The organism is Kitasatospora sp. NEAU-69, from assembly GCF_057158765.1.
In genome coordinates this window covers 1-57,671 of record NZ_JBWXUE010000038.1, presented here as the reverse complement: position 1 = coordinate 57,671, position 57,671 = coordinate 1, and the positions used below count along the sequence as shown (strand labels likewise).

The 57,671-nt window shown below is 72.8% G+C and carries 34 protein-coding genes and 1 tRNA gene (1 of these 35 running past the window's edge); 17 read left to right on the top strand and 18 right to left on the bottom strand.

Annotated elements, in window-relative coordinates; genetic code table 11:
* On the top strand, positions 1-379 hold the 3' end of the coding sequence (locus tag AC060L_RS31535; RefSeq protein ID WP_483802385.1) for an NADP-dependent oxidoreductase. The gene continues 518 nt to the left of window position 1, outside the view; only the last 379 of its 897 coding nucleotides appear in the window; its start codon lies off the left edge, out of view; it ends in the stop codon at positions 377-379.
* A gap of 148 nt (positions 380-527) precedes the next feature.
* The gene (locus tag AC060L_RS31530; RefSeq protein ID WP_483802384.1) at positions 528-836 is read left to right on the top strand and encodes a hypothetical protein; all 309 of its coding nucleotides are present in this window, start codon (positions 528-530) and stop codon (positions 834-836) included.
* A 54-nt stretch (positions 837-890) separates the two neighbouring features.
* On the opposite strand, the gene AC060L_RS31525 is transcribed toward AC060L_RS31530, so the two are convergent.
* The gene (locus AC060L_RS31525; protein WP_483802383.1) at positions 891-1,637 is read right to left on the bottom strand and encodes an ArsR/SmtB family transcription factor; all 747 of its coding nucleotides are present in this window, start codon (positions 1,635-1,637) and stop codon (positions 891-893) included.
* Positions 1,638-1,788: 151 nt separating this feature from the next.
* Between AC060L_RS31525 and AC060L_RS31520 the strand changes: the two genes are divergently transcribed.
* The 4 genes from AC060L_RS31520 (at position 1,789) to AC060L_RS31505 (ending at position 4,806) form a co-directional block, all read left to right on the top strand.
* Positions 1,789-2,250 carry a GNAT family N-acetyltransferase gene (locus AC060L_RS31520; RefSeq protein WP_483802382.1) on the top strand — a complete coding sequence of 154 codons (462 nt, stop codon included), beginning with the start codon at positions 1,789-1,791 and terminating at the stop codon, positions 2,248-2,250.
* 95 nt (positions 2,251-2,345) lie between these two features.
* Positions 2,346-3,263, top strand: a complete 918-nt coding sequence (locus AC060L_RS31515) for a GNAT family N-acetyltransferase (protein ID WP_483802381.1) — start codon at positions 2,346-2,348, stop codon at positions 3,261-3,263.
* Positions 3,264-3,346: 83 nt separating this feature from the next.
* Positions 3,347-3,940 carry a putative immunity protein gene (locus AC060L_RS31510; protein WP_483802380.1) on the top strand — a complete coding sequence of 198 codons (594 nt, stop codon included), beginning with the start codon at positions 3,347-3,349 and terminating at the stop codon, positions 3,938-3,940.
* Positions 3,937-4,806 carry an endonuclease/exonuclease/phosphatase family protein gene (locus tag AC060L_RS31505; protein WP_483802379.1) on the top strand — a complete coding sequence of 290 codons (870 nt, stop codon included), beginning with the start codon at positions 3,937-3,939 and terminating at the stop codon, positions 4,804-4,806. Before AC060L_RS31510 ends, AC060L_RS31505 begins: the two co-directional genes overlap by 4 nt.
* Before the next feature lie 37 nt (positions 4,807-4,843).
* On the opposite strand, the gene AC060L_RS31500 is transcribed toward AC060L_RS31505, so the two are convergent.
* The 9 genes from AC060L_RS31500 to AC060L_RS31460 form a co-directional block, all read right to left on the bottom strand.
* On the bottom strand, positions 4,844-5,257 hold the full coding sequence (locus AC060L_RS31500) for a VOC family protein (protein ID WP_483802378.1): 414 nt from the start codon (positions 5,255-5,257) through the stop codon (positions 4,844-4,846).
* Positions 5,258-5,338: 81 nt separating this feature from the next.
* Positions 5,339-6,928 carry a GMC family oxidoreductase gene (locus AC060L_RS31495; RefSeq protein ID WP_483802377.1) on the bottom strand — a complete coding sequence of 530 codons (1,590 nt, stop codon included), beginning with the start codon at positions 6,926-6,928 and terminating at the stop codon, positions 5,339-5,341.
* A 281-nt stretch (positions 6,929-7,209) separates the two neighbouring features.
* Positions 7,210-7,692 carry a nuclear transport factor 2 family protein gene (locus tag AC060L_RS31490; RefSeq protein WP_483802402.1) on the bottom strand — a complete coding sequence of 161 codons (483 nt, stop codon included), beginning with the start codon at positions 7,690-7,692 and terminating at the stop codon, positions 7,210-7,212.
* Positions 7,689-8,135: a Cif family virulence factor gene (locus AC060L_RS31485; protein ID WP_483802376.1), complete on the bottom strand. Its 447-nt coding sequence runs from the start codon at positions 8,133-8,135 to the stop codon at positions 7,689-7,691. Before AC060L_RS31485 ends, AC060L_RS31490 begins: the two co-directional genes overlap by 4 nt.
* A gap of 321 nt (positions 8,136-8,456) precedes the next feature.
* Entirely contained in the window at positions 8,457-8,792 is a 336-nt protein-coding gene (locus AC060L_RS31480) for a nuclear transport factor 2 family protein (RefSeq protein WP_483802375.1), read from the bottom strand.
* 587 nt (positions 8,793-9,379) lie between these two features.
* Complete coding sequence (locus AC060L_RS31475; protein WP_483802374.1) at positions 9,380-10,861, bottom strand: aldehyde dehydrogenase family protein; 1,482 nt, start codon at positions 10,859-10,861, stop codon at positions 9,380-9,382.
* Positions 10,862-11,226: 365 nt separating this feature from the next.
* Complete coding sequence (locus tag AC060L_RS31470; protein ID WP_483802373.1) at positions 11,227-12,222, bottom strand: serine protein kinase RIO; 996 nt, start codon at positions 12,220-12,222, stop codon at positions 11,227-11,229.
* 274 nt (positions 12,223-12,496) lie between these two features.
* On the bottom strand, positions 12,497-13,780 hold the full coding sequence (locus tag AC060L_RS31465; protein ID WP_483802372.1) for an acyl-CoA thioesterase/BAAT N-terminal domain-containing protein: 1,284 nt from the start codon (positions 13,778-13,780) through the stop codon (positions 12,497-12,499).
* A gap of 103 nt (positions 13,781-13,883) precedes the next feature.
* Positions 13,884-16,226, bottom strand: coding sequence for an alpha-N-acetylglucosaminidase (locus AC060L_RS31460; RefSeq protein ID WP_483802371.1), 2,343 nt, complete (start codon positions 16,224-16,226; stop codon positions 13,884-13,886).
* Between the two features lie 477 nt (positions 16,227-16,703).
* On the opposite strand from AC060L_RS31460, the gene AC060L_RS31455 reads away from it, so the two are divergent.
* Entirely contained in the window at positions 16,704-19,247 is a 2,544-nt protein-coding gene (locus AC060L_RS31455) for a SpoIIE family protein phosphatase (protein WP_483802370.1), read from the top strand.
* Positions 19,248-19,268: 21 nt separating this feature from the next.
* On the opposite strand, the gene AC060L_RS31450 is transcribed toward AC060L_RS31455, so the two are convergent.
* Complete coding sequence (locus AC060L_RS31450) at positions 19,269-19,502, bottom strand: hypothetical protein (protein WP_483802369.1); 234 nt, start codon at positions 19,500-19,502, stop codon at positions 19,269-19,271.
* Positions 19,503-19,597: 95 nt separating this feature from the next.
* Positions 19,598-21,130: a rifampin monooxygenase gene (gene rox / locus AC060L_RS31445; RefSeq protein WP_483802368.1), complete on the bottom strand. Its 1,533-nt coding sequence runs from the start codon at positions 21,128-21,130 to the stop codon at positions 19,598-19,600.
* Positions 21,131-21,576: 446 nt separating this feature from the next.
* Between rox and AC060L_RS31440 the strand changes: the two genes are divergently transcribed.
* A complete protein-coding gene (locus AC060L_RS31440; protein WP_483802367.1) occupies positions 21,577-22,503 on the top strand; it encodes a bestrophin family protein in 927 nt (308 codons plus the stop codon).
* 79 nt (positions 22,504-22,582) lie between these two features.
* Here AC060L_RS31440 and AC060L_RS31435 read toward each other — a convergent pair whose 3' ends face one another.
* The 3 genes from AC060L_RS31435 to AC060L_RS31425 form a co-directional block, all read right to left on the bottom strand.
* Positions 22,583-23,452, bottom strand: a complete 870-nt coding sequence (locus AC060L_RS31435; RefSeq protein WP_483802366.1) for a class II glutamine amidotransferase — start codon at positions 23,450-23,452, stop codon at positions 22,583-22,585.
* An 87-nt stretch (positions 23,453-23,539) separates the two neighbouring features.
* Positions 23,540-24,115 (bottom strand): aminoacyl-tRNA hydrolase, encoded by a 576-nt coding sequence (pth, locus tag AC060L_RS31430; RefSeq protein ID WP_483802365.1) that lies wholly within the window; start codon positions 24,113-24,115, stop codon positions 23,540-23,542.
* A 277-nt stretch (positions 24,116-24,392) separates the two neighbouring features.
* Positions 24,393-24,466: transfer RNA gene (locus AC060L_RS31425), tRNA-Met, on the bottom strand.
* A gap of 173 nt (positions 24,467-24,639) precedes the next feature.
* Between AC060L_RS31425 and AC060L_RS31420 the strand changes: the two genes are divergently transcribed.
* Complete coding sequence (locus AC060L_RS31420; RefSeq protein ID WP_483802364.1) at positions 24,640-26,454, top strand: MFS transporter; 1,815 nt, start codon at positions 24,640-24,642, stop codon at positions 26,452-26,454.
* Between the two features lie 2 nt (positions 26,455-26,456).
* Positions 26,457-26,912: a MarR family winged helix-turn-helix transcriptional regulator gene (locus AC060L_RS31415; protein WP_483802401.1), complete on the top strand. Its 456-nt coding sequence runs from the start codon at positions 26,457-26,459 to the stop codon at positions 26,910-26,912.
* A gap of 51 nt (positions 26,913-26,963) precedes the next feature.
* Here the strand turns inward: AC060L_RS31415 and AC060L_RS31410 are convergent, their stop codons facing one another.
* Together AC060L_RS31410 and AC060L_RS31405 are read right to left on the bottom strand one after the other, a co-directional pair.
* Positions 26,964-27,791, bottom strand: coding sequence for a hypothetical protein (locus tag AC060L_RS31410; protein ID WP_483802363.1), 828 nt, complete (start codon positions 27,789-27,791; stop codon positions 26,964-26,966).
* A 91-nt stretch (positions 27,792-27,882) separates the two neighbouring features.
* The gene (locus tag AC060L_RS31405) at positions 27,883-28,422 is read right to left on the bottom strand and encodes a GbsR/MarR family transcriptional regulator (RefSeq protein ID WP_483802362.1); all 540 of its coding nucleotides are present in this window, start codon (positions 28,420-28,422) and stop codon (positions 27,883-27,885) included.
* A 165-nt stretch (positions 28,423-28,587) separates the two neighbouring features.
* Here AC060L_RS31405 and AC060L_RS31400 point away from each other — a divergent pair, with 165 nt between their 5' ends.
* The 3 genes from AC060L_RS31400 (at position 28,588) to AC060L_RS31390 (ending at position 32,149) form a co-directional block, all read left to right on the top strand.
* Complete coding sequence (locus AC060L_RS31400) at positions 28,588-29,577, top strand: ABC transporter ATP-binding protein (RefSeq protein ID WP_483802361.1); 990 nt, start codon at positions 28,588-28,590, stop codon at positions 29,575-29,577.
* Entirely contained in the window at positions 29,574-31,172 is a 1,599-nt protein-coding gene (locus tag AC060L_RS31395) for an ABC transporter permease (protein ID WP_483802360.1), read from the top strand. The genes AC060L_RS31400 and AC060L_RS31395 overlap by 4 nt, the downstream gene beginning before the upstream one ends.
* Before the next feature lie 212 nt (positions 31,173-31,384).
* Positions 31,385-32,149, top strand: coding sequence for a thioesterase II family protein (locus tag AC060L_RS31390; protein WP_483802359.1), 765 nt, complete (start codon positions 31,385-31,387; stop codon positions 32,147-32,149).
* An 85-nt stretch (positions 32,150-32,234) separates the two neighbouring features.
* On the opposite strand, the gene AC060L_RS31385 is transcribed toward AC060L_RS31390, so the two are convergent.
* Positions 32,235-35,138 (bottom strand): helix-turn-helix transcriptional regulator, encoded by a 2,904-nt coding sequence (locus tag AC060L_RS31385; protein WP_483802358.1) that lies wholly within the window; start codon positions 35,136-35,138, stop codon positions 32,235-32,237.
* Positions 35,139-35,700: 562 nt separating this feature from the next.
* On the opposite strand from AC060L_RS31385, the gene AC060L_RS31380 reads away from it, so the two are divergent.
* The 4 genes from AC060L_RS31380 to AC060L_RS31365 all read left to right on the top strand — a co-directional run.
* Positions 35,701-36,090 carry a nuclear transport factor 2 family protein gene (locus tag AC060L_RS31380; protein WP_483802357.1) on the top strand — a complete coding sequence of 130 codons (390 nt, stop codon included), beginning with the start codon at positions 35,701-35,703 and terminating at the stop codon, positions 36,088-36,090.
* 54 nt (positions 36,091-36,144) lie between these two features.
* Positions 36,145-37,335, top strand: coding sequence for a cytochrome P450 (locus tag AC060L_RS31375; protein ID WP_483802356.1), 1,191 nt, complete (start codon positions 36,145-36,147; stop codon positions 37,333-37,335).
* Positions 37,336-37,347: 12 nt separating this feature from the next.
* Positions 37,348-37,545 (top strand): ferredoxin, encoded by a 198-nt coding sequence (locus AC060L_RS31370; RefSeq protein WP_483802355.1) that lies wholly within the window; start codon positions 37,348-37,350, stop codon positions 37,543-37,545.
* Positions 37,546-37,734: 189 nt separating this feature from the next.
* Positions 37,735-57,671 (top strand): SDR family NAD(P)-dependent oxidoreductase (locus AC060L_RS31365; protein ID WP_483802400.1); only part of this gene is annotated, 19,937 nt, incomplete at its 3' end.

Below are 57,671 nucleotides of genomic sequence, written 5' to 3'. Positions count from 1 at the left end.
CCACGACTACCTGCGCTCCCTCGGCGTGCTGCCGACCACCTACGGCCCCGGCCTGGCCGAGCGGGTGGCCGAGCTCGCACCGAACGGCGTCGACGCTGCCCTCGACACGCCGGGCAAGGGATCGCTGCCCGCCCTCGTCGCCATCACCGGCTCCCCCGACCGGGTCCTGACCATCGCCGACTTCAGCGCCGCCGAATACGGCGTCCGGGTCACCACCGAGGCCCAGGCGTTCGAGGCACTGCCCAAGGTCGCCCGCCTCGTCGCCGAGGGGAAGTACACCGTCCGTCTCGACTCCGTCTTCCCGCTCGCCGACGCGGCCAAGGCCCACGAACTGAGCGAGGGCGGGCATGCCAACGGCAAGATCATCCTGACCGTCTGACCCGTCCTGGCCGTTCGAACGGTCCGGACTGCCCTCTCCCTTGACCTTCCGGCCGGCGTGGCGCCCACCCCAGCGCGCCACGCCGGCCGGCCCGGAAACCCCGGGCGCAGCCCGTACCCGCAAGGCCACTGCGCCCGTTGGACAGGCAGTGATCCGACTCGACCCCGCTGCCCGGCCGCTCGACCCCCGCCACGCCTGGGCCATGCGCCCGCCCACACCCCCTCCCACCCCTGCCGCCACCTCCGCCGACGCAGTCACCTCCCCCGACAACGCGCTCGACACCCTGCACATCGACGCCAACGCCGCCTGCTGGGCCGAACTGGCGAGCGCCCTGGCCGACGCCGACGTACCCCTGGAAGTCGGCGACACCGCCTGCCTGCGCCAACTCGCCAAACTGGACCCCGCACTCGTGGCCACCATCGCCCGCTGGATCCGCACCGGCCACCCACGGACCTGACCGCGTGACCGCCTGACCGCATGACTGCCCTGATGACCAGTCAGTCCAGTGTCGCTAATCCTCCTCTTGGTCCCGAGGCGTCAGTTCGCTGGTTGCGGGCACAGGCAGTCCGAGGTGCTCGCGCAGTTCGTCTCTGCCCAGCTCCGTGAGGGCGAGGGCACGGGTCGTTCCGATCCGGGTCAGCCACCCAGCGGCCAGGGCGTGCCCGCAGATGGCGGCGCCGACGGCTCCGCCCAGGTGCGGGCGCCGTCCGGTCCAGTCCAGGCAGGCGCGTACCAGCGGTCTGCGGGAGGCGTCGGGCAGGGCGATGCCCAGGCCGACGAGCCAGGCCGCTCCCTTGTCGCTGAGCGACGGATCGGCTCCCCAGTCCAGCAGGCCGCGCTCCGCCATCGAGTCGGTGACAGCGAGGCCCAGCTCCCCGGCCAGGTGGTCGTAGCACAGGCGCGCGCGGGCCAGGGCCCGCTGTCGTCCTGAGCCCGACAGCGAACGCGGCCTGGGGGTGCGCTGCGGTGCGAGCGCGGCGAGGCTCTCGATCAGGGCAAGCACGCGCGGATCGACGATCCGCAGGTAACGGTGGCGTCCGTGCCGTTCCTCGACGAGGAGTCCGCCGCAGACGAGCATGTTCAGATGCTCCGTCGCGGACGAGGCTGCGACACCGGCATGGCGGGCCAGCTCCGTGGCCGTCCAGGCCCGGCCGTCCAGCAGGGCCAGGCAGAAGTCCGCCCTGGTGCCGTCGGCCAGCAGCCTGGCCACCACGGCCAGATCCACGCCGACGTCCCGGTCCTCGCGCTGATTGTCCATGCTTGCGATTGTCGTCGATCTCGATTCGGGCTTGGCCGAAGCGTCCGCGCCCTAACGTCCCGTACCAGCCGAGGCCACCGCGCCCGCTGACCTTCCGCTGACCTTTCCGCTGACCTTTCTCGCACCTTCCGCCAACCGCCCTGGGAACCTCATGCCTGCCACCGACAGCACGCCACCGAACCCCTGGACCGGCATCGGCCTCACGGTCACCGACGCCCCGGATCCCGCCGACGTATCGCTCGTCTCCGATGCCCTGGACCGGTTCAACACCGACACGACAGCCATCGACGACCGTCGCCCGCTGGCCGTCCTGGTGCGTGACGCCCCGACCCACCAGGTGATCGGTGGCCTGACCGGTCGCACCTCACTCGGGCTGTTCTTCCTCGATCTGTTCTTCCTGCCACGCGAGCTGCGCGGTGCAGGCCTGGGCAGCGAGATCCTGCGCCGGGCCGAGAACGAAGCCCGCGCCCGGGGCTGCCGCACGGCGGTGCTGTACACGATCAGCTTCCAGGCTCCCGGCTTCTACGCGAAGCACGGCTGGCGACGCCTGGGCGAAGTCCCGTGTGACCCACCGGGCACCAGCAGGGTCTTCATGACAAAGGACCTGCGGTGAACCCGTGGCTCGCAGCCGACCCGAAGCGGAAGTCGGCCTTCCAAGTGGGTAATCGGCTCGACAGGCCGAGTCCGGATGGCGCAGGGTGTCGACCTATGTCTGATCTTCCGCCGCCGCAGCTGCCGTCCGACTACAGCAGCAGGCCGGCAACCACCGCCGACGTCCGCGCCATCCACCAGCTGGTCGCAGCATGCGAGTCGGACCTCTACGGTCAGTCCGAGGTCGATCTCGACGGCATCGCCGCCGACCTCGCCCGCCCCGGCCTGGACCCGGCGGCGGACACGCTGCTCGTCCACGACCGGGCGGGGGCGCTGGTCGCCCGGGCGTGGGTGAACCGGCGGTCCGAGGTGGACGTCCACCCGGAGCACCGCGGTCGTGGCCTGGGCACCGCGCTGCTCGACTGGGTCGAGGCGCGGGCCCGCCAGGCCGGTGGCGACCGGCTCGTCCAGACGGTCGCCGACGGCGATCACGCGGCCGTCGCACTGGTCCGTTCCCGCGGCTACGAGACGCTCGCCACCGCCTGGCAGCTGGAGATCGCGCTGCCCACCGAGCCGGTGGTGCCCGAGCCGCCGGCGGGCATCACGGTGCGGCGCTTCCGGCCCGGCGACGAACTGGCGGCGTACCAGCTCACCGAGGACGCGTTCGACGAGTGGCAGTCGCGCCGCAGGCCGTACGAGGAGTGGGCCCGACTCACCGTCGAGCGCGCCACCTTCGCCCCGGCGTCGTCCCCGGTGGCGTTCGCCGGGGACCGGATGGTCGGGGCGGTGCTGTCGCTGGACACCCCGGAGGACGACGGATACGTCGAACGGGTCGCGGTCCGGCGCGATCACCGCAACCAGGGGATCGCCCGCGTGCTGCTCCGGCACGCGTTCCGCGACTTCTACCGACAGGGCCGCCCGGCCTGCACGCTCTGGACGCACTCGCAGACCGGCGCGCTCTCGCTGTACGAGCGGGTGGGCATGACGATCCGGCGCAGCTCGACGGTGTACTTCAAGGCGCTCGCTGCCGTCTGACGTCACCTCGCCCGGCCCGGACACGACACTCCGGACCGGACAACTGCCCACGCGCTCGGACGGCGACTGCCAGGATGTGTGGGATGACCAGTGTGACCATCAGCGAAGAAGACCGTCGGCTTCTCGGACTCTGGGCAGCCGCCTGTGCCGCGCGGGTGCTACCGCTCTTCGAGACGAAGGCTCCGTCGGACACTCGCCCTCGCGACGCAATCGAGGGTATCCACGCCTTCGCGCGCGACGGGAGGCGGACAGCGCGGCTGCGCTCCCTCGCCTTCGCCGCTCTCGCCGCCGCCCGCGACCTCGACGACCCGGCCGCCACAGCCGCCGCCCGCGCCGCCGGCTACGCGGCGGCGACCCCGTACATCCACCCCTTGGCCACTCCGCACCAGGCAAAACACGCCCTCGCACCCGCCATGTACGCGGCCCACGCCCGCGAGCTTGCGGCGACCGACGACTCCGGCGCCGTCACCGGCGTCGGCACCGGCGTCGGCGCCGGTGACGAGGAGATCCGATGGGCGATCGAGCACGCCCCGGCGGCAGTTCGCGGGATCCTGCGACAGATGCCGGTCTTCACCCCAGGCCGCAGCCGCCTGGACGCACTCCGCCACCAACTCGACGCTGCCCTTCGGGATGAGCCGGAGTCCACCCCACACACCAGCATCCGGACACTTCCATGAAGAGCACCGCCGCGCCGCACACCACGTCCCTGTCCGCCGGCCCGCAGGCGGACGACGCGAGTCCGTTGACGATCGCGACGCTCAACACGCGCGGGAACCCGTTGCTGGGCACCCACCGGGCCGAGCGGTCCGCGGCCATCGGCGCGGAGTTCGAACGCTCGCCCGTCGGGGTCGTCGGCTTCCAGGAGGTCCACACGTACTACCACCTGACGCAGCTAAGGACCCACCTGCCCACGTTCCCGCACGTGGCGTACGTCCGCACACCGGTCGGGCCTGCCGGCGGGCTGGTGACCTTCTCCCGCACCCCGTTCGCCGAGCTGCGCTTCGAACGCTTCGGTCGGTTCGGTCCGTTCGGTCGGGCACCTGGAACCTCCGGCCTGCGGTGGCGCACACGGGTCATCGCCGCCCTCAACGGGAGCCTGATCACGCGCGTCGCGGGCTGCGACCTCCACATCGTCAACACCCATCCAGTCGCCAACCACGATGGCGACTGGAGCGTGGCCAACCGCTTCCATGCGCTCCAGAGCCGCCAGTACGCGGCTCTCGCCCACCTGGTGCGCGGACTCTCCCCGCGGGTCGTGGTCATCGGCGACTTCAATGCGCCACGCGAGAGCGCCGTCCATGCCACGTTCATCGCTGAGACGGGCCTGCGCGACGTCTTCGACCACCAGTGCCCGCCCACGTTCCACGCCGAGTACCTCAGCCCTGGGCAGACGCCGCACTGCGTCGACTTCATCCTGGCCGCCGAGGACATCGTCGCGAAGCACGCGGAGCTGATCCTCGACCAGGAGGTCGCGATGCCGTCCGGCCGCGGATTCGTCTCCGATCACCTCGGCCTGCGCGCTGACCTGCTGCTCCGCGGCTAGCGGTGGGGCTTGGTGTTGGTGTGGGTTTTTTGGGGTTTTAGGTGGTGGGGTTTTCGTCGGTGTAGCCCTGGCTGATTTCGACGATGGTGCCGTCGGGGTCGCGGAGCCAGACGGTGCGCCAGCCGCAGATGAAGTCGTCGAAGTCGAGGGGGCCGAGGGTGATGTCGGCGTCGGGGCCGATGGTGGTGAGGAAGTCGTCGATGTTGTCGGTTTGGAAGGCGATGTGGCGGGTGTGGCCGGGGGTGGTGGGGCCGTCGTTGGTGTGGGTGGTGGTGGGGGGTTGGTCGGGGGTGGCGAAGAGTTCGAGGTAGGCGTTGCCTTTGCGGAGGAAGATGATTTCGGTGTCGCCTGTTTTGACGGTGCGGGCGCGGGTGAAGCCGAGGTAGCGGGTGTAGAAGTCTTCGGTTTTCTGTTGGTCGTGGCAGTTGAGGCCGACGTGGGACCACTGCATGGTGGCTGCTCCTTTGGTGGGGGCGCCGGTGGTGGTGTGTGCCGGCGCCCGTTTCCGTAACTGTCGTGTTGTTTGGGGGTGTTAGTTGGTGGTGCGGATGAGGTCGGCGGCGCGTTCGGCGATCATGGTGATGGCGGTGTGGCAGTTGCCGGAGGGGACGGCGGGCATGACGGAGGCGTCGATGATGCGTAGTCCGCGGGTGTGGTGGACGCGCAGTTGGGGGTCGGTGACGGCGAGGTCGTCGATGCCCATGCGGGCGGAGCCGGCTTGGTGGTGGTAGGACTCGGCGCGGTTGCGGGCGAGGGTGCGGAGTTGTTCGTGGGTGGTGTGGGTGTTGGTGGGGGGGAGTTCGGTTTTGTTGTAGGGGGTGAAGGCGTTGGTGTCGGCGATGTCGCGGGCGATGGTGATGCCTTGGACGAGGCGTTCGAGGTCCCAGGTGTCGGCGAGGTAGTTGGGGTTGATTTGGGGGTGGGTGAGGGGGTTGTTGTCGGTGAGGCGGATCCAGCCGCGGGAGACGGGGCGTACGACGCCGGGCAGGATGGAGACGGTGTTGGGGTGTTGTTGGCCGATGATGACGTCGAAGGGGACGTGGACGAAGGCGATTTGGAGGTCGGGGGCGGGCAGGCCGGGGGTGGAGGGCAGGAAGAGGGCGGATTCGGAGAGGTTCTGGTGGGGTGGGGGGAGTTCGGCGCTGGCTTCGAACATGAGGCCGGTGAGGACGTGGTTGTGGAAGTTCTCGCCGACGCCGGGCAGGGCTGCGACCAGGGGGATGTCGTGGGTGCGGAGTTGGTCGGGGTGGCCGATGCCGGACAGGAGGAGGAGTTTGGGGGTTTCGATGGCGCCGGCGGCCAGGATGACTTCGGCGCGGGCGTGGGCGGTGTGGGTGCCGGGGGTGGTGGTGGTGCCCAGGGTGCGTGCGGCGCCTTGGCCGGTGTGGGTGTCGGGTTGGGTTTGGAGGTATTCGACGCCGGTGCACTGGTCGCCGGCGAAGAGCAGGCGGGTGGTGTGGGCGCCGGTGCGCAGGGTGAGGTTGGGGCGCTTGAGGGCGGGCTCGAGGTAGGAGGCGAGTGCGCCTTGGCGGCGGCCGCCTGCGACGTCGATGTGGTGCCAGCCGGTGCCGAACATGGTGCCGTTGTTGAAGTCGGCGATCTCGTGGTGACCGAGTTCCTTGCAGGCGTCGATGAAGGCGCGTGAGGCGGGGTTGGGCTCGTGCTGGGAGGCGTTGGTGACGTGCTGGGGGCCGTGGGTGCCGGTGGTGGGGCCGGTGACGTCTTCCTGGGCTTCCAGGCGGGTGAAGTACGGGAGGCAGTCCTGGTAGGACCAGCCGGCCGCGCCCTGGTAGGCCCAGTTGTCGAAGTCGCTGGGGTGGCCGCGTACGTGCATCATGATGTAGAGGTTGCTGCTGCCACCGGGGGCCTTGCCGCGCGGCTCGAAGGTGCGGCGCCCGCCGAGCGCGTCCTGCGGGGTGCTCTGGTAGTTCCAGTCGATGCCACTGCCCAGGAGCTTGTACCAGGAGGAGGGGTCGTCCACCTCCGCCGGGATGCCACCGTGACCGGCTTCCAGCAGCAGCACGGTGGTGTGCCCGTCCTCGGTCAGACGGTTCGCCAGAACACTGCCGGCGGTGCCGGCACCGACAATGATGTAGTCGTACTCGTTACCGGGTCCTGCCATAACTACTGCTCCTCGTCGCGGGTGGGCGGATGGCGGGGTGGGGCGGGGCGGGGGCGGCGCCGCCCGATTGGCGGTGGTGACCCGGTGGCGGCCAGGCCCGATGAGGTGATGGGGGCGGCTCTGCCTGCTCGGGGCTTTCGGCCTCTGCGAGCTCCCGGGGCCTGGTTCCCTCGCCGCCCCTTTGTGAGTCCCCTGGTCGGCGCCGAACTTCCGGTCCTCTGTGCCCTGTTGCCCTGGTTTCCCTGTTCCCTGGCTGGGTCTGGGTGCCTTGGGGCTGGGGGTTAGTTGTTGAAGAGGGGTTGGAAGGGCTTGGTGTCGTGGAAGTTGGCCATGTAGGTGATGAGGCCGTTGGTGATGCGGAAGTAGTTCATGACGTCGGCTTCGATGGTGTCGCCGGCGGGGGTGGTGGCGGTGATGTGGGAGACGACGGCGCCTTGTTCCTGGTCGTTGTCGACGAGGAAGTGCAGGGGCTTGTTCTGGAAGGAGGTGTACATGGTGCCGAAGCCGGCCATCATGTCGCGCAGGGTTTGCTGGCCGGTGATGTGGCCGGCGAGTTGTTCGTCCATGATGGTGTCGGGGTGGAAGAGGTCGCACCAGCGGTCCCAGTCGCCGGCGTTGGCGAGGGTGTAGTACTGCTCGAGTACGTCGCGTGTGGTCATGCGGTCCTCCGCGGTGGTACGGGTGGTGGGTAAGAAGACAAGGCAAGGGGGGCCGGCCGGGCCGGGCGCCGTGGTGGCGCCCGGTGGCTGGTGGGGGTGGGTCAGAGGGCGGCGGAGCCGGGCATGGGGGCGAGGCCGTTGACGATGTAGGTCTTGATCTGGGGGCCGTTGGGGCCGGCGACGACCTCCCAGGTCTGGTCGGCGTCGAAGCCGAGCCAGGCGCTGACGGGGCCGGGGGCGTCCCAGATCTTGGCCTGCCAGTTGACGAGGACGGTGACGGTGGCGCTTTGGGCGTCGTCGTTGATGGTGGCTTCGACCTTGGTGACGGTGTGCTCTTCGTCGAAGAAGCGGTGGGTGACGGCTTCGTACCATTCGGTGAAGCCGGCGTGGCCGCGGGAGGTGCCTTCGGGGAAGCGCATCTCGAGGCCCTCGTCGATGAGGTAGGGCAGGACTGTCTCGAGTGCGTCGTGGCGGTCCAGGGCCCGGTACCACTCCTCGGCCACGGTCCGGATGGACTGTTCGGTCAGGGCGGGGTTGCTGGTGGGCATCGGGTGCTCCTTGCGCGGTGGATGGTCTGTGCCGGTGCTCGCGTGGCCGGGCGGTGCTGGTCGGGGCGGTGCTCGGGCGCGGGCGGGCGGTGGGATTGTCTTGCCCCGACTCTCCGGGGGTGCCGGGTGTGGCGTCAACGTGTGGGCTGACCAGGGGTTGTCTGTCCGGAATGCTGGGTGGCATTGCGTCAGATGCCCCTCCCGCACCGCCGGTTGATGTGTGGGTGGGGCTGGGTGTGGGTGTACCCGCCGCCCAGGGGGTGGGTGGCGGGTACACAGGGGGATGCCCGGGGGTGTGTCTGGGGGTGTGCCCAGGGGTGGTTAGGCGCCGAAGCCGGCGGTCTGGCGCCAGATCTTGCCGTCGCGCAGGACGAGGGTGCCGAAGGCGTGTTCGGGCTCGCCGCCGAGGTTCATGATGGCGCGGTAGGAGATGGTGTCCTCGGTGTGGACGTAGGCGGTGAGCTCGATCAGGGTGGGCTTGAGGGTGAGGTAGCCGGTGAGGATCTCACGGACGGCGTCGATGCCCTCGGAGGCGCCTTCGAAGCGCAGCAGGGCGGCTTCGGGGTGGTAGTTCTCCATCAGCTGGTCGATGTCACCGCTGGCGATGGCGTCCATCTGGCGGTTGAAGACGGGGTGGTGGGTGTCGGTCTGCGGCATGGGTGCTCCCTGCGTGGTGGTGGACGGTGGTGTGTGGGCGGTATCCGGTGGGTGCCGGATGCCGTGTGCTCCCTGGTGACCCCCGCCTGGTCGTGGCCGTCGGGTGCGGCCGGCCCGGCCGGGCGGGGGAGTTCATGAGCCCCAAGACGGGCGGGGCGAGAGGGAAGAACGGGACAGCCACACGGCAGGCCACAGCACGGGGACGGTCACCGGCCGGGTGACCCGGCCGGAATCCCAGCGCGCGGTGCGGCACGGCCGAGCGGACCGCAGGCCGGCGGGTGGTGACCCTTGCCGGGGCGGGGTGGCCAGCCGTCGGGCGTGGTGGGCCCGTTGAGGATCGCCGGACGTCCTGCGCCATCACGCCCGCCGACGGGTGCGGGCGCGCACGGGGGTGCGGGTGGGTGTGGTGCCGCGTCGTCGCCCGGGGGCGGGTGGTGGCGGGCTCCTGGTGCGGGGTGCGCACCAGGAGCCCGGTCACCGCGAGCCGCGAGCCGCGAGCCGGGTTGCCCGGCGCCCGTTCTACGGCGGGCGCCGGGCGGCGGATGTTGCGGGGTGTCGCGCTGGCTATTGGTGGTGCTGTGTGGGTGTCAGGAGAGGTCGATCCAGACGGACTTGAGCTGGGTGTAGCTCTCGAGTGCCTCGGGGCCGCTTTCGCGGCCGAAGCCGGAGGACTTGTAGCCGCCGTAGGGCATGACGGCGTCGAACTGGTTGTAGGTGTTGACCCACACGGTGCCGGCCTTGATGCCGGCGGCGAAGCGGTGGGCGCGCTTGAGGTCGCGGGTGTGGACGCCGGCGGCCAGGCCGAAGGAGGTGTCGTTGGCGATCTTCAGGGCCTCCTCCTCGGTGTCGAAGGGGATCACGCACAGGACGGGACCGAAGATCTCCTCCTGGGCGATACGCATCGAGTTGTCGACGTCGGCGAAGATCGTGGGCTGGAAGTACAGGCCGCCGTCCGCGGTGTCGGTGGGGTGGAACGCCCCGCCGCCGCAGACCAGCTTGGCGCCTTCCTGCTGGCCGATCGCCACGTAGGAGGAGACCTTGTCGAACTGGCCCTGGTGGGCCAGCGGGCCCAGGAACGTGGTGGGGTCCAGCGGGTTGCCGGGCTGGACCTGGGAGGCCCGCTCGACCAGGCGGCTGATGACCTCGTCGTAGACCTCGCGCTGGACCAGCAGCCGCGACCCGGCGGTGCAGATCTCACCCTTGTTGTAGAAGATCCCGAAGAACGCGAGCTGGACGGCGGAGTCCAGGTCGGCGTCGGCGAAGATCACGTTGGCGGACTTGCCGCCCAGCTCCATCGTGGTCTTCTTCAGCGTCGCGGCCGCGTTGCGGATGATCGACTGACCCACCGAGGTGGAACCGGTGAACGCGATCTTGTCGATCCCCGGGTGCTTGACGATCTGCTCACCCAGCTCCACACCCGGGCCGGTGATGACGTTGAAGACACCGGGCGGGAACCCGGCCTCGTCGAACAGCTCGGCCATCTTCAGCGCGGTCAGCGGTGTCTGCGGGGACGGCTTGTGGATCACCGTGTTCCCCGCCGCCAGTGCCGGCGCGATCTTCGTGAGCGCCAGCAGCAACGGGAAGTTGAACGGCGTCACCGCCGCCACCACACCCAGCGGCTCACGCAGCGTGTAGTTGAAGCTCTTCGTCGCGGTCTCGCGGGTCACCCCGTCCAGACGCGTGACCGCACCCGCGTAGTAGTACAGCAACTGGGCCGCGATCGGCACGTCCACCGTGGAGGAGAACGCGATCGGCTTGCCCATGTCCACGCTCTCCAGGTACGCCAGCTGATCGGCGTCCCGCTCCACCAGCTGACCCACCTTCGTCAGCAACGCCGACCGCTGGTGCACGGTCAGCTCCGGCCACGCCCCGCCCTCGAACGCCCGACGCGCCGCGGCCACCGCGAGGTCCACATCGGCCTCGTCCGCCTGCGCGATCTGGGTGATCTCCGAGCCGTCGGCCGGATTGAACGTGGGCTCGGTACGCCCGGACAGCGCATCCACCCACTTCCCGTCGATGTACAGCTTCCCCACCGGGATGGGCTGGCTCGACTGGGTGCTCTCGGTCATGAGGATGCCTTTCACATCGGTGACGAGTCCAGCACAGCCTGACACCCACACACACCGCCCGGCCACCGAAAACGGCCCGATCCACCGAGGTCAGCCTGACAACGTCAGCTCCCCAACCACCCCCACCCCCCACCCAGTTCACCCCCACCCCCACATCACCCACAGTGCCGGTGCGGCGCGGGTGCGGGGGTGTCGGTGGGCGCCGCTACGCTTCGCGCTCCGACACGCTCCGGAGCGGACCACCAGCACGGTCACCGGCATCGAGATGTTCCGCAAGAAGTAGTGATGCCGCCCCGGTCCGGCTCCGCGCTTGCTGGTGCGGGGCCGGACCGGGGTAGGGGTAGGGGCCGGGACCGGACCGGGGGTCAGTCCAGGCGGGCCTCGAAGGCGAGTTCGCGTGAGAGGTCCTCGACGGCGGACTGCGGCAGGCCGCGGGCGGTGAACCAGGCGCCGACGTTGCGCACGTCGCGCTCCAGGAAGGAACGGCCGCGCGGGTTGGCGACGATGTCGACGATCTGGGGGACGTCGATGATCACCAGCCGGCCCTGGTGGACCAGGATGTTGTAGGCGGACAGGTCGCCGTGGGCGTGGCCGCCGCGCGCCAGCAGGGCCAGGCTGCGGGCGAGTTGCTGCCACAGGTCGTCCAGATCGCCGTCCTCGGGGCGCAGTTGGGCCAGGCGTGGGGCCGCGGTGCCGTCGGGGTTGCCGACGAACTCCATCAGGATCTCGGTGCCCAGGATCTGCACGGGGTAGGGGACGGCGACGCCGGCCAGCCACAGCCGTGACAGCGCGGCGAACTCGGCGCCGGCCCACTGGCCGGCGATGGCCTGCTTGCCGAAGTCGGTGCGCTTGGCCATCGCGCGGCTGACCCGCGACTCCTTGTGCGCGCGGCCCTCCAGGTAGCCGGCGTCGCGGTGGAACAGGCGGTGGTGGCCGTCGCGGTAGCGCTTGGCGGCCAGCAGGGTCCGCCGGTCGGTGCCGGGCACGGCGCGTTCCAGCAGGAACACGTCGGCCTCCTTGCCGGTCTTGACGATGCCCAGTTCGGTGTCGACGGCGGCGAGTTCGGTGACCACCCAGCGCGGGTGCGGCTGCGGGCCCTTCTCGCTGGGCGTGGACTGGTCCCAGGTGGACCAGCGGTCACCGCTGGGCGGCCCGTCCACGGCGGCGGGGGAGAGGGCGGTACCGGGGTCGTGGTCGGGGGCGTGCTGCATGTGGGACTGAGGCTGGGGCTGGGGCTGGAAGCGGGCGAAGGCCGCGTCCAGGTCCAGGGCCTCCGAGGCGTCCTCGCCGCGGCCGCGGCGGCCGGCGCCCTTGGGGCGGATGCGGCTGAAGGACTCGTTGTCGGCGAAACGTTCGCGCACTGCGGTGATCTCCTGCGACAGGGTGGCCCGCCGCAGGGCGTACGGCCAAGGGGCCGGCGCAGTGTCAGGCGGCGAGCGGGAAACGAGAGGGGGCAGCGGAGGGCGCGCACGCAAGGGCGCGCCGCGTCAGGGCGGCGACCATCGAAACGCACCTCCTCGGAGCTCTCGTCGTCACGGCCGGGCAGCAAAGGGCCCGGCACAGCAGGAACACCACCGATGCTAGCGGGCCCCACCCACCGCGCAACCGAATTTCGGCGCCGCCGGTCGGGCGTCGTCAGCGGCTGGGGCCGGCGAGCAGGGCCAGGACCTTGGGCCAGCCGTCGGCCTTCGCGGCGGCGTTGCCCGCGCGGGTGCCGCCCTGCCGGATGAACCGCCCGGTGATCGGATGGGCGCCGCCGGTGCCGGCCGGCAGGTAGGGGACCATGCCCACGCCGTGCCCCGCGCCGGGGTAGACCAGCGCCTGGTGCGGGTGGGGGTCGTGGGTGGTGACGAGCTGCTGGTCGATCGCGTGGACGGCGGTCGGGGAGGGCCAGAGCTGGTCCTCGGCTCCCGCGATGGCCAGGACCGGTCCGTTGACGTCCGCCAGCGGGATCAGGCCCTGGGGGACGGGTCGGCCGCCATTGGTCCAGGCGGGCTCGGCACCGTCGGGGAAGCCGACGTTGACCTGGTCGGAGGGGGAGTAGGCGACGACGCCGTGGATCAGCTCCGGGTAGTCCTCGCCGAGCAGCAGCGCTGCCTCGGTGCCGCGCGAGTAGCCGACGGCCACCACCTGAGCCGGATCGCTCTGCGGCAGGGCCGCCAGCAGCCGCGCGGCGGTGGCGAAGTACTCCAGCGGGACGTCCTGCAGCGCGTCGGGCAGCCCGGGCGCGTGGAAGTAGCCGAGTGCGAGGGCCGGGTAGCCGCGGGAGGCCAGCAGCCCCGCCGCGATCTGCTGCTCGATGCCCACCCCGCCCTCCGACCCGCCGAACAGGAGCACGGCCGGGCGGCGGGCGCCTCCCGGCGCCGGAGTGAACAACTCGCCCGTGACGTGGTCCTCGGCGGAGGTCAGCGCCTTGGCGGTGACCTCGTCCGTCACCAGGCGGCGGGTCAGGGTGCGGGTGGCCAGGGAGCGGCCGTGCGCGCTGACGGCGATCCCCACCGCGTACGAGTGCTTCGCAGTCGGCAGCGGCGGGCTGAACCAGGACTCCTCCGGGTCACCGGAGTTCGGGACCATCGACCAGAACAGGCCCATCCCGTCGGCGACCTGGTAGGAGCCCGAGAGCGGGACGGCCGTGTCCAGGGCGACGGTTCCGCTGCTGTCGGCGCGGAAGAGGCCGTGCGCGCTCCAGGCCAGGCCCTGGTAGTCGGTCGCGGTGGAGGTGACGGTGACCTCGTCGCCGGGCGCGAGGTTGGTGACCCGCAGGTGTACCGGCTGGTCGAGCAGCGCGTCCGGAGCGTCGGCGTCGATCACCGCCCGGGTGCTGTGCCCGGGGCCCGATGAACAGCCGGCCACCGACCCCGCCGCCACCAGCACCACCGCCGCCGCGACAGCGCGCAGCCAGCTCTGTCCCCGTCCCATCGAACCCTCCCCCTTGCCCCGATGGTGCGGGCATCCACGGTGCCTGCCCGGCCACAGGCGGTCAACCCCTCCTGGCGTCCGTGCAGGGTCAGGTCGGGCAGGGTCAGGTCGGGCAGGGCGCGGGTGGCGGCAGGGTGTCGGCGACGGTACGGGCTAGCGCGTACGCGTCGCCGGTGGGCGCCTGCGGGTACCGGTCGGTGGTCAGGGTGCGGTGGGCCCAGGCGTCGTCGAGCGCGAACCAGTCGGGGACGGTCGGTGTGGTGCCGTGGGCGAGCGCGTCCTGCAGGGCGTTCAGGAAGGCGTCCCAGCGCGGCGCGTACACGTCCCGGACCAGGCCGTCCCACTCGCGGTTGGCGTAGTCGTGCAGCGGCCCGTCCTCGCTCGGGCCGCGCCCGCCCCAGGTGGTGAGCAGCGCCCGCTCGTCGTACTCCAGGGCGTCCCGCTCGGTGTCGTCGGCGCCGTAGGAGCGGGCGGCGGCGAGCCGGGGGCCGAGCAGGAAGCGCGGGTCGGCGGCGACGAGGCGCGCCAGCAGCGCCTGGTCGGCGCGCCACCGGTCGGCCAGCGTGGCCAGGGCGTCGGCGTCGGCGGCGCGGTAGGCGGTGGCGATGGCCGGCAGCAGGACGCGGGCCTGGTTGCTCAGGGCCTGGCGGGCGACATCGGTCAGGTCGAAGCGGTAGGCGTCGCTGCCGCGCAACTCGGGTGCGACCTGGAGCAGTTCACCCAGCGCCTGCTGGACAGTGGCCGCGCAGTAGCGCATCGCGGGCGGGCTCCAGGCGGCGGCGGTGACGGCGTCGAGTGCGGGGCGGGCCTCGAAGAGGCTGTCCTGCGGCTCGCTCCAGCCGTCGGCGGGCGCGCTGTAGGGGCCTTGGCGCAGCAGGTCCCAGGCGGTGTCGGCGTGCGGGTCGGGGCCGCCGTAGCGGCGGGCGGCGAAGGCGGCGAACCAGGCCCGCTGGTCGGTGGGCACCGGCTGCCAGGCCAGGTCGGTGAAGAGCTCGAACGCGGCCGGGTTGCCGCCGGTGCCCTCGGGCAGGTACGCGATGCCGGCCGGTTTGCCCGCCTGCCGGGTGAACCGGTCCAGCCACACGCCGGTGTTCGCGCCCAGGCTGGTGTGGCCGCCGAAGTTGTCGATCGCCCCGAACGCGTACGGCACCGGGCCGAACCGGCCCGCCTGTGTGGCGGTGGCGGCGTGCGTGGAGGTGGAGGTATCGGTGGCGGTGGTGGTGGTGGTGGTGGTGGCGGGGTAACGGTCGGCGAGGCCGTCCAGGACCAGGGTGCGCGCCGGATCCAGGCCGGCCAGCTCGGCGGGGGTGGGGTTGTTCTCCCAGCCCAGCAGCACCCAGGTCGCGCCCGGGTGCGCGGCCTGCAGCGCGGCACCGATGGCGCGGGTGGCGGCGGTGGCGTCGACCGGGCCGAGATTCCCGCCCTCGTGCAGCGGGTCCATCTTGAACATCGTGCTCGGGCCGAACTCCTCGGCCTGGGCCTGGTAGTAGCGCTGCGCCAGTCGCGCGAACACCGGCCCGGTGGGGTCCAGCCAGTCGGGCCGCGCGAACCCCACCCAGTTGCCCTGCGGCACCACCCGCGCGCCGGGGTTGCGCTGTGCGAAGCCGGGCGGCACGGTCCCGAAGAAGCCGGGCAGCACCGGCGTCATGCCCAGCGCCCGCAGCTGGTCGGCGATCCGGCGCCCCAGCCGGGCCCGCTGCTCGACCAGCTGCTCGGAGACGGGCGCGGCGAAGGCGGACATGTTCTGCAGCAGCCACCAGCTCTGGTGCGCCGGCGCGGGGACCCAGGCGCGCAGCTCGTCCTGCCCGTAGCCGAAGCCCTGCAGCGCCCGCAGGTACGGCACCTCGGCGCCGGTCTGGACGAACACCTCGTTGATCCCGTGCAGCGCCAGCAGGTCGATCTCGTGCTGCCAGGCGGCGAAGTCGCGGTAGGCGCCGGCACCGGAGTACCCGGCGTCGGTGTCGTTGAGCGCGTAGCGGTGGGCCAGCGCCGCGCCGCCGCTCAGCGTGCCCGGTACCGGCACCGCGGGCAGCACCGCCGGCAGCCGCGCCAGGCTGTCGCCCGGCCAGCCGGCGTCCACCCCGGTGACCTGCTCCAGGTACCGGCCCACCCCGCGCAGTAGCGTCGCCCCCGAGGTCCCCGCCACGCGTACGGCCCGCCCGCCACCGCCACCGCTGACCTCGAACCGGTCGGCGCCGCCCTCGTCGCGCGCCAGTGGCACCAGCTCGAACTGTTCGGCCCGCCCGGGCAGCAGCCGGTCGACGGCGGCCGCTGCCGGTGCCACGTCGAAGACGGGGGCGGGGGCGGGGGCGGAGGCGGGGGTGGGGGTGGTCCGGGCGGTGGCGGGAGCACTCAGCAGGCAGCCCAGCAGCGTGCAGGCGGCCGCTGCGGCCGACAGTGCACCGTTGCGTACCCGGTTGCCCTCGCCCTGTGCCCGGCTGCTCATCGGCTGTGCCCTCCACCTGACTGACGGCCCAGGCGGCCCCGGCCACAGGGACCGTACCGCCCACCGCCCCCGCCGCTCGGCGCGCCACGCCTGCGCCGCCGCCCGTGCGCCCGTCTGCGCGGGGCGGGGGTGGGGGAGAGCGCGGGTGCCGGGGAGGTGGTGCGCGGGAAAGCAGGGGGCAGGCGGTGGGCGGTGGGGCTCGCTGGGCGAGTGTGGGGGCAGGGGCAGGCGGCGGGGTGCGGGAGGTGGCAGGCAGGCGGCGGGCGGTCGGGCTCGTTAGGCGAGGGCGGGGGAGAGCGCGGGTGTCAGGGAGGTGGGGCACGGGAGGCAGCGGCAGGCGGTGGGTGACGGGGCGCGGGAGGCGGGGCGGGGAGAGCGCTGGAGGCGGGAGGGGCTGCTCGTGGGGCGGGGGAAGTGTGGCCCGGCCGGGCGGCTGTCCGGTTGACACCCCTGCGCGCGGCGGCGTACAGAGGGAAGGTGCGTCAGGGCAGGCCGGGCGGGTCGAAGGACCCGGACGCCGGCGGCGGTCCCAGGGCGAGCCGTGCGGAGCACCCCGGTCCGCGCCCGCCCCGGCCACCGCAGCGCCCGGACCCGCCCGCACCCCCTGCCGCGTCCGCCGCGTCCGAGGACCCGCGGGAGGCGGTGCTGGCCCCCGCGCTGCGCAAGGCTGTCGCCGACGCCGGTGGGCACGGTGGGCTGGTGTACCTGGTCTTGCCGGATGGCCGGGCGTTGGCCCTCACCGCCGTCGCGGGGGTGGCACCGGCCGTGCTGGGTGCCTTCCGGCAGGTCCCGGTCTCCGGCGGGCTGCCGGTGGCGCTCGCGTTCCGCAGCGCGCGCAGCGTCTTCGTGGCCGGCAGCGAGGAGCGGATGCGCCGGTTCCCGCAGGCCGCCGTCGGACTGCCCTACGACTTCGCCTCGGCGAGCGTGCCGATCACCGGAGCCGACCGGACCCTGGGCGTGCTGGTTGTGCTGGGACCGGCCACCACCGGCCCGCCGCCCCCGCCGGTGCGCCGCCACCTGCGGGCGCTGGCCAACCGGATCGGCACCCAGTTGGCCCAGTCACCCGCACCGCCCGCAGCCCCGCACCGCCCGCCGCTGGAGGTCGCGCTCGCGGAGGACGCCCCCGCGATCCAGGTCACGCTCTTCGAGGCCCCGCTGCCGCTCAGCCCCACCACCCCCACCACCGGCGCCGCTGACCCCGCCGACCCCGTCGCCGACCCTGCCGCGCTGCTCACCTCCGCCGACCTCGCCGCGCTGCGTGCCACCGGCCGGCTGACCCGGACCGTACACCCGCCCGATCCCGCCACCGGCGCCCCGCGCACCCTGGACCTCTACGCCCGCACCGACCCCGAGCACACCCGCGTGCACGGCGCCCTGCTGGACGCCGCCGCGACCGCGCACGCCGCCGCCGCGCTCGACCGCCTCCCCGAGGGCCTCTTCGCCCTGGACCCCGACGGCCGCCTGCGGTACGCCAACCTCGCGCTGGAAGCCCTCCTGGACACCCCGCGCGAACGCCTGCTCGGCCGGCGCCCGTGGGAGGAGCTGCCCGGCCTGGGCGCCGCCGCCTTCGAGGAGGCCTACCGCTCGGCCGCGCTCACCCAGCGCCCGACCGCCTTCCTCGCCCACCGCCCGCCCGACCAGTGGCTCGCCGTCTCCCTGCACCCCGACGCCCGCGGCCTGACCGGCCGCGTCACCCCGGCCGCCACCACCGCCGGTGCCACCGACGACCGGCCGGGCAGCCAGGAGGGCCCGGACCGTTCCGGCGCCCCGCGCACCCCCCGCACCGCGCCACCGCCCCCGGCCCCACCGCCCGCGCCGGCCGTCGGCGCCACCCACCACCTGCTCCAGCTCGCCGGCATCCTCACCGAGGCCGCCACCGTGCGCGAGGTCTGTGACGCCGTCGCCGACCAGATCCTGCCGGCCTTCGGCGGCCAGGAACTGGCGATCTACCAGGTCACCGACGCCCGCATGCACCTGGCCGCGCAACGCGGCTACCCCGAGGGTTTCCTGGACGGCTTCGAGGGCACCCCGATCCAGGCCCGCCTGCCCGGCACCGAGACGCTGGCCACCGGCACCCCGATCTTCTTCGAATCCGCCCGCGAACTCACCGCCGCCTACCCAGGGATCCCCCAGGACGAGATGGGCGCCTGGGCCTTCCTGCCGCTGATCGCCTCCGGTCACCCCGTCGGCAGCTGCATCCTCGGCTTCGACCACCCCCGCCGCTTCACCGACGCCGAACGCCCGGTGCTCACCGCCCTCGGCGGTCTCATCGCCCAGGCCCTGGAACGCGCCCGTCTCTTCGACACCCAGACCGAACTGGCCCGCGGCCTCCAACAGGCCCTGCTCCCACACCGCCTGCCCCACCAGCCCCACCTGGTCATCACCGCCCGGTACCTGCCCGGCACCCACGGCATGGAGATCGGCGGCGACTGGTACGACGCCATCCCCACCCCCGAAGGGCTCTGCCTGGTGATCGGCGACGTCGAGGGCCACAGCACCGCGGCGGCCGCCACCATGGGCCAACTACGCTCCGCCGTACGCGCGTTCGCCGCCAGCGGCGAGGTGCCCGAGGCCGTCCTGACCCGCACCAACCGGTTGCTGCTCGACCTCGACCCGGGCCTGCTCGCCAGCTGCCTGCTGCTGCGCCTGGACCCCGACCCGCACAACCACCAGGTGCGCTGCGCCCGCGCCGGCCACCTGCCGCCCCTGCTGCGCCACCCCGACGGACACACCGACATCCTCGACCTGGACGGCGGCCCGCTGCTGGGCGTGGACCCCACCGCCGACTACCCGGCCACCTGCCTCACCCTCACCCCCGGCAGCATCCTCGCGCTCTACACCGACGGCCTGGTGGAGGAGGCCGGCGCCGCCATCGACACCGGCATCGACCGCCTGCGCACCACCCTGGCCCACCACACCGCCACCACCCCCGACGCCCTCGCCGACCTGCTCATCGCGCACGCCACCCGCACCGCGCAGCGCACCGACGACATCGCGCTGCTGCTGGCCGTGCGCCGCTGACGGCCCGCACGGGGCCGGCGCTCAGTCGAGCCGCGCCGCCGTCTGCTCCTCGCGGGCGGCCTTGCGGCGGCCCAGCGGATCGCAGCGCGGGCAGGAACAGTCGGGCCACCGGTCGGTGATCGGCAGCTCGTACGGCTCCTGCGCGGAGACCTCGATCCGCGACAGCTCGATCCGCTGCCCGGTCGCGGTGACGCGGTACGTCCGCAGCGTCATGGAACTGCCGTCACGCTCGTCGTGCTCGTTCATGTCAACCACGCGTCCATGGTCCTCCGGGTTGGTGCCACCCGGAGTCCAGTCCACCCAGTTCGGCGAGTTCGGCCCATATGCGCCCGCCACGCCGAGCCTGCCCGCTACAGTGCGCCCGCACCATTGGGTCGTGCGCCCGCACCGTCGGGCAGTGCGCCCGCACCGTCGGCGGCGGCGCCGAACCACTGGGGCAGTCGGTCGAGCAGCTCCTGCTGGTCCTCACCGACCCACGCCACGTGGCCGTCCGGGCGCAGCAGCACCGCGGGCACGTCCAGGGCCGTCAACTCCTCGCTGACGTCCGCGACGTGGTCCACCCGGTCGGCCCAGCCCGCCACCGAGAGCCGGCCGGTCTGGTCGAGCAGCAGCCCGCGCCCGCCGTGCATCAGCTCGTAGAGGCGGCCGTGCTTCAGCGCGACGTCCCGCAGCCGCCGGCCGACCAGCTGATGCCCCTCACCGGAGTCACCGGCGTCGGGGGAGTCGCCGAAGTCGTAGCGGAGCCCGATCGCGCTGAGCTTCTCGATCACGCGCCGGTTCACCTCCTCGAACTCCATCAGCTCCGACAGCAGCCGGCGCAGCGCCTGCGGACCCGGCTCGGTGGACGTCAGCAGCATCTGGGCGCGGGTGAGCTCCAGTACGCCCGCGGCCACCGGCTGCCGTTCGTCCTGGTAGCTGTCCAGCAGCCCCGCCGGCGCCCAGCCGGCCACCTCGGCGGCCAGCTTCCAGCCGAGGTTGAACGCGTCCTGGACACCGAGGTTGAGCCCCTGCCCGCCGATCGGCGGGTGGACGTGCGCCGCATCGCCCGCCAGCAGCACCCGGCCGCTGCGGTAGCGCTCGGCCAGGCGGGTGGCGTCGCCGAAGCGGGAGAGCCAGCGCGGCGAGTGCACCCCGAAGTCGGTGCCGGCGATCGCCCGCAGCTGCTGCCTGAACTCCTCCAGGGTCGGTGTGGCGCGGTCCTCGGCCACCCCCTCGGCGGGCACCACGACCCGGTACGTCCCGTCCCCCAGCGGCATCGCGCCGAACCGCAGCTGGGTCCTGCGCACCTCGGCCACCGTGGCGGCCAGCTCCTCCGGCGGCGCCGTCACCGCCATCTCGCCCAGCAGCGTCTCCATCCGCGAGGGCTCGCCGGGAAACCCGATGCCGAGCAGCTTGCGCACGGTGCTGCGACCGCCGTCGCAGCCCACCAGGTAGCGCGAGCGAAGCCGTGTGCCGTCGGCGAGCTCGACGGTCACGCCGTCCTCGTCCTGGCTCAGGCCGATCAGCTCGCAGCCGCGCCGGAGCTCGGCGCCGAGTTCTTCGGCGTGCTCGGTCAGCAGGCGCTCGGTGCTCTGCTGCGGAATGCCCAGGACGTACGAGTGCGCGGTGTCCAGGTGCTCGGGCCATGACGTGCCCAGGCCCGCGAAGAACCCGCCGACCCGGTACTGCGTGCCGAGTGCCAGGAACCGCTCCAGCAGACCGCGCTGGTCCATCACCTCGATGGTGCGCACGTGGAGGCCGAGCGCGCGGGACCGCTCGTTCGGCTCGGCCGCCTTGTCCAGCACGAGCACGCGCACGCCGTGCAGCCGCAACTCGCCCGCCAGCATCAACCCGGTCGGCCCGGCACCGGCGACGATCACGTCGGTATCACTGTCAGCCATCATGAGAGACGCCCCTTCACCAAGATCACATTCCGTCGGCCGCCCGCGTTGCCGCAGGTCCCGGCTTCGATCGGAGATTCTGCGGCATGACCGGGGCCTTGCCGCAAGGCCCCCGGTGCGCTATAAGTTGAGAGTGGCAAGGAGTGGGCGACCTCCTTGCCTTTGCCATGTGCCGACCGCGCGCCGCGCCGATCGGCCGCCGAGCTGCCACCAAGCTGCCGGGCCGGGCTCGGCCGGGCCGGGCCGTGGAGTCGGGCCACCGCGGCGAAACGTTCATGACGTAGCACCAGCGAATCGCATCCTGTCCGGCGTGTTGATGAGCCGTCAGAAGTGCTGTGAATAACGGGAGTTGGCGGTTTCAGCAGCTGATCGGCGCAGTCGACCGGTGATCGGGTCTGGCCGTACGGTTGCGCTGTTGGTGTGTCCGCCTGCCTGATCCCGGAGTCTGCATGATTCTCAAGCGTCAGTTCACCCCGGTCTCGATGTGGCCCTATGCGCGGTTCGAGCTGGTTCTGGGGGCGGCCAGTTCGGTGTGTGCGTGGGAGTTGATCGATCAGAACCGGTTCACGGGTTTCATGTTGCCCTCGCTGCTGGCGACGGTGCTGGGTACCTCGTTGTCGATCCTGTTGGCGGTGCGGGTCAACACGGCTTATCAGCGGTGGTGGGAGGCGTCGGCGATCTGGGGTTCGATCACGGGTCTGTCGCGCAACCTGGTGCGTGTGGTGGTGACGGTGACGGCTGCCAAGCACGACGCGGATCCGAAGGCGGTGCGCACGTTCCAGCATGACATCGCGCGTCGTCAGGTGGCCTACGCGGTCGCGTTGCGGGCGCAGTTGCGTGGTCTGGATGTGGATCGTGAGCTGGAGGCGCGGCTGAGTGTGGCCGATCGTGCGGCGCTGGAGGGGATCGACAACAAGGCGAGCATGCTGCTGGCGCTGCAGAGTCACCGGATCCACGCGTCGTATGTCGAGCAGATCCTGACGGGTCTGGACAACTTCCAGATGGAGACGGCGCTGGCGGCGTTGTCCACACAGACGGCGTTGGCGGAGCGGTTGACGCAGCAGCCGGTGCCGCGTGCGTATGACGTGTTCTCGCGGTATCTGGTGCACCTGTACGTGGTGGTGTTCCCGTTCGCGGTGATCTCCGCGCTGCCGGTCGACCGCTGGACGGTGATTCCGGCGACGTTGGTGGTGGCGTTCGCGTTCCGGATCCTGGAGCAGATCGGTCACGTGGTGGAGTCGCCGTTCGGCAACACGATCCATGACCTGCCGGTGACCGCGATCGGCACGCTGCTGGAGCGTGACCTGCTCGAACTCACCGGCCAGGAGGACCGGCTGCCCGCCGCCCCCAAGCCCGCGGACGGCTACCTCTGGTAACCGCCCCTGTACATGGCTGTGGCCCGGTGCGTCGCCGCACGGGCCACAGCCATGGGTGGAGAGGTGGGTGCCACGCGCCTCATCGTGCGCGCTGCGAGGCGGCCGCGTCGGGGTGCAGGTCCGCCAGGCTCAGCGGCTGTGCGGGTGGTTCGGGCAGCACCAGGCGCCGGGCGACCGTCAGGTCGGCGCCGACGTGCAGCAGTTCCCCCGAACGCAGCTGCGTCCAGGCGGGGTTGTCGTCCATCCGCTCGCTCGCGATCACGACGGCGGGCCTGCGGGCCAGGTCGGCGCTGTGCACGCGCAGCCGACCGGCGGTGCCCGCGTGGTCGAGGTGGCGGATGCCGTGGTGGCCGCCGGCCGCCCGTTCGAGCACGTAGAGGTCGTTCGTGTCGGGGTAGCGCAGCGCCCAGAGCTCGCGCGCGGTGGCGAGCACCAGGTTCAGCGCGAACAGCGGCAGGTGGGCCGCGATCCAGCCGGCGGCGGCCTCGATCCCGGCGCCGACGTCGCCGTCGCGCGCGGCGGTCTCGCGGCTGATCAGGGCGAAGAACCGCTCCGAGTCGGTCTCGCCGCCCACCCGCGCGCGGTCCGCGCCGAGCTGCGCGTCCAGCGCCTCCAGGCCCTCGATCACCCCGTTGTGTGCGAACAGCCGCCCGTCCTGCTCGAACGGGTGGGTGTTGCGCGTCTCCAGCGCCCCGGTGGAGGCGTAGCGGACGTGCGCGACGAAGGTGGTGGAGCGCACCTGGCGGGCCTCGCGGGCGAAGTCACGGTCCTGCCAGGCGGCGATCGGCGCCTTGCGCACCTGCGCCCGCCCGTCCTCGTCGAAGAAGCCCAGCCCCGTCCCATCGGGTTCGCGGTGGCTCTGGTCACTGAGACTGTCGGGCGCGTCCAGCAGCCAGAACGTGGCGCGGGCGCGGTGTGGGGCACTGCTCATGCCGAACAGACGGCACATCTGCCTGCCTCCCGGGACGTGGTGCGGCACGGTCCCCTCCATCCTGACCGCCCCCGCGCCCGCCGGCGACGCCGACGCGAACGGGCCCTACCCCTCGGCGTCCTCGGCGGCGACGTGCAGTGCGTCCTGTGCGCGGTTCAGGCCGCGCGCGATCAGTGCCTCGACGGCGTCGGCGCAGCGGTCCAGCAGCACGGGCAGCTGCTCCTCCTCGGTGGGGGAGAAGGCCTGCAGGACGAACGAGCCGATCGTCTGGCCCTTGGGCGGACGTCCGATCCCCACCCGCAGCCGGGCGTGGTCACGGCCGCCCAGCGCCTTCTCCACCGAGCGCGCGCCGTTGTGCCCGCCCGGGCCGCCGCCGCGCTTCAGCCTGGCGGCACCGAAGGGGAAGTCGAGGTCGTCCTGCACCACCAGCACCCGCTCGGCGGCCACCCCGTGCGCGCGCACGACGGCGGCCAGTGCGCCGCCCGACAGGTTGATCGACCACTGCGGCTTGACCAGCACCACCCGCCGGCCCGCGACCTCGACCTGCGTGACGCGGCTGCGCAGCCCACGCAGCCGGAACCGCGCCCCGTGCCGCTCGGCGAGCCGGTCCAGGACCAGGAACCCGGCGTTGTGCCGGGTCCGGGCGAACCACGGCCCGGGGTTGCCCAGCCCCGCCACCACCCAGCACTCCTGGGTCGCCCTCGACCCGGGCGGCGAGCTCGCTTCGGTCGCTGCCCCCGACTCTGTTCCCGCCCCGGCCATCGCCTCGGACACTGACCCCGACATCGACTTACCGCCTCCCACCAGCACGTTTCCCGGCCGCTCCGGTACGGACCGGCCCGCGCCCCATCTTGCCGTAGCCCCCGTCCGGGCCTCCGGCCACCGGCCCCGGAGCCCGGAAACGCCGCAAGGCCGGACCCGCTGCACGATCTGCAGTGGATCCGGCCTTGGTGAGCAGTAGCGGGGACAGGATTTGAACCTGCGACCTCTGGGTTATGAGCCCAGCGAGCTACCGAGCTGCTCCACCCCGCGTCGGTAAACACGACTGTACGGCATCGAACAGTGAGGACGAAATCCATTTCGCCCGGCCGGGGCGGCGGGGGCGTGCGCAACCGGTGAGGGGCTGACACGGAGGCGAGGTGGCGATAAATTTAGTTTACGTATGCTAAGCAGATTGTCGTGCTCGTCCTGAGGGGGAAGCCGCCATGGCAGCGCCGAACGTCCCGGCACCAGGTCCAGGTCCGATACCCGAGCCCAATCAGGAGCCCACGCCCGAGCCCGCGCCCGCTCCCACGCCGGCGCCCGCGCCCGCCCGCAAGGGTGGGATCGGGGCGGAGCACCCGCGCTACAAGTGGATCGCGCTGTCGAACACCACGCTGGGCATGCTGATCGCCACCGTGAACTCCTCGATCGTGCTGATCTCGCTGCCCGCCATCTTCAACGGCATCAAGCTCGACCCGCTCCAGCCGGGCAACGTCAGCTACCTGCTGTGGATGCTGATGGGCTACATGCTCGTCACCGCCGTCCTGGTGGTCGCACTGGGCCGGCTCGGCGACATCTGGGGGCGGGTGCGGATCTACAACGCCGGTTTCCTGATCTTCACCGTCGTCTCCGTCGTCCTCTCCCTCGACCCGATGCAGGGCGCCGGCGGCGCGCTGTGGCTGATCGGCTGGCGGGTCGCGCAGGCGGTCGGTGGGGCGATGCTGATGGCCAACGCCGCCGCGATCATCACCGACGCGTTCCCCGCGGCCCAGCGCGGCATGGCGCTGGGCGTCAACATGGTGGCCGCGATCGCCGGTTCGTTCGTCGGCCTGGTGCTCGGCGGGCTGCTCGCGGAGTGGAACTGGCGGTCGATCTTCTGGGTCAACGTGCCGATCGGCCTGCTCGGCACCGTGTGGGCCTACCGCTCGCTGCGCGAGAGCGGGGTGCGCAGGCCCGGGCGGATCGACTGGTGGGGGAACATCACCTTCGCGCTCGGCCTCACCGCGCTGCTGGCCGCCATCACCTACGGCATCCAGCCCTACGGCGGCCACACCATGGGCTGGTCCAACCCGTGGGTGCTCGCCGGGCTGATCGGCGGCGCCGCCGTGCTGGGCCTGTTCTGCCTGGTGGAGTCGAAGGTCGCCGAGCCGATGTTCCCGCTGCGGCTGTTCCGCGACGCGGTCTTCGCCGGCGGCAACGCGGCCACCCTGCTCGGCTCGATCGCCCGCGGTGGGCTGCAGTTCATGCTGATCGTCTGGCTCCAGGGCATCTGGCTGCCGCTGCACGGCTACGACTACGCCGACACCCCACTGTGGGCCGGCATCTACCTGGTCCCGCTCACCATCGGCTTTCTGGCGGCCGGTCCGGTCTCCGGACACCTCTCCGACCGCTACGGCGCCCGGCTGTTCGCGGCCGGCGGCCTGGTGGTGATGGCGGCCTCGTTCGCCGGACTGCTCCTGCTGCCCACCGACTTCGGCTACGGCTGGTTCGCGCTGCTGGTCTTCCTGAACGGCCTGGGCGGCGGGCTGTTCGCCGCGCCCAACACCGCGCTGGTGATGTCCAGCGTGCCGGCCGCCGACCGCGGCGCCGCCTCCGGAATGCGGGCCACCTTCCAGAACGCCGGCATGGTGCTGTCGATCGGCGTCTTCTTCTCCCTGATGGTCGCCGGCCTCTCGCACTCCCTGCCGCACACGCTGGACGCTGGCCTCACCGGGCAAGGCGTCTCCGCCACCGACGCCCACACCATCGCGCAACTGCCGCCGGTCGGCACGCTGTTCGCGGCGTTCCTCGGCTACAACCCGATCCGCCAGCTGCTCGGCCCGCACGTGCTGAACTCCCTGCCGAGCGCGAACGCGCAGACGCTGACCGGCCGCGAGTTCTTCCCGCACCTGATCTCCGGGCCCTTCCACGACGGTCTGGTGGTCGTGTTCACCCTGGCGATCGTCATGTCGCTGGTCGGCGCCGCCGCCTCGCTGCCGCGCGGCCGACGTGCTCGCCAGGCATCCGTTCCCACAGAGCCCGGGAGGAAAGCCAAGTGAGCATGCCCGACACCGGTACGCCCGACTTCGACCCCGCTACCGTCGCCCGGCTGCGGCTGGTCGTCGCCCGGCTCTACCGGCAGCTCAGCCAGGCCTCCGGCGGCCAGGACCTCACCTACGCACAGCTGTCCGCGCTTGCCAGGACCGAGGAGCACGGACCGCTGCGCCTGGGCGAACTCGCCGCGCTGGAAGGCGTCGCCGCGCCGTCGATGACCCGCACCGTCACCCCGCTGGTGACGGCGGGCCTGATCGCCCGCACGCCCGACCCCGAGGACGGCCGTTCGTCCCTGGTGCAGCTGACCGCCGACGGCGCCGAGCTGCTGGCCGGCATCCGGCGCCAGCGCTCCGAGTTGCTCGCCCGCCGGATCGCCGCACTGCCCGCGGCGGAGCGGCGCACGCTGCAGGCCGCCGTGCCGGTCCTGGAGCACCTGCTGAGCGACGAGGGCCGCACGCCCTGACCCGGCGGGCCTGACCCGACGGGCCGGTCACCTCGTGAGGGCGAGGTCCGGTCAGGCGATCGGCGTCGCCTGGTCCCCCTCCAGCAGCAGCTGCGGGACCTGGCTGAACGCCCAGCTGCCGTTGCCCTCGCGGGTGAACACCCACACCACGTCGAACCGTTCGTCCGGCCAGCGGGTCGGCGCGGCGGGGGTGACGGCACCCAGGTGGGCGACGATGGCCGGGATGCTCTCGTGCTCCCAGGCCACCAGCGCCGCGCCGCTCAGCCCGAGCAGCGCGGTGGCCAGCTGCGCCTCCTGCCCCTTGGCGAACCGGGTGTCCGGGACGCCGCCGAGGACGGCCGCTACCGGGGTGACGGTCTGGTAGGGGCGCTTGCTGGCCTTGCCGTTCGGATCGGCGGCGTAGACCGCGCCCGGGCGCGCCAGGCCGGGCGCCGCGGCGCCGGGGGTGCCGGTGCCGGTGGGCGGGGCGAACAGGTGGACCAGCGCGCCCGCGCGGGTCCAGCCGCGTACGGTCAGCGACTTGGCGTCCTGCTCGCCGTCGGCCGTGATCCCGTACGGGGCGCCGGAGCCGGTCGGCTTCTCGGCGTGGCGCACCATCATGAGCACCTGCGGCCCGCCGCCGGCCGTCCCGCTCAGCATGGTGCCCGTCACCCGCTCGGCGGCCGTGGTGGCCGCCCCGGGCGTCGCGCCGGCCGCCGAGTCGCTCGCCTTGTGCCCGGAGTGGTGCTGGGCGCAGCCGCCGACCGCCGGGACGGCCGCCATCGCGGCGGCCGCGGCGGCGAACAGCGCGCGCCGCCGCGGGCGGACCTCTCCGGCACGCCCCTCGACCGCAGCAGCCGTAGCCGTAGTCGTAGACGTGTCTGCTGTCGTTCCCGCCATGCCCACCTCCGGACGCTCACTTGCACGTACGCGTACGAGTATCCGACGCGCCGGTCGGCGTGGGTAGAGCGGGGGCCGCCGTGGCCCGGGGCTACCCCTGAGCCTCCGGGGGAGTGGCCTGCGGGTCTTGCGAGGTCTGCGCGGTGTTCGCGCGCTGTGCCTTCCACTTGACCAGGATCGCGGACATCTCGTGCTGCGCGAAGACGAAGAAGTCCCGCATCTCGGCCACCCGTGCGCCCGCGTTGCTGCCGGTGCCGCCGAGCGGTTCGATCGCCTTCTCGGTGGTCGCGATGATCTGGTCGAACAGGCCCTGCTTGGCCGCCGTCCCGGTGTACCAGGTGTCGTCGGAGAGCAGGTAGAGGTCGCTGCGCGAGCCCGGCACGGACTCGCGCACGACCAGGCTGACCTGGCCCAGGTAACGCACCGCCCCCGAGATCGCGGCCGGGCTGGCCTGCAGCCGCTCGGCGAGCTCACCGGCCGTCAGGCCGCGCTTCTCGGCGGCCATCAGGGTGACCAGCACCCGGGCGCCCATCCTGGGGAATCCCCAGTCGGCGAACAGCATCGCGAGCTGCTCGACGAAGCGCCTGGCCCCCTCCTCGTCCCGGCCCCCGGACACGTCGTCCCCGTTCATCCCCGCTCCTTCGCCATGTCGTGGCCAGGTCCTGTACCTGGCGCAGCGTCAAGTTCGTTGCCTGCACGGCACATCGACAGTGTGCCGCACACACACTTTCGAGTTGCTCGTAGATTCACAATTCTCTGAAGACATTGTACGTTGGTGGCTGTGACAGCAATCAACATGATCGACATCTCTGGGCTGCACAAGCGGTTCGGAGCGGCCGTCGCGCTCGACGGACTGGACCTGCAGGTGGCCGAGGGCGAGGTGCACGGCCTGCTGGGGCCCAACGGAGCCGGCAAGTCCACCACCATCCGCGTCCTGCTGGGCCTGCTGCGCGCGGACGGCGGAGAGGCCAGGCTGTTAGGCGGGGATCCGTGGCGCGACGCCACCACCCTGCACCGGCGCCTCGCGTACGTGCCGGGCGACGTCAACCTGTGGCCGAACCTGACCGGCGGCGAGACGATCGACCTGCTCGGCTCGATGCGCGGCGGCCTGCAGAAGGCCCGGCGCGACGCGCTGGTGGAACGCTTCGAGCTCGACCCGAAGAAGAAGGGCCGGGCCTACTCCAAGGGCAACCGGCAGAAGGTGGCGCTGGTCGCCGCCCTCGCCTCCGACGTCGAGCTGCTGATCCTGGACGAGCCGACCTCGGGCCTGGACCCGCTGATGGAGGCGGTCTTCAGTGACTGCGTGGCCGAGGCCAAGGACCGGGGTGTGAGCGTCCTGCTGTCCAGTCACATCCTCAGTGAGGTCGAGCGGTTGTGCGACCGGGTCTCGATCGTCCGGGCCGGCCGCACGGTGGAGACCGGCACGCTGGAGGGGCTGCGCCACCTGTCGCGCACCACGGTGGTCGCAACGGTGGCCCGGCCCGTCGCCGGGCTCGACCTGATCGCCGGGGTGCACGAGCTGCGGGTCGAAGGGCTCTCGCTGCGCTGCCAGGTGGACCAGGACGCCCTGGAGAAGGTGCTGCGCCTGCTGACCGACGCGGGCGTGCAGTCGCTGACCAGCCGGCCGCCCACGCTGGAGGAGCTCTTCCTGCGCTACTACGCGGGCGATGCGGGTGCTGCGGGAGATGCGGGTGCCGCGGGCGGTGCTGAGGGGGCGGTTGCCGGACAGGGCGGGGCGCCGGGCACCGAGCAGGGCGCGGGGCGCAACGTGGGAGTGAACCGGTGAGCCGCGGTGGCCCCGCCGGGATGCGCGAGATGTCGCGGCTCGCCTCCCGCCGCGACCGGATCATCCTGCCGCTGTGGGCCTACGCCCTGATCGGCAGCTCGGCCTCGACGGCGTACAGCATCAAGGGCCTGTTCCCGGACCAGGCGTCCCGGCAGAACTTCGTGGACGGCATCGGCGCTGCCGCCGGCGCCGCCGCGCTCTACGGCAGGATCCTGAACAGCACGCCCGGCGGGATCGTCGCCTGGCGCTCCGCGGTGCTCGGCGCGGTGCTCGCCGCCGTGATGTCCACCCTGCTGATCGTGCGGCACACCCGGGCCGAGGAGCAGACCGGTCGTCAGGAGCTGGTGGCCGCAGGCGCGGTGGACCGGGTCGCGCCGCTGGCCGCCGCGCTCCAGCTGGTGATCGCGGTCAACCTCTCGGTCGGCGTGGTGATCGGCGCGGTCTTCCCGTTCCTGGGCCTGCCGGCGGCCGGTGCCTTCGCGCTGGGCCTGTCGATCGCGGGCTGCGGGATCGTCTTCGCCGGGATCGCGGCGCTCTGCGCGCAGCTGTTCGAGTCCTCGCGCACCGCGAACGCGGTCTCGCTGAGCGTGCTCGGTGTCTGCTACCTGGTGCGGGCCGTGGGCGACATGAACCACTCGCTCTCCTGGCTGCTGTGGGCCTCGCCGGTGGGCTGGGCCGAGCAGGTGCAGCCGTACGGCGGCGACCGGTGGTGGGCGCTGGCCGTTCCGGCGGTTGCCGCCGTCGTGCTGATCGCGGTGGCGCTGCGGCTGCTGCGCGAACGCGACTTCGGCGCGGGCGTGCTGGCGCAGCGGCCCGGCCCGGCCTATGCCTCGGCGACCACCCGTGGCGTGTTCGGCCTGGCCTGGCGGCTGCACCGCGGCACGCTGATCGGCTGGACGGTCGGCGTGCTGGTCGGGGCGCTGGTGTTCGGCTCCTTCGTCAAGGACGTCGGCGTGCTGACCGGCAGCGCCCGGGTCCGCCAGATCATGGCGGAGCTGGGCGGTACGCAGGACATGGGCGACGCGTACATCTCCTCGATCATGGGCCTGTTCGGGATCCTGGCTGCGGTCTTCGCGCTCACCGTGATCGTGCGGGCCCGCGCGGAGGAGAGCGGCGGGCGGATCGAGCTGGTCTTCGCCGGGACCCCGGGCCGGGCCGCCTGGGTGCTCAGCCACGCGCTGCTCGCGGTGGCCGGCTCGGCCGTGCTGCTGGCCGCCGCCGGGCTCGGCGCCGGACTCTCCGACGGCCTGGGCCGGCACGACCTGGGGCACGCGCTCGCCAGCCTGCTCGGCGCGGCCTTCGCGCAGTTGCCGGCGGTGCTGCTGGTCGCCGCGATCGCGCTGGTGCTGTTCGCCGCGCTGCCCCGGTACACGGTTGCGGGGTGGGGCGTGCTGGGCGTCTTCGCCTTCCTGACGCTGGTGGGGCCGGAGTTGAAGGTCGGGCAGTACCTGCTGGACCTCTCGCCGTTCAGCCAGGTGCCCAAGCTGCCCGGTGCCGCCTTCGCCGCGACGCCGCTGGTGGTGATGGGCGTGCTGGCCCTGCTCGGCCTGCTCGCCGCGCTGGCCGCCTTCCGCCGCCGCGACCTGCTCGCGTAGCGGAGGTGGTCCGTCCGCGGCGGTCCGTTCGAGCTGGTCCGTGCGAGCTGGGCGGCTAAGGGGCCGGGTGGGGGAGTTAGGGGTTCTGCCGAGGACCCGGGCCTTCCTACCCTGAACTCCATTCCGGAGGCGGCTCGTTCGCCGCCTCCGGTCCCGCACCCCGACCCCGCGCGTCGGCGGTTCCCGCGCCGATGCGTCCAAGGAGCTGTTCGATGAGTACTTCCGCCCCGGACCAGGAGCTCTGGATCCGGCGTTACCAGCCGTCCGCGGACGGCGGCCTGCGCCTGGTCTGCTTCGCGCACGCCGGAGGGTCGGCGAGCTTCTTCCACAAGCTCTCCGCGCTGCTCGCGCCCGAGATCGAGGTGCTGGCCGTGCAGTACCCCGGCCGGCAGGACCGGCGGGGCGAGCCCCTGGCCGAGAGCATCGACGCGCTGGCGCGGCCGATCGCCGCGGTGGTGGCCGGGCTGGGCGAGCAGCCGTACGCGTTCCTCGGGCACAGCATGGGCGCCATCGTGGCCTACGAGGTCGCGCGCCGGCTCGGCGAGCAGGGCGCGCCCGGCCCGCTGCACCTGATCGCCTCCGGCCGCCGCGCCCCCTCCCGCTACCGGCCCGGCGACGTGCACCTGCGGGACGACGAGGGCCTGCTGGACGAGCTGCGCTCGCTCGGCGGCACCGACGAGCGGCTGCTCGCCGATCCGGAGATCCGCCAGATGGCGATCGGGCCCACCCGCAGCGACTACAAGGCCGTCGAGACCTACCAGGAGGCGCCCGGGTTCAAACTGTCCTGCCCGGTGACGGTCCTGGCCGGCACCGAGGACCCGCACACCACGCTGGAGGAGGCCGCAGCCTGGGCCGAGCACACCAGCGCGGGTTGCGAGCTGCTGACCTTCCCCGGCGGCCACTTCTTCCTCGACGAGCAGCGGCCCGAGGTCGCCGAAGCGATCCGTGGCACCCTGCGCGGCCCGGTCGGGGCCTGAGCCCGCCGGGGTCGGCTCCGGGGCGACTCGGATCCGACCCCGGCGACCGGCCGCGACCTCGGCGTGGACTGGGTCAGTGGGGTGCTCAGGCGCGGACCACCTCCGCCTGTGGGCCGGTGTACAGGACCAGGGCGAGCTTGGCCCGGTCCTTGACGCCCACCTTGCGGTACATCCGGGTCAGGTGCTGCTCGACCGTACTGACCGTGATGTAGAGCTGTTTGGCGATCTCGCTGTTCGTGTGGCCGAGCGCCACCAGGTCGGCGACCCGCTGCTCCGCGTCGGTCAGGACCACCGCCGGGCCCTGTGGTTCGGCCTCGGGGCGGTCACAGTCGGCCGGGAGCAGCCGGCTGAGCGGCCGGGCCTGGCAGGTGTCCGCGATCGTGCGGGCCTGGGAGCCGATCACCCGGGCCCGGCGGGTCTCGCCCACGGTGTTGTACAGCTCGGTCAGATCGGCGAGCGCGCGGGCCAGTTCGTAGCGGTCCCCGCTCTCCTGGAGCGCGTCCACGGCCTGCCGCAGCAGGATCAGGCGCCGACGCGGTTCGTGGGTGGCCGCCAGCAGGCGCAGCGTGGCGCCGCGGCTGCGCTGGGAGTCGCCGGTGTCGCCGCGGCTCAGCTCCTCCTCCAGCACGGCGCGGGCGCGCTTGCGCTCGCCCATCCGCAGCCAGGCCTCGCCCGCGTCGTTGCGCCAGGCGATCAGGCCCGGCACGTCCACGCCCCAGCGGCCCATCAGCTCGCCGCAGCCCTGGAAGTCGCTCAGCGCGCCGTCCCAGTCCCCGACCGCGAGGCTGTGCCGGCCGCGCGCGTGCAGGTAGTGCAGGCCGCCGCGGCTCTGCAGTCCCGCCTCGGGCAACGGCAGGTAGAGCAGGTCGGTGGCCTCGTCGTCGCGGCCCATCGAGGTGAGCGCGATCAGCAGGCTGGCCAGCGGAGCGCCCAGTGCCACGCCCCACTCCTCGGCCGGCACCGCCTCGAACGCGGCGCTCGCGTGCCGCACCGCCCCGGGCAGGTCGCCCAGGCGCACGCAGATCTCGGCGCGCAGCGCGTGCAGCCGCGCCCCGCTGCCGCGCTCGCCGCGCTCGTGCGCCGCGCCGATCAGCTCGTCGCAGTGCGGCGCGGCCAGTGCGGGGCGTTCGGCGTAGGTCAGCGCGAGCAGCGCGCACTCGATCGTGTCCAGGTCGGTGCCGTCCAGCCGGGTGCCCTGCAGGATCCGCTCCGCCTTGCGCACCACGCGCTCGGACGGGCCCTGGGCCAGTACCGCGTCCAGCACCGCCGCCGCGTCGTGGCGGCGCCGGCTCTCGGTGCTGGGCGGCGCGCCGAGCCGTTCGGCCGCGCCCGCCTCGCCGCCGGGCAGCAGCTCCAGCAGCGGCGGGTAGGAGCAGCGCAGCCAGGAACGGGCCGCGTGCAGCTCTGCACCCGCCTGGGCGGTGTCCTCGTGTGCCGTGCCTGCCGTGCCGCCCGTGCCTGCCGTGCCTGCCGGGCCCGGTGCGGACAGCTGGGTCAGCGCCTCCCGGGCCGCCTCGAAGCGGCCGTACCCCAGCAGCACCCGCACCAGTGCCAGCACGTCGTCGCCGCGCAGGTGGCCCTCGCGCACCGCCTGCAGGAGCTCGGTGACCCGCTGCTCGGGAACGCCCGGGCCCATCCGCAGCCGGGCTCGCAGCAGCGCCGTCCTGATCCGTGCCAGCTCGGCCTGGTCGGCGCTCAACTCGCAGGCCAGGCAGAGGTAGTCGACCGCGGTGGCGGCGCGGCCCTCGGCCAGTGCGAGGGTGGCCGCCGCGTCCAGCACCGGCACCGCCCACGGGGTGCGCAGGCCGCCGCCCGCCAGCAGGTGCTCGGCCACGGCGGAGGCCGAACCCCCTTGGGTGTAGGTGATCTTGGCGGCCTGGCGGTGCAGGAGAGCGGCGGCCTCCGGTTCGACGTCGGCCAGCACGGCGGCGGCCGCCGCCGGATGGCGGTAGCGCCCCTGGGCCAGGACACCCGCGGCCTCCAGCGCGGCCAGGCAACGGCCCACCTCCGTGGCGTCCAGGTCGAGCAGTCGCCCGATCGACTCGGGCCCGCCGAGTACGGCCAGGGCCTGCGCCACCCGTGCCGCCGGCGGGCGGCTGCGCTGCAGGCAGGAGAGCACCGCCTGCCCGTACGCCTCGGCGGCGGTGAGCGGCGCACTGGTCGCCGTGCTCTCACGGGCCTTGCCGTCGCTGGTCGTTGTACCCTCCTGGCCTGTGCTGCCGCGGCCTGTGCCGCCGTGGCCGGCCTCCTGGAGGTCGTCCAGTACCCCGGCGAGCAGCAGCGGATTGCCGCCGCTCACCCGCGCCGCCCATGGCGCGACCCGCTCCGCGGGCTCCTCGCCGAGCCGCTCCGCCACCACCTGGCGCACCTGCGCCGGTCCGAGCGGTGCCAACCGCAGGCTACGGGCCTGTGGTTGGCGCAGCAGCTCCAGCAGGAAGTCGGCGCCGTGGTCCACCGGCCGGTCGCCATGGCCGAAGACCGCCAGGACGGCGGTGCTGCGCACCCGGCGGGCCAGGTAGGCCAGGCAGGCCAGCGAGGCGGCGTCGGCTTGGTGCACGTCGTCCACCAGGATCGCCAGCGGCCGGGACCCGGCCAGGCCGAGCAGGACCGTGCAGAGCGAGTCGACGATCTGCGCGTCGGCCGCCGACAGCCTGGCCGGCCGGCCTGGCTGAGGTGCCGTCATATGTGCTGCGCCGACCGCGATCAGCTGGTCCACCCGGTCGTCGAGCGGGGCCGAGCGGACCGCATGGCAGCTGTGCAGGAGCTGGGCGACCACGCCCAGCGCGATGCCGCTCTCGGGCTCGGAGGCGACGGCGCTCAGGACCAGCGCGCCGCTCGCCCGGAGCCGGCGGGCGAACCCGGCCAGCAGCGTGCTCTTGCCCACCGCGACCGGTCCGCCGACCAGGGCCACGCCGCCTTCGCCGGATGCCGCTCGATCGAATAAACCGGTGAGAGTGACCAACGCGTCCGAGTGCTCGTACGCGTTCACAGTCCGCTCTCGCGGTGCGTGATTTCCGCCGCCTCGTGATGATGTCGCGGAGGTGTCGGTGCGTACCGGGACAAGATCGGAATACCCCGGTGGTGCTGATGGCACTGGATGGTCTCCATGTTCCTACCTTCGCTGCGTGAGGGCGGGGGTAACACGGGGGACGCGGTGTAGGAGACCGCGCGGAGCGCCTGCAGTTCGAGTGCCAACTGCATGGGAATAGTCCGGTCGCCTCCCCCGAGAGGCCGCGCAATTGCATCGGGACCAGGGCCGATCGATCGTATCAGGAGCCATCGGCCGTCCCTGGTCGATCTTGACGCAACCTTGCCCAGTATTCAGGTGAACATGCCAGACAACGATCGAATACGTCGCACTATCGGACATGTCGAGGCGGTGTGTCGTGGATGCGGGGGGCGCGGAGAAGGCGGGTGGATTTCGCGACCGCCGCGCGGGCCACGTACCGGCCCCTCGGGGTGCGCAGGGGTGCGAACAGGGGTGGCGCCCCTACCGGGCTCCTCGAAGACTGGGGCATATCCCGCAGCCCACTTCGCTAGGAGAGATCGGCGTGCCCGACGAGGCGACCCGCAAGGCCCTGGCGCTGGAGTACTGCCGCCGGATGAACGCCGGCGACGTCGAGAGCGTCCTCCAACTCTTCGCTCCCGACGTCGTCTTCGAGGACCCGGTGGGCTCCGGCGAGCAGGTCGGCCACGAGGCGCTGCGCGCCCACCTCACCCGCGCGATCGTCGACGACCGCGTCCAAGAGCGGCCCGGCACCCCGGTCACCGCGCACGACGGCAAGACCGTCGTGCTGCCCGCCACCATCGAGCTGCGCCCGCGCAGTTACCCGAAGCCGATCGAGATCTCGATCATCGGGATCGTGCAGGTGGGCGACGACGGCCTGGTGCACGACCTGCGCGCGCTGTGGGGCAACACGGACCTGCGCGTACTCGACTGACCCCACCCCCCGCACCCCCACGCACTTCGATCGCCGACCGGAAGGACCGCAGAGATGACCGAGGTTCCGGCTGTGGCCAGGCCGCTTCCCACCGCGCGCCGCACGCCACTTGACCCGCCGCCGGAGCTGATGGAGCGTCAGCGCGAGTGCCCGGTCAGCCGGCTGTCCTACCCGGACGGCAGTGAGGGCTGGCTGATCACGGGCTACGACCAGGTCCGCGCGGCCCTGGCCGACCTGCGCTTCAGCTCGCAGAAGGACCTGCTGCACTCGCCGCTCAACGCGCAGGAGCCGACCCCGGCCGAGCCCGGCTTCTTCCTCTACACCGATCCGCCGGAGCACACCAAGTACCGCCGCCTGCTGACCGGCCTGTTCACCATGCGCCGGATGAACCAACTGGCCGAGCGGGTTCAGGAGATCGCGCAGACCGCGCTGGACGCGATGGAGGCGGCCGGCCCGCCGGTCGACCTGGTGCCCGCGTTCGCGGTGGCCCTCCCGTCGCTGCTGATCTGCGAGTTGCTCGGCGTCCCGTACGAGGACCGCGAGGTCTTCCAGCACAACTCCACGGTGATCCTGGACACGAACACGCCGCACGAGCAGGCGTATGCGGCGCTCGAGGCGATACAGACGTACCTCGCCGGCCTGGTCGAGCGGCGCCGGGGCGCCGAACCCTCGGACGACATCCTCGGCGGACTGGCCGCGCAGCAGGAGCTGACCGTCGAGGAGGTCACCAACATCTGCTTCCTGCTGCTGGCGGCCGGCCACGACACCACCGCGAACATGCTCTCGCTGGGCACCTACGCGCTGCTGACCAACCCCGACCAGCTGGCCAAGCTGCGCTCCGGCGAGACCACGATGGAGAGCGCCGTCGAGGAGCTGACGCGCTACCTGACGGTCAACCACTACGGCCCTCTCCGCGCCGCCCGCGAGGACTTCGAGTTCGAGGGCTGCCCGATCAAGGCGGGCGAGACGATCACCCTGTCGGCCTTCGCCGCGAACCGGGACCCGAACCACTACCCCGACCCCGACCGCCTCGACTTCGACCGTGGCGGTCGCGGCCAACTCTCCTTCGGGCACGGCATCCACCAGTGCATCGGGCAGCAACTGGCCCGGATCGAGATGCGGATCGGCTTCGAGGCGCTGCTCGCCCGTTTCCCCGGACTGCGGTTGGCCGTGCCGGCCGATCAGGTCCCGATGCGCGACTCGTCGCTGATCTACGGCGTCAGCTCGATGCCGGTGGCCTGGTAGGAGGTCCGGCAGATGCGTGTGGAGATCGACCGCGACCAGTGCTGCGGCGCGGGGACGTGCGTGTGGCAGGCGCCCGAGGTGTTCGACCAGGACGAGGCCGACGGCCTGGTCGTCCTGCTCACCTCCCAACCGTCCGAGACGCTGCACGAGGGCGTCCGCGAGGCGATCGGGCTCTGCCCCTCGGGGACGATCCGGCTCGCGGAGCGGTGAGCAGTCAGTAGTACGGCAGTCAGTAGTACGGCAATGAGCAGTACGGCAGTGAGCAGTGCGGCAGTGACGAGTGCGACCGGCTGAGAAACCGAAGGGCTTGAAATGCTGAGTGGGGTCCGTTCCGGCACCGACAGGTCCGCCGACCACCAGGCGGGCCGGGACCGCCGCGAGCCTATCGCCGTGGTGGGCATGTCCTGCCGGCTGCCCGGCGTGGACGGCCCCGGCGGCTTCTGGCAGCTGCTGCGCACCGGCGCCGACACCATCGCACCGCCCGCCGCCGACCGGCCGGGCATCGGTGGCGTGTCCGGCCTGGGCTCCTTCCTCCCCTCCGTCGACCGCTTCGACCCGGAGTTCTTCGGCATCTCCGCGCGCGAGGCCGCCGCGATGGACCCGCACCAGCGGCTGATGCTGGAGCTGAGCTGGGAGGCCCTGGAGGACGCGGGTACCGTGCCCGCCACGCTGGCCGGCTCGCGCACCGGGGTGTTCGTCGGCGCCTTCTCCGACGAGTACTCGATCCTGCTGCACGCGGGTGGCCCCGACGCGATCACCGCGCACAGCACCACCGGCCTGCACCGCAGCATCATTGCGAACCGGGTCTCCTACGTGCTCGGCGCCGGCGGCCCCAGCATGACCGTGGACACCGGCCAGTCCTCCTCGCTGGTCGCCGTCCACATGGCCTGCGAGAGCCTGCGCTCCGGCGAGTCGGAGACGGCTCTGGCCGGCGGGGTGAACCTGATCCTCTCCCCGGAGTCCACCGACCGGATGGAGCGCTTCGGCGCCCTGTCGCCCGACGGTCACTGCTACACCTTCGACGCCCGGGCCAACGGCTACGTCCGCGGCGAGGGCGGCGCGGTGCTGCTGCTCAAGCCACTCGCCCGCGCGCTCGCCGACGGCGACCGGATCCACTGCGTGATCCGCGCCAGCGCCGTCAACAACGACGGCGGCGGCGCCACGCTCACCGCCCCGAGCAGCACCGCCCAGCAGGCGGTGCTGCGCCGCGCGTACGAGCAGGCGGGCGTGGATCCGGCGGAGGTCGGTTACGTCGAACTGCACGGCACCGGCACCCCGGTCGGAGACCCGGCGGAGGCGGCCGCCCTGGGAGCCGTGCTCGGCGCCGCCCGCGCGGCGGACCAGCCGCTGGTGGTGGGCTCGGCGAAGACCAACGTCGGGCACCTGGAGGCGGCGGCGGGGGTGATCGGCCTGGTGAAGGCCGCCCTGGCGCTCACCCACCGGCAGATCCCGGCCAGCCTGAACTTCGCCCGGCCGAACCCCGACATCCCACTGGCCGACCTGAACCTGCGGGTGCAGACCGAACTGGCCGACTGGGAGCAGCCGGTGGGCCCGCGGATCGCGGGAGTGAGCTCGTTCGGCATGGGCGGGACGAACTGCCACGTCGTCCTGGAAGAGGCAGAGGCGGCGGTAGCGCAGGAGGGAGGTGTGGGTGCTGGGGCCGGGAGCGGAACTCTGCCTGTTCTGGTCAGCGGGCACACCGAACTGGCGCTGCGCGCCCAGGCCGCCCGCCTGGCCGACTTCCTGACCGAGGAGCCGGACGTCGCCCTGCCCGACTTTGCGTACTCGCTGGCCACCTCGCGCTCGCAGTTCGCCCACCGGGGTGTGGTGCTGGCCGCCGATCGCGCGCAGGTGGTGGCGGGCCTGGCGGCGCTGGCGGCGGGGGAGTCCGCCCCCGGCGTCGTCCAGGGTGCGGTGCGGTCTTCGGGGCGGGCGGTGTTCGTCTTCCCGGGGCAGGGTTCGCAGTGGCTGGGGATGGCGGCCGAGCTTCTCGACTCCTCCCCGGTGTTCGCGGAGCGGATGGCTGCGTGTGAGGCGGCGCTGGCGCCGTTCACGGACTGGTCGCTGAGCTCGGTGCTGCGTTCGGAGTCCGAGGAGTGGCTGGGCCGCGCCGACGTGGTGCAGCCGGCGCTCTGGGCGGTGATGATCTCGCTCGCCGCGCTGTGGCGTTCGTTCGGTGTGGAGCCGGCGGCGGTGGTGGGGCACTCGCAGGGTGAGATCGCGGCGGCGTGTGTGGCCGGTGCGCTCTCGCTGGAGGACGGTGCGAGGGTGGTGGCGCTGCGCGGCCGGGCGCTCATGGCGCTGGCCGGGAGCGGCGGCATGGTCCTGGTCTCGCTGCCGGTCGATCAGGTCGCCACCCTGATCGCCCCGTTCGCCGATCGCCTGGCGGTGGGCGCGATCAACAGCCCGCACTCCGTCACCGTCACCGGTGCCCCCGCGGCCCTCGACGAACTCCTCGCCGCCTGCGAGCAGCAAGGCGTCTGGGCGCGCCGGGTGCCGATCGACTACCCCTCGCACTCCGCGCAGGTGGAGTCGATCCGCGAGGAACTGCTGGCCGAACTGGCCGGCATCCGGCCGCAGGCCCCGCAGGTGCCGTTCTACTCGACGGTGACCGCCGCCCGGCTGGACAACACCGCACGGGACACCACCGTTCTGGACGCCGAGTACTGGTACGCCAACCTGCGCCAACCGGTTCGCTTCGAGGAGACCGTCCGCCTGCTCCTCGACGAGGGGCATGACGCGTTCATCGAGACCAGCGCCCACCCCGTGCTGACCACCGCCGTCCTGGAGACGATCGAGGCCACCGACCGCGACGCGGCCGCGCTCGGCACGCTGCGCCGCGGCGAAGGCGGATTCGAACGGTTCCTCACCGCCCTGGCCGAAGCGCACGCCGCCGGGGCCGAGATCGGCTGGCAGCCGCTTCTCACACCGACCGGGGCGACCCGGCTGACGCTGCCCACCTACGCGTTCCAGCGGCAGCGGTACTGGCTGGACGACACGAACGACACGGCCGGTATCGACGGGGGCTCCGCCGACACCGGCCGGCAACAGCCGGTGCTGGCCGCCCGCTTGGCCGCGCTGCCGGCCGAGGAACAGGAACAGGCCCTGCACGACCTGGTCCGCGCCCACACCGCGACCGTGCTCGCCCGCCCCGCGCTCACCGCGGCCGACGCCCAGCGCACGTTCAAGGACCTGGGCTTCGACTCGCCGACCGCCGTCGAGTTCCGCAACCGCGTCAACACCGACACCGGCCTGCGCCTGGCGACCACCCTCGCCTACGACCACCCCACCCCGGCCGCCGTCGCCCAGCACCTGGCCGCACTCCTGCTCGGCCCCGGCAAGGCGCCCGTAGCCGTGGCCCCGGCTGCGGTCGCGCTGCCGGTGGTGGACAACGAGCCGATCGCGATCGTCGGGATGGCCTGTCGGCTGCCTGGCGGGGTCGGCTCGCCGGAGGAGTTGTGGCGGCTGGTCGAGGAGGGCCGGGACGCGATCGGCGGGTTCCCCACCGACCGTGGCTGGGACCTCGATGCCCTCTACGACCCGGACCCGGCGCACCCGGGCACCAGTTACGCGCGCCACGGCGGCTTCCTCGACGACATCGCCGACTTCGACGCCGAGTTCTTCGGCATCTCGCCGCGCGAGGCGCTCGCCATGGACCCGCAGCAGCGGCTGCTGCTCGAATCCTCCTGGGAGGTCTTCGAGCGCGCCGGCATCGACCCGGCGCAGCTCAGGGCCAGCCGGACCGGGGTGTTCGTCGGAGCGATGAACCAGGACTACGGCGCCCGGCTCGACGAGGCCGCCGACGGCTCCGAGGGCTACCTGCTCACCGGCACCACCGGCAGCGTGCTCTCCGGCCGGCTCGCCTACTCCTTCGGCTTCGAGGGCCCGGCGGTGACGGTCGATACGGCGTGCTCGTCCTCGCTGGTCGCGCTGCACCTGGCGGTCCAGGCGCTGCGCGCCGGCGAGTGCTCGATGGCGCTCGCGGGCGGGGTGGCGGTGATGTCGAGCCCCGGCATGTTCGTGGAGTTCAGCCGTCAGCGCGGGCTGGCCCCCGACGGCCGGTGCAAGCCGTTCTCGACGGCTGCGGACGGCACCGCCTGGGCCGAGGGCGTCGGCGTGCTGCTGGTCGAGCGGCTCTCGGACGCGCGGCGCAACGGGCACCGGGTGCTGGCGGTGGTGCGTGGCAGTGCGGTCAACCAGGACGGCGCAAGCAACGGCCTGACGGCGCCGAACGGTCCCTCCCAGCAGCGGGTGATCCGCCAGGCACTGGAGAGCGCGGGCCTGGCGCCGCAGGACGTGGACGCGGTGGAGGCGCACGGGACGGGGACGACGCTCGGTGACCCGATCGAGGCGGAGGCGCTGATCGCGACCTACGGTCAGCGGCCGGACTCCGAATCGCGGCTCTGGCTGGGTTCGTTGAAGTCGAACATCGGCCATGCCCAGGCGGCGGCGGGCATCGCGGGTGTGATCAAGATGGTGCTGGCGATGCGTGCCGGTGTGCTGCCGAAGACGTTGCATGTGGATGCACCGTCTTCGCATGTGGATTGGTCGGCGGGTGCGGTGGAGTTGCTGACCGAGGCCCGCGCGTGGCCGGAGGCGGAGCGTCCGCGTCGGGCGGCGGTGTCCTCGTTCGGGATCAGTGGGACGAATGCGCATGTGGTGCTGGAGGGGGTTCCGGCGGAGGAGGGGGACGAGCTCTCGCCTGCTGTGTCGGGTGGGGTGCTGCCGTTCGTGGTGTCGGGGAAGTCGGAGGCGGCGCTGCGTGAGCAGGCGGTCGGGCTGGCCGACTTCCTGGGCGAGCGGCCGGACGTCGGCCTGGCCGACGTTGCGTTCTCGCTGCTGTCCTCGCGTTCGCAGTTCACCCATCGGGGGGTGGTGCTGGCTTCGGATCGTGCGGAGCTGGTGGCGGCCCTGGCGGTGGGGGAGTTCGTGCAGGGTGTGGCCTCGGTGGCGGGCCGGGTGGTGTTCGTCTTCCCGGGGCAGGGTTCGCAGTGGCTGGGGATGGCGGCCGAACTGCTGGATGCCTCGCCGGTGTTCGCGGAGCAGGTGGCTGCGTGTGAGGCGGCGCTGGCGCCGTTCGTGGACTGGTCGCTGACTTCGGTGCTGCGTTCGGAGTCGGAGGAGTGGCTGGCTCGGGTTGATGTGGTGCAGCCGGTGTTGTGGGCGGTGATGGTTTCGCTCGCTGCGCTGTGGCGCTCCCACGGTGTGGAGCCCGCCGCGGTGGTGGGTCACTCGCAGGGGGAGATCGCGGCGGCGTGTGTGGCCGGTGCGCTCTCGCTGGAGGACGGCGCGAGGGTGGTGGCGCTGCGCAGCCGGGCGCTGCTGGACCTGGCCGGTACCGGCGGCATGGCCTCGATCGCGCTGCCGTCCGCTCAAGTTGCCGAGCTGATCGTGCCGTTCGGCGATCGCCTGTCGATTGCGGCGCACAACGGCCCGAGCTCCGTCACCGTCTCCGGCGAGCCGGGTGCCCTGGACGACCTCCTGACCATGTGCGAGCGGCAGGGCATCTGGGCGCGTCGGGTGCCGGTGGACTACGCCTCGCACTCGGCGCAGGTGGAGCCGATCCGCGAGTCGTTGATCGAGGCGCTCGCCGGGATCGAACCGCGTGCAGCGCAGGTGCCGTTCTACTCGGCGGTGACCGCTTCCCGCCTGGACACCGCCACGCTCGACGCCGAGTACTGGTACACCAATCTGCGTCAGACCGTGCGGTTCGAGGAGACCGTCCGCCTGCTCCTGGAGCAGGGCCATGACGCGTTCATCGAGACCAGCGCCCACCCCGTGCTCACCACCGCGATCGAGTCGACCGACGATCAGGCGGCCGTGCTCGGCACGCTGCGCCGAGGCGAGGGCGGACCGAGTCGCTTCCTCACCGCGCTCGCCGAGGCCCATGTCCGTGGCCTCGCCGTCGACTTCGCCGTGCCCGTCACCCAGTGCATCGATCTGCCGACGTACGCGTTCCAGCGCCGCCGCTACTGGCTTCAGGCGCCTCCGGGTGTTCGGGGCGGGTTGGGTGCGGTGGGGCTGCGGGATGCGGAGCATCCGCTGCTGGGTGCGTGTGTGGAGTCGGCGGATGGCGGCGTGCTGCTGACCGGGCGGTTGTCGTTGGCGGCGCAGCCGTGGCTGGCGGATCACGCGGTGGCGGGTACGGTGCTGTTGCCGGGGACGGCGTTTGTGGAGCTGGCGGTGCGGGCCGGCGATGTGGTCGGCTTCGGCCGCATCGACGAACTCGCCCTCGAAGCGCCGTTGGTGATACCGCGCCATGGTGGCGTGCGGATCCAGGTCACGGTCGGTGCGGCCGAGGCCGACGGCTCGCGGGTCGTGCAGGTGTTCTCGCAGCATGAGGAGGAGACGGCGCAGTCGGGCTGGACCCGCCACGCCGCAGGCACCCTGTCGGAGCGCGGTGCCGACCCGGACGTCTCGTTCGCCGCCGCGCAGTGGCCCCCGGTTGGTGCACAGAACGTCGAGCTGGACGACTTCTACGACGACCTGGCGGCACGTGGTTACGAGTACGGCCCCGCGTTCCAGGGTCTGCGTGGGGTCTGGCGTTCGGGTGAGGATGTCTACGCCGAGGTGGCGTTGCCCGCCGAGCAGCGGGTGGAGGCCGCGCGCTTCGGCCTCCACCCCGCGCTGCTCGACGCCGCACTGCACGCCATCCTGCCCAGCGGCGCGGCGCCCGCGAGCGCCCCGGACTCGGTGCGCCTGCCGTTCGTCTTCAAGGATCTGACGCTCTTCGCCGGAGCCGCCTCGCAGGTCCGGGTACGGCTGACGCCGACCGGCCCGGACACCGTCCGCGTGCTGCTGGCCGACGCCGTCGGTGTGGCGGTGGCCTGCGTCGAGGCGCTGACGCTGCGCCCGATCGCCACTGAGGCGCTCGCCGCCTCGACCGTGGCGCCGGAGGACGCGCTGTTCCAGGTCGAATGGCTCCCGGCCGAGGCCGGCGCCGTGCCGTTCGCCGGCAGCGTCGTCGAACTCGACCCGGATGAAGTCGACTTGGACGCGGTGGCGGCGGCGGCCGACGGCGTTCCCGAGATCCTCGTCCTGCCGTGCATCAGCGGGCAGGGGGTGCGGGACGGCGGCGCGGATGCGGCTCGTCGTGCCGTGGCGGATGTGCTGGCGGTGGTGCGGGGCTGGTTGGCCGATGAGCGGTTCGCTGGGTCGCGGCTGGTGGTGGTGACGCGGGGTGCGGTGGGTGTGTTGGGCGTCTCCGACCTGGCGGCTGCGCCGGTGTGGGGTCTGCTGCGGTCGGCAGCGACCGAGCATCCCGGCCGTTTCACCCTCGTGGACCTCGACGACGATGGGGATGGCCTGGCAGCGGCGTTGGCGTGTGGCGAGGCTCAGGTGGCGGTGCGTGGGGGCGCGGTGCTGGTGCCGCGTCTGGTCCGCGCCGCTGTGGAGACGAGCCAGGGTGTCTCGTTCGGGACTGGCACGGCGCTGATCACCGGTGGCACCGGCACGCTCGGTGCGCTGGTCGCCCGGCACCTGGTGACCGAGCACGGGGTGCGCAGTCTGGTGCTGCTCAGCCGTCGCGGCCCGGAGGCGCCCGGTGCGCAGGAGCTGGTGGCCGAACTGGCTGAACTCGGCGCCCGGGTGGTGGTCGAGGCGTGTGACGCCGCCGACCGTGAGACTCTGGTGGCCGTCCTCGCCCGCGTCCCGGCCGATGCCCCGCTGACGGCCGTCGTCCACGCGGCCGGCGTCCTCGCCGACGGTCTGGTCGAGTCGATGACCCCGGAGCAGCTGGATCTCGTGCTCCGCGCCAAGATCGACGGCGCAGTCAACCTGCACGAGCTCACCCAGGGCCAGGACCTCGCCGCCTTCATCCTCTTCTCCTCCGTCTCGGGCATCCTGGGTGGCCCCGGCCAGGCCAACTACGCCGCCGCGAACACCTACCTTGACGCCCTCGCCGCTCACCGCCGCGCCGCCGGCCTGCCCGCCACCTCCCTTGCCTGGGGCCTGTGGGACGAGGCCAGCGGCATGACCGGCGCGATGAGCGAGGCCGACCGGCGGCGGCTGAGCCGCCTGGGCGTCGCGCCGGTCGCCTCGGACCGGGGCCTGCGCCTGTTCGACGCCGCGCTGGCACGCGATGCGGCGCTACTGGTACCCGCCGCCCTCGACCTCCCGGCGGTGCGCGGCCAGGCCAGGGACGGATCGCTGCCGAGCATGCTGCGCGGCCTCGTCCGCACCCCGCCGCGCCGCGCGGCGAGCAGCACCGCCGCCGCCCCGGAGACCCGTTCAGCCCTGGAGCAGCGCCTCGCCGCCCTCGCGAGCGAGGCCGAGCGCGAGCGCGTGCTGCTGGACGTGGTGCGCGAGCAGGTCGCCACCGTGCTCGGCCTGCCGGCGGGTACGGCCGTCGAGGCCGGCACCACGTTCAAGACGCTGGGCTTCGACTCGCTCACCGGGCTCGACCTGCGCAACCGGCTGAACGCGGCCACCGGCCTGCGCCTGCCCGCCACGCTGGTGTTCGACTGCCCGACCCCGGCGGCGCTGCTGCGCGTGGTCCGCGCCGAACTGCTAGGCACGGAGCCGGAGTCGGTGCCCGCCGCCGGGTCTGCTGCCCTGGTGGCGGACGACGAGCCGATCGCGATCGTCGCCATGGCCTGCCGCTACCCGGGCCAGGTGGCCTCGCCGGAAGACCTGTGGCGGCTCGTCGCCCAGGGGCAGGACGTCATCGCACCGTTCCCCGCCGACCGCGGCTGGGATCTGGAGGGCCTCTACGACCCGGATCCCTCGGTCTCCGGGACGAGTTACGCCCGCGAGGGCGGATTCCTCTACGAGGCGGGCGAGTTCGACGCCGGGTTCTTCGAGATCTCGCCGCGCGAGGCGCTCGCCATGGACCCGCAGCAGCGCCTGCTGCTGGAGACCTCCTGGGAGCTCTTCGAACGCGCGGGCATCGACCCGATCGCGCTGCGCGGCAGCCGCACCGGCGTCTTCGTCGGCGTGATGTACCACGACTACGCGTCGGGGATGCAGCAGGTGCCCGACGGCGTCGATGGCTACCTGCTGATGGGCAACGCCGGTAGCGCCGCCTCCGGCCGGCTCTCGTACACCTTCGGCTTCGAGGGCCCGGCGGTCACCGTGGACACCGCCTGCTCCTCCTCCCTGGTGGGCCTGCACCTGGCCGTCCAGGCGCTCCAGCGTGGCGAGTGCGCGATGGCGCTGGCCGGCGGTGTCACCGTGATGTCCACGCCCGAGGTCTTCGTCGAGTTCAGCCGCCAGCGCGGCCTGTCGCCCGACGGGCGCTGCAAGGCCTTCGCGGCCGCGGCGGACGGGACCGGCTGGTCCGAGGGTGTCGGTGTGCTGCTGGTCGAGCGGCTCTCGGACGCGCGGCGCAACGGGCACCAGGTGCTGGCGGTGGTGCGCGGTACGGCGGTGAACCAGGACGGCGCGAGCAACGGTCTGACGGCGCCGAACGGCCCCTCGCAGCAGCGGGTGATCCGCCAGGCACTGGAGAGCGCGGGCCTGGCGCCGCAGGACGTGGACGCGGTGGAGGCGCACGGCACCGGCACCACGCTCGGCGACCCGATCGAGGCGCAGGCGCTGATCGCCACCTACGGTCAGCAGCGAGACGCCGAATCCCCGCTGTGGCTCGGCTCGTTGAAGTCGAACATCGGCCACACCCAGGCGGCGGCGGGTGTCGGTGGCGTGATCAAGATGGTGATGGCGATGCGCGAGGGCGTGTTGCCGCGCACGTTGCACGTGGACGAGCCGTCGTCGCATGTGGACTGGTCGGCGGGTGCGGTCGAGCTGCTGACCGAGGCCCGGCCGTGGCCGGAGACGGGCCGGCCGCGTCGCGCCGGTATCTCCTCGTTCGGCGCGAGCGGCACCAACGCGCACGTCGTCATCGAGCACGTGCCCGCACCGGCACAGGAGTTCACGCAGGAACCGGAGCCGGCCTCGGTCGTGCCGTGGCTGCTGTCGGCGAAGTCCGACGAGGCCCTGCGGGCGCAGGCGGCCGCGCTCGGCGCCCACCTGCGGGAGAATCCGGAGCTCGACCTGACGGTGGCGGCCTCGGCGCTGGCCACCACGCGCGCCGCGCTGGACGAGCGCGCCGCCGTCCTCGCCTCCTCCCGCGCCACGCTGCTGAGCGGTCTGGACGCGATCACGGCGGGCGAGAGCGCGGCCGGCGTCGTCCGTGGCTCTGCTCTCGGAGCGGGTGGCCTCGCGTTCCTGTTCACCGGTCAGGGCAGTCAGCGGGTCGGTATGGGACGGGAGTTGTGCGAGCGGTTCCCGGTCTTCGCCGAGGCGCTGGACGAGGTCTGCGCGCTCTTCGACCCGCTGTTGGAGCGGCCGTTGCGCGAGGTGATGTTCGACGACACCGAGAGTCTGCTGGGTGAGACGGTGTTCACCCAGGCGGCCCTGTTCGCGCTCGAAGTGGCGCTGTTCCGTTTGCTTGAATCGTTCGGTGTGCGGGCGGGCTTCCTGCTCGGCCACTCGATCGGTGAGCTGGCCGCCGCGCATGTCGCGGGGTTGTGGTCGCTGCCGGATGCGGTCACGGTGGTGGCCGCGCGTGGCCGGCTGATGCAGCAACTTCCCACCGGTGGTGCGATGGTGGCCGTGCAGGCCACCGAGGCCGAGGTCCTCGCCGCACTGGCTGAGGGGGCGGAGATCGCGGCCGTCAACGGCCCGGACTCCGTGGTGATCTCCGGTGACGAGGCGCCAGTGCTCGAAGTGGCGGCTCACTTCAAGGCGTTGGGCCGCAAGACCCGTCGTCTCACGGTCAGCCACGCGTTCCACTCGGCCCGGATGGAGCCGATGCTGGCGGAGTTCCGTTCCGTCCTGGAGAGCGTGGAGTTCGGCAGCGTGGAGCTGCCGATCGTCTCCAACCTCACCGGCGCCCTCGCCGCTCCCAGTGAACTCGCCACCGCCGACTACTGGGTGCGGCAGGTCCGCGAGGCGGTCCGGTTCGCCGACGGCGTCACCACCCTCGACGCCCAAGGCGCGCGCACCTTCGTCGAGTTGGGCCCCGACGGCGTGCTCACCGCGATGGCACAGGACTGCCTGCCGCCGCAGAGCGGTGCCGCGGCGGTGGCGGTGCTGCGCCGGGATCGCGCGGAGGGCGACGCGGTGCTCTCGGCGCTCGCGGCCGCGCACGTGCGCGGCCACCAGGTCGGGTGGGCGGCGGCGTTCCCGCAGGCCGTATCCCCGTACCGCGACCTGCCCACCTACGCCTTCCAGCACCAGCGCTACTGGCTCACCCGCGCCGCGTCCGCGGCTGCGGATGCTGCCGGGCTGGGCCTGGTGGCGGCCGGACATCCGCTGCTCGGCGCGAGCGTGCGCCTGGCGGGCAGCGACAGCGTCATGCTGACCGGGCGGATCTCGCTCCAGGCCCAGCCCTGGCTCGCCGATCACGCGGTGGCCGGCACGGTGCTGCTGCCCGGCACGGCCTTCGTGGAGCTGGCGGTCCAGGCGGGCGACCGGGTGGGCTGCCGCCGGGTCGAGGAGCTGACGCTGCGGGCACCGCTCGTGGTCCCCGAGCAGGGCGCGCTCGCGGTGCAGGTGTCCGTGGACCCGCCCGCGCAGCCGGGGCGGCGCGCGGTCGCCGTCTACGCCCGGGACGAGACCGCGGGCGACGACGGCGAGTGGACCTGCCATGCCTCCGGGTTCCTCGCCGAGGAGGCCGCGGCACCGGACTTCGACTTCGTACTCTGGCCGCCGGCTGGCGCGGAGCCGCTCGCCACCACCGACTTCTACCAGCAGGCCGCGGCGGCCGGATACCAGTACGGTCCCGCGTTCCAGGGCCTGCGTGCGCTGTACCGGGGCACGGCGGGCGAGCTCTTCGCGGAGGTGCAGCTCCCCGCCGGGCTTCCTGCCGGCCCGGGCACGGACGCGCACCCGGACGCGGGCCGTTACGGCGTGCACCCCGCGCTGCTCGACGCTGCCCTGCACGCCATGCTGCAGCCCGCTGCGGGCACCCCGCTCACGCAGGAAGGGCCGGGCCTGCGGCTTCCGTTCTCGTGGACCGGTCTGACGCTGCACGCCGCCGCCGCGTCGGCGCTGCGCGTGCGCCTGGCGCCGGTGGACGGGGACGCCGACGCGATCACGCTCCAGGCCGCCGACGGCACCGGAGCACCCGTGCTCTCGGTGGACGCGCTCGTGCTGCGCAGCGCGGACGCGACGCGGCTGGGCGGCGCTGTCGTGGTGGACTCGCTGTACCCCGTGCGCTGGACACCGATCGCCGACGGCCTGCGCGTTGACGGCCTGCCCGCCGACGAGCAGGGCGAGCTGACCGTCTTCGACTGCGCGCCGATCCCGGTCACCGCCGGGGCCGAGCACGAGGGCGTCCCCGGCCTCGCCGGCCTCGCCGACCTCGCATCGGCCGAGGCGCAGCGCCTGTTGGCAGCCGTGCAAGCCTGGTTGGCGGCGCAATCCGCCCAGGGCTCCGCAGCCGCCCCGGCCACAGATGACTCCGGTGCCCCGGCCGCTTCGGCGTCGAGGTTCGTCGTGGTCACGCACGGCGCGGTGGCGGTGGCGCCGGGCGATGTGGTGTCCGACCTGGCGCATGCGCCCGTCTGGGGTCTGGTGCGCTCGGCGCAGAGCGAGCACCCCGGCCGCTTCGTGCTGATCGACACCGATGACACTGCCGACTCGATCGCCGCACTGCCATCCGCACTGGCCTCGGCGCTGTCCTCCGCGCTGGCAGCCGCGCCGGCGAGCGGCGAACCGCAGCTGGCGCTGCGCGATGGCGCGCTGCTCGCCCCCCGGCTGACCCGGACCGCCGCCTCCGGCGCGCTGCTTCCGCCGCCCGGTTCGTGGCGGCTGGACACGGCCGGTGCCGGCACCCTGGAGAACCTGGCGCTGGTCGCGGCCCCGGAGGCCGAACAGGAGCTGGCCGCCGGGCAGGTGAGGATCGCGGTCCGCGCGGCGGGTCTGAACTTCCGCGATGTGCTGATCGCGCTCGGCATGTACCCGGGTGCGGCCTCGATGGGCGGCGAGGGTGCGGGCGTCGTGGTCGAGGTCGGGCCCGGGGTGGCCGATCTCGCGGTCGGCGATGCGGTGTTCGGGATGCTGGCGTCCTTCGGCCCGCTGGCCGTGGCCGATCCGCGCACCCTCGTGAAGCTGCCCGCGCACTGGTCCTTCGAGCAGGGCGCCTCGGTGCCGATCGTCTTCCTGACCGCCTACCTCGGCCTGGTGGAACTCGCCGCGCTGCAGCCGGGTGAGCGGGTGCTGATCCACGCGGGTGCGGGTGGCGTCGGGATGGCCGCCATCCAACTGGCCCGCCACCTGGGCGCGGAGGTCTTCGCGACCGCCAGCGAGGGCAAGTGGGAGACCCTGCGCGGGCTCGGCTTGGACGAGGCACACATCGCCTCCTCCCGCACCCTCGATTTCGAGCAGAAGATCCGTACGGCCACCGACGGCCGTGGCGTGGACGTGGTCCTCAACTCCCTTGCGGGAGAGTTCATCGACGCCTCACTGCGGCTGCTCACCCCCGGCGGCCGGCTGCTGGAGATGGGCAAGACCGACCCGCGCGACCCGCAGTGCGTCTCCCAGGACCACCCGGGGGTCTCGTACCAGGCGTACGACCTGCTGGATGCGGGGCCCGAGCGGATCTCGGTGATGCTGGCCGAGCTGCTCGGCCTGTTCGCCGCCGGCACGCTCTCCCCGATTCCGGTGCGTGCGTGGGACGTTCGGCGGGCACCGGATGCGTTCCGCTTCATGTCCCAGGCCCGGCACACCGGCAAGCTCGTGCTGCGGATGCCGACCCCACTCGACCCCGACGGCACCGCGCTGATCACCGGCGGCACCGGCACCCTCGGTGCCCTGGTCGCCCGCCACTTGGTGACCGAGCACGGCCTGCGCAGTCTGGTGCTGCTCAGCCGTCGCGGGCTCGACGCCCCCGGTGTGTGGGAGCTGGTGGCCGAACTGGCCGAGCTGGGCGCCCGGGTGGTGGTCGAGGCGTGTGACGCCGCCGATCGCGAGGCGCTCGCGGATGTGCTGGCGCGGATTCCGGCCGAGGCACCACTGACGGCCGTCGTGCACGCGGCCGGCGTCCTCGCCGATGGTCTGATCGAGTCGATGACCGCGGACCAGGTGGAGCGCGTGCTGCGCGCCAAGGTGGACGGTGCGGTCAACCTGCACGAGCTGACGAGCAGTCAGGATCTCTCCGCGTTCGTGCTGTTCTCCTCCGTCGCGGGCCTGTTCGGCACCCCGGGGCAGGCCAACTACGCGGCCGCGAACACCTTCCTGGACGCGCTCGCCGCCCGCCGCCAGGCTGAGGGCCTGCCCGCCACCTCGGTGGCCTGGGGCCTGTGGGCCGAGGCCAGCGCGATGACCGGCCAGCTCAGCCGCCAGGACCTGGCCCGGATGCGCCGCACCGGCATCGCCGCGCTCTCCGCCGAACAGGGCCTGGCCCTGCTGGACGCGGCGCTGGCCACCGGCGAGCCCAACCCGGCGGCCGTCCGCCTGGACCACGCCGCGCTGCGCGCCGCCGCAGCCTCCGGTGCGCTGCCCGCACCGCTGCGCGGTCTGGTCCGCACCCAGGCGCGCCGCATCGCGCAGGCCGAAGTCGTGCGTGAGGAGTCCTCGTTGGCGCTGCGGCTGGCCGGGCTGCCGGCCGCCGAGCAGGACCAGCTGCTGACCGATCTGGTGCGGACCCAGGCCGCCATGGTGCTCGGCCACGCCACGGCCGACCTGATCGCAGCCGAGCAGACGTTCAAGTCGGCGGGCTTCGACTCGCTGGCCGCCGTCGAGCTGCGCAACCGGCTGGGCGCCGTGACCGCGCTGCACCTGCCCAGCACCCTGACCTTCGACTACCCGACCCCGGCCGCGCTGGCCGGCTTCCTGCGCGAACAGTCGCTCGGTACGGCCGCTGCCGCCGTCCCTGTGGCCCCGGCGGTCACGCTGCAGGCGGTGGACAACGAGCCGATCGCGATCGTCGGGATGGCCTGCCGGTTCCCCGGTGGGGTCGGCTCGCCGGAGGAGTTGTGGCGGCTGGTCACCGAGGGCCGTGACGCGATCGGCGAGTTCCCGACCGACCGCGGCTGGGACCTGGAGGGCATCTACGACGCCGACCCCGACAGCTCGGGCAAGACCTACGCGCGCCACGGCGGGTTCCTGGACGCGGTCGCCGACTTCGACGCGGACTTCTTCGGCATCTCCCCGCGCGAAGCGCTCGCCATGGACCCGCAGCAGCGGCTGCTGCTCGAATCCTCCTGGGAGGCGATCGAACGGGCCGGCATCGACCCGGCGCAGCTGAAGGCGAGTACGACCGGTGTCTTCATCGGCGCGGTCTCGCAGGACTACGGGCCACTGCTGAGCCGCAGGCCGGAGACGGTCGAGGGCTACCGCCTGACCGGCACCACCGGCAGCGTCGCCTCGGGCCGGCTGGCCTACTCCTTCGGCTTCGAGGGACCGGCGGTGACGGTCGATACGGCGTGCTCGTCCTCGCTGGTCGCGTTGCACCTGGCGGTCCAGGCGCTGCGCGGCGGCGAGTGCTCGATGGCGCTGGCGGGCGGTGCGACGGTGATGTCGAGCCCGGACATGTTCGTGGAGTTCAGCCGTCAGCGCGGGCTGGCCCCTGACGGCCGCTGCAAGGCCTTCGCCGATGGCGCGGACGGCACGGCGTGGGCCGAGGGTGTCGGTGTGCTGGTGCTGGAGCGGCTGTCGCAGGCGCGGCGCAACGGGCACCGGGTGCTGGCGGTGGTGCGTGGCAGTGCGGTGAACCAGGACGGTGCGAGCAACGGCCTGACGGCGCCGAACGGGCCTTCGCAGCAGCGGGTGATCCGCCAGGCGCTGGCGAACGCGGGTGTGGCGGCCGACCAGGTCGATGTGGTCGAGGCACATGGGACGGGTACGACGCTCGGTGACCCGATCGAGGCGCAGGCGCTGCTCGGGACGTATGGGCAGGGGCGCGCTGCCGAGCGGCCGTTGTGGCTCGGGTCGCTGAAGTCGAACATCGGTCACGCGCAGGCTGCTTCGGGTGTGGGCGGCGTGATCAAGATGGTGATGGCGCTGCGTGCGGGCGTGCTGCCGCGCACCTTGCACGTGGATGCGCCGTCTTCGCATGTGGATTGGTCGGCGGGTGCGGTGGAGTTGCTGACCGAGGCCCGGCCGTGGCCGGAGGCGGAGCATCCGCGTCGGGCGGCGGTGTCCTCGTTCGGGATCAGTGGGACGAATGCGCATGTGGTGCTGGAGGGGGTTCCGGCGGAGGAGGAGGGTGTCTCTGCGAGCGTGGCAGGTGGTGTGCTGCCGTTCGTGGTGTCGGCGAAGTCGCCCGCCGCCCTGCACGCACAGGCCGTCCGCCTGGCCGACTTCCTGAGCGAGCACCCGGACGTCGCTCTGGCCGACGTTGCGTTCTCGCTGGCGTCCTCGCGTGCGGTGATGGAGCAGCGGGGGGTGGTGCTGGCTTCGGATCGTGCGGAGCTGGTGGCGGCTCTGGCGGCGGGGGAGTTCGTTCGGGGTGTGGCCTCGTCGGCCGGCCGGGTGGTGTTCGTCTTCCCCGGTCAGGGTTCGCAGTGGCTGGGGATGGCGGCCGAACTGCTGGATGCCTCGCCGGTGTTCGCGGAGCGGATCGCTGCGTGTGAGGCGGCGCTGGCGCCGTTCACGGACTGGTCGTTGAGCTCGGTGCTGCGTTCGGAGTCGGAGGAGTGGCTGGCCCGGGTCGATGTGGTGCAGCCGGTGTTGTGGGCGGTGATGGTTTCGCTCGCTGCGCTGTGGCGCTCCCATGGTGTCGAGCCCGCCGCGGTGGTGGGTCACTCGCAGGGGGAGATCGCCGCCGCCTGTGTGGCCGGTGCACTCACACTGGAGGACGGCGCGAAGGTGGTGGCGCTGCGCAGCCAGGCGATCCTCGCGTTGGCGGGCAGTGGCGGGATGGCGTCGGTCTCGCTGCCGGTGGATGAAGTCGCTGAGCTGATCGTGCCGTTCGGTGAGCGCCTGTCGGTGGCGGCGGTGAACGGTCCGGCCTCCGTCACGGTGGCGGGCGAACCGGCCGCGCTCGACGAGCTGTTGGCACTCTGCGAGCAGCGCGACATCTGGGCGCGTCGGGTGCCGGTGGACTACGCCTCGCACTCCGCACAGGTCGAGCCGATTCGTGAACGGCTGCTGGCCGAACTGGCCGGGATCGAACCGCGTGCAGCGCAGGTGCCGTTCTACTCGGCGGTGACCGCTACTCGCCTGGACACCACGACCCTCGACGCCGAGTACTGGTACACCAACCTGCGTCAGACCGTCCGTTTCGAGGAGACCGTCCGCCTGCTCCTGGAGCAGGGCCACGACGCCTTCATCGAGACCAGCGCCCACCCCGTCCTGACCACCGCGATCGAGTCCACCGCCCCCCAGGCCATCGTGCTCGGCACACTGCGCCGTGGTGAAGGCGGCCCGGAGCGCCTGCTGACCGCGCTCGCCGACGCATACGCCAACGGCGTCGCCGTCGACTTCGGCCTGCCGGACGGGCAGCGCATCGACCTGCCGACCTACGCATTCCAGCGCCGCCGCTACTGGCCGCAGGCCGGTACCTCGGCTTCCGGTGACATCACGTCGGCCGGCCTGACCAGCGCGGAGCACCCGCTGCTCGGTGCCGCCGTACGGCTCGCGGACTCCGACACGCTGGTGTTCACGGGATCGCTCTCGCTCGCCGCGCAGCCGTGGCTGGCCGACCACCGAGTGGCCGGTACGGTCCTGCTGCCCGGCACCGCCTTCGTCGACCTCGCGATCCGCGCGGCGGACGAGGTCGGCTGTGACCTGCTGGAGGAACTGGTCCTGGAGGCGCCGCTGCGGGTGCCGGACCAGGGCGCGGTGCGGATCCAGGTCAGCGTGGGCGAGCCGGCACCGTCCGGCGCCCGCACGCTGAGCATCCACTCCCGCCCGGCCGACGCGGACGAGGCGCAGCCGTGGACGCGCAATGCCGGCGCCGTACTGGGCACCGGCACGGGCGCAAGCACCACGCAGTTCGCCGTCTGGCCGCCGTCCGGCGCCCAGAAAGTCGAACTGGACGACTTCTACGACGGCCTCGCCGAGGCCGGACACGGATACGGCGAGCTGTTCCGTGGACTGTCGGCGGCCTGGCGCGTCGGCGAGGACGTCTATGCCGAGGTGGCGCTGCCCGAGGGCGCGCGGGACCAGGCCCAGTCCGGGTTCGGCCTCCACCCGGCGCTGCTGGACGCGGCCCTGCACGGGATCGCGCTGGACGGCCTGGCGCCGGGCCTGATCCGGTTGCCGAGCCGCTGGGCCGGGGTGTCGCTGTCCGCGACCGGCGCCACCGCGCTGCGGGTGCGCCTGGCGCGGCTCGGCCCGGACGAGGTCGCCGTCGAGCTCGCCGACCAGGCAGGCCGACCGGTCATGACGGTGGACTCGCTGATCATCCGCCCGGTCCCGATCGAGGAGTTCGAGGACGCGCAGCGCGATGGGCGCCGGACGCTGTACCAGCTCGACTGGGTCCCGGCGGCCCCGGCCGAGACCGGCGCGTCGCCCGAGCAGTGGGCCACGCTCGCGGGCATCGGCGGCTGGGACCTCCACCTCGCACAGCCGGTCTACGCCGACCTCGCCGCACTCGCCTCGGATAGCCCTGTGCCGGACGTCGTTCTGCTGCCGTGCACCGCCGATGCGGATGGGTCGCTGACCGAGCGGGCGCATGCGGTGGTGGCGGGTGTGTTGGTGGTGGTGCGGGACTGGCTCGCGGATGAGCGGTTTGCCAGGTCGCGGTTGGTGGTGGTGACGCGGGGTGCGGTGGGTGTGTCTGACCTTGCCGCCGCGCCGGTGTGGGGTCTGCTGCGGTCGGCGGCTTCCGAGCATCCGGGGCGTTTCGGTTTGGTGGATCTGGAGGACGACGGCGATGGCTTGGCTGCGGCGTTGGCGTGTGGTGAGGGTCAGGTGGCGGTGCGTGGGGGCGCGGTGCTGGTGCCGCGTCTGGTCCGCGCTGCGCTGTCTGGTGAGGCTGCGTCCTTCGGGACTGGCACCGCGCTGATCACCGGTGGTACCGGCACGCTCGGTGCGCTGGTCGCGCGGCATCTGGTGGCCGAGCACGGTGTGCGCAGTCTGGTGCTGCTCAGCCGTCGCGGCCCGGACGCTCCCGGCGCTCAGGAGTTGGTCGCCGAACTGTCCGAACTCGGCGCCAGCGTAATGGTGGAGGCGTGTGACGCGGCCGACCGCGAGGCCCTGGCCGCCGTCCTCGCCCGCATTCCGGCGGAGGCACCGCTTACGGCCGTCGTGCACGCCACCGGCGTTCTCGCCGACGGTCTGGTCGAGTCGATGACCCCGGACCAGCTCGACCTCGTGCTGCGTGCCAAGATCGACGGCGCAGTCAACCTGCACGAGCTCACCCAGGGCCAGGACCTCGCCGCGTTCGTGCTCTTCTCCTCCGCTGCCGGTGTCTTCGGCAACAGCGGCCAGGCGAACTACGCGGCCGCGAACACGTTCCTCGATGCCCTCGCCACCCACCGCCGCGCCGACGGCCTGCCAGCCCTCTCCCTGGCCTGGGGCCCGTGGGCGCAGGCCAGCGGCCTGACCCGCGCCGTCCAGGACAGCGCGGCCGCCCGCGTCCTGCGACGCGGTGTCCGCGCCCTGACGGACGAGCAGGGCCTCGCGCTCCTCGACACCGCCCTCGGCCAGGACACCGCGCAGCTCGTCCCGGTCCTGCTGGACCCGGTCGCACTGCGCGCCCAGGCCACCGCCGGCCTGCTGCCGGACGTGCTGCGCAGCCTGGTGCGCGCGGCCACTCGGCGGGTCGCGGCGGCCACCGAGAGCTCGACCGCGGGCACCTTCGCGTCCCGGCTGGCGGGCCTCGACGAGCCGGCCCGCGAGGCGGAGATCCTCGACCTGGTCCGTACGAACGTGGCGCTCGTCCTGGGTCATGAGTCGGGGCAGGCGGTGGAGGCGGGTCGGGCGTTCAAGGAGCTTGGGTTCGATTCGATGCTGGCGGTTGATCTGCGGAACCGGTTGAACGCGGTGACGGGTCTGCGGTTGCCGGCGACGTTGGTGTTCGATCACCCGACGCCTGCGGCGATCGCGGTGGAGTTGCGTGCGTTGCTGTTGGGCGCGCCGGCTTCGGCGGCGGTGGTCCCGGTGGGTGTGGCGGTCGAGGGCGATCCGGTGGTGATCGTGGGGATGGCGTGCCGGTATCCGGGTGAGGTGGGTTCGCCGGAGGATCTGTGGCGGCTTGTCGCTCAGGGGCGGGATGCGGTGTCGGGGTTCCCGACGGATCGTGGGTGGGATCTGGAGGGTCTGTTCGATCCGGATCCGGAGCACCGGGGGACGTCGTACGCGTGTGAGGGTGGGTTCCTGTACGACGCGGGCGAGTTCGATGCCGGGTTCTTCGGGATCTCGCCGCGTGAGGCGCTTGCGATGGACCCGCAGCAGCGCCTGTTGCTGGAGTCCTCGTGGGAGGCGTTCGAGCGGGCGGGCATCGA

Bases quoted from the DNA above. Each gene is read 5' to 3' on its own strand.
- AC060L_RS31485 (WP_483802376.1), bottom strand. From the start codon at position 8,135: ATGCCCACCAGCAACCCCGCCCTGACCGAACAGTCCATCCGGACCGTG.
- AC060L_RS31415 (WP_483802401.1), top strand. From the start codon at position 26,457: ATGCCCGACACCGGTACGCCCGACTTCGACCCCGCTACCGTCGCCCGG.
- AC060L_RS31375 (WP_483802356.1), top strand. From the start codon at position 36,145: ATGACCGAGGTTCCGGCTGTGGCCAGGCCGCTTCCCACCGCGCGCCGC.
- AC060L_RS31465 (WP_483802372.1), bottom strand. From the start codon at position 13,780: ATGGGACGGGGACAGAGCTGGCTGCGCGCTGTCGCGGCGGCGGTGGTG.
- AC060L_RS31410 (WP_483802363.1), bottom strand. From the start codon at position 27,791: ATGGCGGGAACGACAGCAGACACGTCTACGACTACGGCTACGGCTGCT.
- AC060L_RS31480 (WP_483802375.1), bottom strand. From the start codon at position 8,792: ATGCCGCAGACCGACACCCACCACCCCGTCTTCAACCGCCAGATGGAC.
- AC060L_RS31405 (WP_483802362.1), bottom strand. From the start codon at position 28,422: ATGAACGGGGACGACGTGTCCGGGGGCCGGGACGAGGAGGGGGCCAGG.
- AC060L_RS31515 (WP_483802381.1), top strand. From the start codon at position 2,346: ATGTCTGATCTTCCGCCGCCGCAGCTGCCGTCCGACTACAGCAGCAGG.
- AC060L_RS31500 (WP_483802378.1), bottom strand. From the start codon at position 5,257: ATGCAGTGGTCCCACGTCGGCCTCAACTGCCACGACCAACAGAAAACC.
- AC060L_RS31435 (WP_483802366.1), bottom strand. From the start codon at position 23,452: ATGTGCCGTCTGTTCGGCATGAGCAGTGCCCCACACCGCGCCCGCGCC.
- AC060L_RS31460 (WP_483802371.1), bottom strand. From the start codon at position 16,226: ATGAGCAGCCGGGCACAGGGCGAGGGCAACCGGGTACGCAACGGTGCA.
- rox (WP_483802368.1), bottom strand. From the start codon at position 21,130: ATGATGGCTGACAGTGATACCGACGTGATCGTCGCCGGTGCCGGGCCG.
- AC060L_RS31420 (WP_483802364.1), top strand. From the start codon at position 24,640: ATGGCAGCGCCGAACGTCCCGGCACCAGGTCCAGGTCCGATACCCGAG.
- AC060L_RS31525 (WP_483802383.1), bottom strand. From the start codon at position 1,637: ATGGACAATCAGCGCGAGGACCGGGACGTCGGCGTGGATCTGGCCGTG.
- AC060L_RS31370 (WP_483802355.1), top strand. From the start codon at position 37,348: ATGCGTGTGGAGATCGACCGCGACCAGTGCTGCGGCGCGGGGACGTGC.
- AC060L_RS31495 (WP_483802377.1), bottom strand. From the start codon at position 6,928: ATGGCAGGACCCGGTAACGAGTACGACTACATCATTGTCGGTGCCGGC.
- AC060L_RS31440 (WP_483802367.1), top strand. From the start codon at position 21,577: ATGATTCTCAAGCGTCAGTTCACCCCGGTCTCGATGTGGCCCTATGCG.
- AC060L_RS31505 (WP_483802379.1), top strand. From the start codon at position 3,937: ATGAAGAGCACCGCCGCGCCGCACACCACGTCCCTGTCCGCCGGCCCG.
- AC060L_RS31510 (WP_483802380.1), top strand. From the start codon at position 3,347: ATGACCAGTGTGACCATCAGCGAAGAAGACCGTCGGCTTCTCGGACTC.
- AC060L_RS31400 (WP_483802361.1), top strand. From the start codon at position 28,588: ATGATCGACATCTCTGGGCTGCACAAGCGGTTCGGAGCGGCCGTCGCG.
- AC060L_RS31520 (WP_483802382.1), top strand. From the start codon at position 1,789: ATGCCTGCCACCGACAGCACGCCACCGAACCCCTGGACCGGCATCGGC.
- AC060L_RS31390 (WP_483802359.1), top strand. From the start codon at position 31,385: ATGAGTACTTCCGCCCCGGACCAGGAGCTCTGGATCCGGCGTTACCAG.
- AC060L_RS31475 (WP_483802374.1), bottom strand. From the start codon at position 10,861: ATGACCGAGAGCACCCAGTCGAGCCAGCCCATCCCGGTGGGGAAGCTG.